The organism is Nocardioides sp., assembly GCF_047607365.1.
GTDB lineage: Bacteria > Actinomycetota > Actinomycetes > Propionibacteriales > Nocardioidaceae > Nocardioides.
This window is the reverse complement of the sequence record NZ_JASGDD010000248.1, coordinates 1-47,571: the sequence shown is the minus strand read 5'-3', so window position 1 is coordinate 47,571 and position 47,571 is coordinate 1. Positions and strand designations below refer to the sequence as shown.

The following is a 47,571-nucleotide window of genomic DNA, read 5'->3' as shown; positions in this document are numbered from 1 at the left end:
GTGGGCCGCCGACACCGCGGCCGCGCGGATCCACCGCACCCTCGGCACCGCGGCGCTGGTGGGGATCGGCGGCGACCTCGCCAGCGCCGGCCCGCTGTCCCGCGACTGGCGGATCGACGTCGCCGAGACCGAGGGCGGCTCCGCCGTCCGGGTGGGCCTCGGCACCGGCGGCCTGGCCACCTCCTCGACCGTCGCACGACGCTGGCACGGGCCCGACGCCCAGGAGCGGCACCACATCATCGACCCCCTGACCGGCCTCCCCACCGAGAGCGTGTGGCGCACGGCGACGGTCTGGGCGCCCACCGCCGTCGAGGCGAACACGATGAGCACCTGGCTCCTCGTCCGCCCCGAGACCGCCCAGCTGGACCTCCGCCGCCGGCACCTGGCCGCTCGCCTCGTGGCCCACGACGGCACGGTCTCGACGCTCGGCAACTGGCCCGGGGACCGGGCCGCCTGATGACCACCTGGTACCTCATCCGCGCCCTCGGGCTCGTCTCCCTCCTCGCCCTCACCGCCACCACCTGCCTCGGCGCGCTCGCGACCGTCGGCTCGCGCCGTCCGGACGCGGCCGAGGAGCGGCTGCTGCGCCAGCTCGTGCACCGGTCGGTCGCCGTCCTCGGGCTGGCGCTGCTGGCGCTGCACATCGCGCTGGCGGTGCTCGATGCCTACGTGTCGATCCCGGTCTGGGCGGTGGCGGTGCCGCTCGCCTCGGGCTACCGGCCCGTCGCGGTGGCGCTCGGCACGCTCGCGCTCTACGCCTTCGTCACGGCCGCCGTCTCGGGGTGGTCGCGCGGCCGGATGGCCGGCTCGCCCGGCGGCGCCCGCGCCTGGCGGGCGCTCCACCTGACGGCGTACGCGGGGTGGGGGCTGAGCATGGCGCACGGCATCTTCACCGGCACCGACACCGCGACCTGGTGGGCGATCGCGACGTACGCCGCCTGCGGGCTGCTCGTCACCGCCTCCGTCCTCGCCCGTCTGGGCGTACGCCGTCGGCGCCTCCTCGACCCGCGCGGCCACCTCGTCCTGAACCCGGGAGCCCTCCGATGACCCTCGACCGCGTCGTCGATCCGACTCGTGGTGATCAAGCTCGCGTCGATCGCACTCACGGCACCGCGACCCGCCTGCTCGCCGGCCTCCGCGAGGGCCGCCCTCTGACCTACCAGGAGCATCGCCTCCTCACCGGCGCGCTCCCGCTCCCGGACCTGGCCTGGCTGATCTCCGCGACCGAGGCGGTGAGCCTGCGCGGACGCGGCGGCGCCGCCTTCCCGGTCGCGGCGAAGCTCGCCGCGACGCCGCCCGGGCCGGCGACGGAGATCGTCGTCAACGGCAGCGAGTCCGAGCCGGCGAGCGCGAAGGACCGCACACTGATGTGGCACGCGCCCCATCAGGCGATCGACGGCGCGCTGGCCGTGGCGCACGCGCTGGGCACCCGGCAGATCACGATCGCCGTGCACGATCCCACCTCGGCGACCATCCTGAGGGCCGCGTGCGCCGAGCGCACCGACGCCCACGCCGTACGCGTCACCCGGATCGAGGGCCGCTTCGTCTCCGGCGAGGTGCGCGCGATGCTCAACGGGCTCGAGGGACGGGCGGCGGTGCCCGCCGGGCGCCGCGTCCTGCCCCACGTCGCGGGACTGTCGGGCCAGCCCACCTTCGCCTCCAACGTCGAGACCTTCGCCCAGATCGGCGCCCTGGTCCGCCTCGGCGTCGACGCGTACGCCGTCCCCGACTCCCCCGCGCACGTCCACGAGGCGGGGACCAGCCTGCTCACGCTCCTCGGCGACGTGCCCACGCCGGGCGTCGTCGAGGCCGCCCACGGCGTCCCGCTCGCGACGCTGACCGGCCCTCTCGACGGCCGCCCGGTGCTCGTCGGCGGCTACCACGGCTCGTGGACCACGGCCGACGACCTGACCCTCGACCGCGACGCGCTGCGTGCCCGCCGGAGCCCGCTGGGCGCCGGCGTCATCGCCGTCCTGCCGCCGGGCACCTGCTCCCTGGGCGAGGTCACCCGGGTCGCCACCTGGCTGGCGGACCAGTCCGCGCGCCAGTGCGGACCCTGCCTGTTCGGCCTGCACAGCGTCGCGGAGGATCTGGTCGGCATCCACGCCGGGTCGGGCCAGCGGCTGCACGGCCTGCGCAGCCGCCTCGGCCTGCTGCCCGGCCGCGGCGCCTGCAGCCACCCCGACGGCGCCTCCCGCTTCGTCGCGACGGCGCTGGACGCCTTCGCCGGCGAGGTCGACGCCCACGCGCGAGGCGGCGGCTGCGGGCGCCCCACGCTGGGCGTCCTCCCCCTGGATCCGCTCGACCTGACAGGAACCCCGGCATGAGCGACCAGCACCTCGCCATCGACTGGACCCGCTGCGACGGCCACGGCCTCTGCGCCCGGCTCGCGGCCGACCGGGTCGCCCTGGACCCCTGGGGCTTCCCCGTCCTCGACGCCCCCGTGGACGACGCCGACCTCCCCGCGGCCCGCCGCCTGGTCGCGGCGTGTCCCAACCTCGCCCTGCGGTTGGAGCGCCCGCCCGCCGGCAACCGCACCGCGTGAGGGCGCCCGGTCACCGTCCGATGACCTCACCCGACCGATGACGCCACGCCGTCCGACCACCCCGCGCGGAAACGCCTGTCGAATCGGCCGAGCCACGCCCGGACGGGAGAAGCGACTGTCCGACCTCCGCCCGATACGAGTGAGGCGGCCGCCGCCTACTCGACCGTGACCGACTTGGCGAGGTTGCGCGGCTGGTCCACGTCGTGACCCCGCGCGGTGGCCAGCTCGCAGGCGAAGAGCTGCAGCGGCACCACCGCCACGAGCGGCTGGAGCAGCACCGGGACCTTCGGCAGCGGCAGCAGCCAGTCGGCGTACGGCGCGACCCGCTCGTCGCCCTCCTCGGCCAGCACGATCGTGCGGGCGCCGCGGGCGCGGACCTCCTGGATCCCCGACAGCATCTTGTCGTGGAGCTGGTCGCGGCCCTGGGGCGGCACCACGCACAGCACCGGCGTGCCGTCGTCGATCAGCGCGATCGGGCCGTGCTTCAGCTCACCGGCGGCGAAGCCCTCGGCGTGCAGATAGGCCAGCTCCTTGAGCTTCAGCGCGCCCTCGAGCGCCACCGGATAGCCGGCGTGGCGACCGAGGAAGAGGAACGCGCCGGCGCCGACGTACTCGTGCGCGAGCGCGTAGACCTCCTCGGCGCGGTCGAGCACCCGCTCGATCGCGGCCGGCATCGCCTCGAGCTGCTGCACCACCTGGGTGATCTCGTCGCCGTAGCGGGTGCCCTTCACCTGTGCGAGGTAGAGCGCGAGGAGATAGCACGCGACCAGCTGGGTCACGTAGCCCTTCGTCGACGCGACGGCGATCTCGGGCCCCGCGTGGGTGTAGATCACCGCGTCGGACTCCCGCGGGATGGTCGAGCCGTTGGTGTTGCAGATCGCGAGGACCTTGGAGCGCTGGGTACGCGCGTGCCGGATGGCCTGGAGCGTGTCGGCGGTCTCGCCGGACTGGCTGATCGCGACGACGAGGGTGCCGTGGTCGACGATCGGGTCGCGGTAGCGGAACTCCGAGGAGAGCTCCACCTCGACCGGGATCCGGCACCAGTGCTCGATGGCGTACTTCGCCACCATGCCGGCGTAGAAGGAGGTTCCGGCGGCGATGATGATGATCTTGTCGATGTCGCGCAGCTCGTCGTCGGAGAGCCGCATCTCGTCGAGGACGAGGCGACCGTCGAGGCCGTGACGCCCCAGCAGCGCGTCGGCGACGGCGCGCGGCTGCTCGAAGATCTCCTTGCGCATGAACCAGTCGTAGCCGTCCTTCTGCGCCGCCGAGAGGTCCCAGTCGACGTGATAGCGCCGCCCCTCGGCAGCGGTCCCGTCGAAGTTCGACACCTCGACGCCGTCGGCCGAGATGGTGACGACCTTGTCCTGGTCGATCTCGAGCGCCTCGCGGGTGTGCTCGATGAAGGCCGCGACGTCGGAGCCGAGGAAGCTCTCGCCCTCGCCGAGACCGACGACGAGGGGCGAGTTGCGCCGCGCGCCCACGATCCGCGCCGGGTCCTCGGCGTCGACGGCCACGAAGGTGAACGCGCCGTCGAGGCGGGAGCAGACCCGCTGCATCGCGGTCGTCAGGTCCACCCCGCCGACGACCTCGGCCTCGAGCAGGTGGGCCGCGATCTCGGTGTCGGTCTCCGAGTGCAGGTGGTGCCCGGCCCGCTCGAGCTCGGCCCGGAGCTCCGCGAAGTTCTCGATGATCCCGTTGTGGACGACGGCGACCCGCCGCCTCTCCCCCAGGTGGGGGTGGGCGTTCCGGTCCGTCGGGCCTCCGTGGGTGGCCCACCGCGTGTGCCCGATGCCCGTCGTGGCCGGCGCCAGAGGCTCCTCGGCGAGGACCTTGTCGAGGTTGGCGAGCTTGCCCGCCCGCTTGCGGACGTCGAGCTCGTGGACGCCGTCGACGTCGGCGAGGACCGCGATGCCCGCCGAGTCGTAGCCGCGGTACTCCATCCGCCGGAGCCCCTCGATGATCACGCCCTCGGCCGACTGCCCTCCGACGTACCCGACGATCCCGCACATGCGGGCCATGTTAGTTGCCTAGAACTGGGGGCCACAGTCGCCGGCGAGGCGTGTCCAGCGGTACGCCGACACCCCATCATGCCGCGCCCTGATCGCTGACCGCCCGATAGATCGTCGCCCTCGACGTGTTGAGCACACGAGCAATGTCGGGGATCGCCTCCCCCGAGGCACGCATCCTCCGAGCCATCGCGACCTGATCGTCGGTGAGTGCTCGCGGGCGTCCAGTGTGACGCCCACGGACGCGAGCAGCCTCACGAGCCGCCGCGGCACGCTCGCGGATGAGGGAGAGTTCCATCTCCGCGAGGGCACTCATCACGGCCGCGACGACTTGGCCGACCGGCGTGGAGAAGTCGACGTTCTCTCTCATCGAGCGGACGCAGATGCCGCGCTGATGGAGGTCTCGAAGAGTCGTCAGGACCTGGACCGTCGAGCGGCCGAGCCGATCGAGCGCGACGACCGAGACTGTGTCGCCGTCGCGAGCCTGCTCCATCAGGGAGAGCAGACCCGGCCGATCTTCCTTGAGGCCGCTGAGCCGGTCGGAGAAGACCCTGTCGGCGCCGGCGAGCATCAGGGCGTCGACCTGCTGATCGAGGCTCTGGTTGACGGTACTCACGCGGGCGTACCCGAAGTGCCTGGTCGTCACCGTGCCGCCTCCTCGACCAGTTCGAGCAGGATCTCCGGCCGATCCTGAGTGATCTCGTAAAGGCCGGGATGCATCCGGTAGTTGTGCGGACTGCCGTCGAGATTGAGCCTCCGCTGGAAGGCCCACGGCGCGCCGAGTTCCCGAGCCACGTCGTTGATGTTGTCGATGAGTTCGTCCGCATCGACGGCACTACGTCCGCCGGCGAACAGCCGGGCCAATTGCTCCGGCTCGATCTTGTTGGGGTTGATGTTCATAACCAGTAGGAACACCCGGAGTGGACGGGTGTCAACCAGGGAGCGGAAGCCCCAGCGGGCGCATGGGGCGACAGATGGCTCCGCGCGCGGTCGGCAAAGACGCCGCGTCCGAATTGCGTACGAAGCTCTTGCCCGCACCAGGGCCAGGGTCCGTCAGCCCTCCTCGTCTTGCTGGTCAAGGCGAAGAAGCTTCCTCATCGGTTCGTTCCAATCCAAGTGAGCAACTTCAAACGTGAGGCCGTCTTCAAACACGTCGTGAACGTCGCCGGCTGTCAGCTTCCATCGTCCTGAGACCAGGTTTGACGCAGTTCCGTCGTCACTGACGATGACCAACACGACGTCATCATCGGCACTGGTGAATGCCTCCTCCGGCCGCAGCGTCTTCAGGAAGAGCGAGAGTCGAGCGGGCTGAGCGCCTTCGATCCGAAGAAGGCCATCGCGGTTCAGCGGAGCTGTGGGTGAAGCGACACCAAGCCTCGCAAGAGATGCCGAGAAGCTATCCGTGCCCCACCTCAACGGGACCTCTGCGGGGAGCCCGTTGAGGTTCTGTGCGTCATCGGGTTCTTCCCACCACAGCGCGGCTACATCGTCCCCAATCTCAATATCGACGCGGACATCCCGCAGGAAGGTCCGGGTCAAGTTGGTCACCCGAACTTGAATCCCCGTGAAAATCGCCGCTGCGAGATCATGCACCCCGCCGACGGGATTGGCTCGTGCCGCAGTTTCCCAGGCCGCCACCTCCGCTTCGAACTCCTTCTTCGACCTCCGTTCAAGAGAGGACCCTGCTAAGGACACATTGCTCAGGATGCGCGCGTACGACCCCTGCCCAGCGACAGGTTTGGGACGGGCAGACTCCCTGAGATCCTCGGCTTCTGCAGAGATACCCTCAAGGAGGAGTTCCCTCGATACCGAGATGGCATTGACCTCCCCGACCACCTCGACCTGGACTGCGACGTCGGCCGAGTTTCGAGACACGCGGGCAAACATGCCCTGCAGTTCGCTACCAGTCGCCTTCCGCGTCTCGCCGTCCGCTCGGAGGTAGACGTCGCCGTTCTTGAGCCCCTCGCCGTCAGCAAGGCAGGGATAGGGAACACCGGTTGGCGGATCGACGATGATCGCGATGACGTCACGGCCGTCGATGCCCGGGATCTGTTCGAAATCCCACCTCGGACCGTCGGGGCCGGTGAACTTTGCAACGTCTCGGGCAAGGTCCTTAGCCTCGAATCCCGGAATCCCATGAGCCACCCCGTTGCCCACGCCCAACAGCATCACAGCGCATCCATCGAACCGACGTGCCGCTTGTGCGGGGTCCCGGTTCGCCGCACCCAGAATGAACTTCGCAACCTTGTGCCGACCATGCGTGGTGTTTAGGTCCACGTCGGACTTCAACTCCAGGAAGTAGCGCTCCAAACGGTCGTCTGCCGAGGCGGCGTAGGCGACCAACGCGGCCCAGCTCATCTGTCCGGACGGTCGGCGCGTCAGGTCAGTCTCAGTCACGAGTCGATTTCACCACGTCCCGCCGACAACACCGCCAAGAACCAGCCCCGAGCGTCCACAAGCACTCGCTCGCAGATTCAAGGCTCTAGCGGCCCGTCCACTCAACTGCCAGCGGGCCCGTCGCGGCGCTCGATCTGCGCCAACTTCTCAGCCGGCAACTTGGCGAAGAGGCCGCCGATATTCTTAGGCCTTGAGACCACCTGCTCAACGATGACGTTGACGAGATTGAAGAGGGCAGGGAGCAGGTCGTCGTCTGCTTCGAGATCGATCCGGCCGGGATGGACGGACTCGTTCCCCACCACCCGCAGCACGTCCATCGCCTGCTGAACCTCTGGAGCGAGGCCTCTCGTTACGAGCGCCCCGATCTTGTCGTTGATGTTGCCGCCGCCAGGCTCAAGCACGTCCACAAGCATCTGCAAAGCGAGCCGCAACAGCCCAGCCGCGCTCTTACGCGAGATGGAAGCGACAGCGCGAGCCTCCTCATAGACGTCCCTCACGTCTGTCGGCATGTCTTCGTGCGGCTCCTCACCTTGACGCTGCAAGGGGAAGACCATCTGGTCGGCGTGCCAGAAGGAACTCTGCCCGCATGCGCGGCAGTTCGCCACAAAGAAGTTCTCCTGTTGGACCCGACTCGAACCACCATTAAAGGAGGTCTGCGTGGCCGTCACCGGGCGCCACTGTTGTGCGGAAAAGACTCCGCAGAATGGGCAGTGAAAAGCCGGGCGCTGAAGCGCTGGAACGTGGTCCGGGTCCATGCTTGACGATCATTCCAGACCAGAAGTCGGCATGATGACGTGTCACGGACAGACCCTTCTGGTCCAACTTCCGGACCGGCGTGTTGTGCGCTGAGGACGTCGGAAAAGTCTGGTTCAAAAGCCTGCTTCCGGATGGCCGGGATTTTCAGACGGGCCACGCGGATTCTTCCTCTCGCGGAGGAAGCACGATCTACCATCCTTGCGTGAGGCTGGTTGTGGTCGGCGGGGCAATGGCTGGCAAGAGCACCTTGGCGCTGGAACTAGCCGCCAAGGAGGGTTTGCCGGTGTATTGCACCGATCCCGCGCGACTCGCCCGCAAAGTCTTTCCAAGCGTCACGTACGCCCCCGACGGCGTCACGGACCTGAGCAACCCCCACGCGAGTTCCTGGGTGGTGGAGAACTGGCTGAGCAAGCCGGGGCCATGGATAGTCGAGGGGATCTTGACCGCCCGTGCGCTCCGAAAGTGGTACGCGTTGGATTGCCCGGGCACGCCCTGCGACGCAGTGATCGAGTTGACGAGCGTGCACGCCGAGGCAACCGCGACAGCGGGGCAGGTATCAACACACCTTGCTGTCGCAACCATCTTCAATCAAATACGCGGACGCCTGGAAGGTGACGGCGTGACCGTCTTGCCGACAGCCTCGCCGAAGTAATAGGTCTACCCAAGCTGCATGAGGCTGGGCACGGGCCGAAGGCGGCCGCAGCTACACGCCCGGAGCAGCAGCCAGAGCCGTCACCCAGCTCCCCCTGCCCTCACCGCCCGCAGCCCCTGGAGTGGCATGAGGTGAAGCCGGAACGACGAGGCGTAGCCGCGGTACCGGCGCTCCTCACCTGCGGTTGCGGTTCCGGAAGTTGTGCAAGCTGAGCCCGCCGAGAAGCACAGCGGGATCGATGCCGAGCGCCCAGGCGACTCGAACGATCCGGGTCACACCGGCGTCCCGAAGGCCGCGCTCCATCCGGGCGATCTGACTGACGCTGAGGCCTGAATCGTGGGCCAACTTCTCCTGCGTCCAGTCGCGGCGCGCACGCTCAGCCTTGATCGTGAGGCCGACATGGCGCAGCACGGCGGCCTCCTCGTCATTCATCAGGACAAGTCTTGTAAGCCGACTGGCCTATCTACAGAGCCATACCGCCATGCTAGATGTCGTATTGGCGTAGCGTCGTCATTCAGTTCTGTCGGAGGCGAGGGGCATGGTTCACACCATGAAGGACGAGAGAGCGTCGTACGAGACGACGGCTCGGCAGGTGGCCGAGCACATCATCGGGACCGAGGCAGTCCCCTTCGCGCCGCAGCGCATGAGCAAGTACGCCCACTGGTTCACCGACACCAAGGACTCCGCGCTGGTCGCCATCGTCACCCCAGGCGAGAAGGTCACCGCCGGAGACGAGGTGCTGGCCTATGGACTGGCGTGGCAGCAGAACCGGGACCTGTTCCTGGTGCTGCCGCAGGACATGGTGGGCGATGCCCAGACTCGGATCGGGTGGATCGACACCGAGGTCCGGATCTGGGAGCACGGCGAGGCAGGTCCCCGCCCAGTGCCGAAGAAGAGCCGCGCCCAACTCCTCGCACAGTTGCGCGACCTGCCCGAGCGCCGGTCGAAGGCCGTCGAGTTGAAGGCAGGCCACACCAACTGGATCGACGGGATCGACACCACCGATCTCAGCGCCCACGAGCGCAGTTACCTCTCCTGGCATCACGAGGGACTCCAGGTGTTGAAGGTCGCCGAGACGCGGGCCGGTCTCCGGATTCAGGCCGGTGTCCAGTACGGAACTCCGCCGCCCGGCCGCGAGCCGTTCGACAAGGTCTTCGCCGTTGCACCGACGCCGGGCGAGGTGGCCGTCATCAACGCCAAGATCCGCCTCGCGGTGGAGGATGGCGGAAGTCAGACCTCTCAGATGCGTGAGCACAAGATGCAGGCGACGCTGGTGGGCAAGCCGGAGACCTTGGGCCTGACGGATCTGTGGCGAGAGTTCCCGGCATGGCGGGGGCCGAACGGCCGACCCGGCTACATCGACTTCCTGGGCGTGGACGCCGAGGGCCGACTTCACGTCATCGAAACGAAAATCGGCCACGACCCGAAGGTCGTTCTCCAGGCCTTGGACTACGCCGTGTGGGTGAAGGCGAACGACGCCGCGATCCGTGAGCGACTGCACGCCGCAGGCCATGCCCTTCCGACGCCGGAGGACGTCGAGTCCCACAGCGTCGCGCCGATCCATCTCGTGCTCGGGTCGAGCGAGAAGGAGAAGGCGTTCAACGGCTACCTCGTGGGCCAGATCGAGGCTCTCGCGGGCGACGTCAGGGTGAAGGTCCACGTCACCGCCGACCCCACTGCCCAGCCGCTCTCGTTGACCGAGGTTCCGAAGCGCAAGCTGCGAACCTCCACCGACCTGATCGCAGAGCCGGTCGCCGGACCCCGCTGGGCGGAATCCATCACCGACGGACTGCTCAGGAGCAACCCGTGAGTCGCCGGGGCCTCTTCTACGTCGATGACGCCAGCGCGGCGTTGCCCGAAGCACTTCCGGCGCTCACCGAGGTCCGGGATCGGGGTCACGCTCACCGGTACGTCCGGCACGTCCGAAGTTCACAGGCCTTCGCACTCAACCTGTTTGCGCCCCTCGATGACGACGGCGTGCGCCGCGTCTTCGTCTACTTGGGCCACAAGGTCGAGAAGGTCGAGCCGCCGTTCTTCGAGTACGAGGACCAGCAGGACCGGTTGCAGGAGGCATCAGCCCGCAGCCCGCACCGGACACAGGTGGACGTCCTCCTTCGTGGCACCACGACCGAGGGCCGCCGGATCGCTGCCCTGATCGAGGTGAAGCTGAGCGAGTCGAACTTTGGCTCGTGCAGTGCGTTCGACAGCGCCGAGAACACGTCCCCGACGATCTGCGAGCAGCCGGGTCTCTTCGGCGGGGACGCCGAGCACTGCTTTCAGATCCAGAACCACGGCTATGGCCACCGTCGATACGCCGAGTTCTTGACCGATGTGAGGGTCACTCCCCCGGCTGCACGGTCCGACGGCGGAGGGTGCTACCTCCGAGACGGGCGCAGCCAGCCGATGCGGAACCTCGCCCTGGCACATCTGCTGGTGAAGGAGGGCGACTACGACGAGGTCGTCTTCGCCCTCACCGCACCGAGAAACTACGAGCGGATCTGGCGACGGTTCCGCGAGTTCACGTCACTCTTCGCGGACACCGAGAAGGTCACCATCCGCGAACTGCCCGCCGAGGTCGTGGCCCGCCGACAGCCCGACGGCGGAACCGCCTTCGCCACGAGGTACGGATCAGTGCTGAACGACCACGCTCTGCTTCACCTCGACACCGACGGATCGCTGCTTGGCGCATGGGTCCACCGAGACGGCCACGCCACCAGCCACTACCCGGACGACGAGGCCGAGACCAACGCGAACCGCAGCTACGCCGAGACCGTGATCGACGGCGAGGAGTGGGAAGCCCTGGTCGACCGGCTATCACGTACCTCACCGCACGTCGCCTGGTGGGAGGCCGTCGCCTGCACTCCCGATGAGTCCGCCGAAGCCGTGTTCCGCCGAGTCCGCACCCAAGGAGAGTGACATGGGCTATCGAACAGCGAAGATCGTCACCAAGGACGCCGGCAAGGCCAGCCTCGGTCTCTTCGAGATCTCCGTCTACGCCTTCTTGGCGCTGCTGGCGATCATCGTCGCCATCCCGATCATCGCCGGCCTGATCGTCTACGGGATCGTGAAGCTGATCCTCGCGATCCGCCGCGAGATGAAGGCGGCGAAGGCCAACGCTCCGACCGTAGTCGAGACCGAGACAGCCGAGACAGCCGAACCACCAGCCGCCTGATCGGCGACCGTGCGAGGTCTTCCGGGAGCCATTCACGGCGGCCCTCCTCACAGGTGGGCGAAGTCCCGCAGCCAGCGATCCAGCTCGTACTGACCCGCGATCTCATCAAACCGGTTTCGTGTCTCGATCTCGGGACCGGGCAGGTCGATGACGGGGCCGAGTCTGGTCCGGCCGTAGTCCTTGCGCGCCTTGAACCAGTCGAACGGCATGCCGTGCTCGGTGCCGAGGACGAGCCGGGAGGTCCGCCAATCGAGGGCCTCGATCGGGCACGTCACGGCGTCGTGGTTGCAGTCGATGCACCAGCAGCACGGAGCGAAGGAGTCGAGGTCCGCCCAACTGCGGCGGTTCTGGTTCTGCGTCTTCTTGTCCACGAACCGGAGGTTGCCCGGCTCGTAGTCGCCGTCGTTGTCCTTCCGGTCGAGCGAGTAGCCCTTCGGGATCGGACCGCGGGATTCCAGATAATGGAAGAACGCGATCGGATCGTAGATCCACGGCTCGTGGACCTTGATCCCACGCCCGCCGTAGTTCTCGTAGTCCGGGTGGTTCGGGTCCGTGCAGCGGGCCACCATCTTGCGCCAGCGGTTGTAGTGGGGGCTCTTCGAGTAGCCCTCACCGTGCCACCGAAGCTTCGTGTGTGTCGCGCGAGCGACGGCACCGACCGCCTCCTGCCATGTCCCGTGAGCCTCACGCCAAGCGTCGAGGTCGCCGGCCCGGTAGAGCCTCTGGTCCTTGCGCCGGGTCCCCGGCGGCTGGACGTACGGCAAGGCGGCCGAGTCGATCTTCCGCAGCACCCGCACTGCCCGACCGATCCAAGCAGCGGCGCGCTCCTCGCGCAGCCACCTCATCGTGTCGGTGTGGTGCTGGCCGCTCACCTGGTGCTCCCGAGCACCGGAGTCGACTGGGGAGACTCCTTCTCTCGTGGTGGTATCAACCCGGCCGAATGAACTGCGTAGCAATACGGCGAACTCCGATCCTTCGACAAGCACTCGCACGGATTTTCTCGGGCGCCCTGGCGACTGTCACGGCCTGCCAAGCAGAGCCCCCCACTCGCAAGCCCGCAGGCTCTGACATCGACCTGGATGACCTGTCGCACGGTGCTACGCCACCCGCCCCTCGTCCTCGTTCAGACTGGTGGCGATCCGATGCCGCAGAACGACACGACCCGTGCCGCGCCCCGGATAGACCGTGATGTCGAGATGCGCGCGGACGAGCGAACGTCGGTGTTGCAGGGGCATCGCGAGGAACCGCGTCTTGATCTGATCACGAGTGGCCGCAGCCCGGTCGAAGCTGACACGCTCGCCCTCGGACCTGAGACCGAGTGCATCGATCGGTCGAACGTCGGTGATGTCGAGCGTCAGACCAGCAAGCAACGCCGCCTGAGCGTCTGCCTTGGCCAGCGACTCGATCTGCTCGATCATTTCTCGCTCGGCCGTCTTCAACTCCAGGGACTTCGCCCGGACGTCGTCCACGGAGAAGTCAGCTTCCTCGACCAGACTGACCAGATTGGCCTGCGCCTTCCGATTCTCCGTCAGCCGGACGTGGAGCCGCTCCATGTCGCCAGCCGGGGACCCGGCCCTGGCCCCACGAGGGCCGAGCAGCAACGCGTCGATCACAGCCTCGATCGCCATCTCATCAAGGATCTTGCTCCGGATCGAGACGTGCCGCTGGCCCTCGACCCTCAGCAGAACGCCCTCGTGAACACAGCAGCGGTAGACGTCCTCCCCCGCCATCCTGCCCGCCGGCCGGAGCCAGGCACCGCAGTAGCAACGGCAGAGCGAGGACATCAGGAAGCGCGGCGTCCGTGTCCTCTTGGCCTTGCGAGTCGGATCGTTGAGACGTGCCATCACCGCCTCGTACGTCCCCACGTCGACCAGCGACTCCCAGTTGCCCTGGATCGGCTCGCCATCAGGACCGCGAACGATGTCGCCGAGAGACGGACGGGTCCCCGTCGCAGGATTGCGTCCTCGATAGGAGACGACGCCGATGTTCCGCGGCCGCCTCAACACCGTCTCGACGTTGGTCACGTTCCACGGCCGTCCGGTGACCGTCTGGATCCCGAAGTGGTTGAACACCGTCGCAATCGTGGAGAGGCCCGGCCCGTCCTGAGATTGGAGGACGTACTGATAGGCGGCACCGATCAACGGGGCCTCAACAGGGTGAAGGACGCTGATGTCCCAGTCCTCGACTTCCGTCATCACCATCCGGTCGGTCTCGGGGTCCTTACGAGGCACGACCTTGGTGCCACGGACCTGGCCGTAGCCGAACGGTCGCGTCGTGCCCTTGGGCATCTCGCCACGCTGTCGGCGAACGAAGTTGCGCTGGCTGATCCGCTCCGACTTTCGGCGACTTTCCATGCGAGCGAGGCCGCTTCGCAACACGGAGAAGAACTCACCATCAGCCGTACGAGGATCAACGGCCCCGTCGTTGACGGTCAGCCAGGTAACACCCGCCGCCGCGGACGCAAGCAGCAGATACTCCTTGTCCATGACCTGCCTAGCGAAGCGATCCTCGCTCTGCGCCAGGATCACGTCGAGGCGACCGGCGCGCACGTCCTCCAGCATCGTGTCCCAACCGGGACGGTCGTGACCGGTGAATGCGCTGATGCCGTTGTCCTCGTAGACAGCGACGACCTCGAAGCCTTGGGACGCCGCGAGAGCGCGGCACATGGTGACCTGGTCGACCAGTTTCATCTCATCGGGAGACGATCGAGAGAGTCGTGCGTAGATTCCTGCGCGCCGTGGCGCGGCCTTCTGGGGCGAGAAGCGATTGCTCATGCTTCTTATACAGACAACTCGAGGTTCCGCCCGCCCCACGAGCCGAAACCGGGGAAATGTCTAGACCTCTGGGCCACCAGCTCTTGTAGGCCACCGGCAGAGCCCGACCATGCGCCCAAGTCTACGATCCCTCCATGAGTTCAGCCGGGACCGCGCCAGGCCATGAGCACGGTGAGTCCTCCCCCTGGCTCGAGCTCAGCCGGAGGGCCTGGGCCGACCTCGCCCCGGAGACGCCGATCCCGCTCTCGGCCGCGGAGCTCGAGCGGCTGCGCGGCCTCGCGGACCACATCGACCTGAACGAGGTCGAGCAGGTCTACCTCCCGCTCTCGCGGCTGCTCTCGCTGCGCGTCTCCGCCGCCGGCGACCTCCACCGGGCCCAGGAGGAGTTCCTCCACCAGCGCACTCCCCCGCGCACGCCGTTCGTCATCGGGGTCGCGGGCTCGGTCGCGGTCGGCAAGTCGACGGTCTCACGCGTCCTGCAGCAGCTGCTCGCGCACTGGCCCGAGCACCCGCACGTGGCGCTGGTGACGACCGACGGCTTCCTCTACCCCAACGCCGAGCTCGAGCGCCGCGGCCTGATGCAGCGCAAGGGCTTCCCGGAGTCCTACGACCGCCGCGCGCTGCTCCGCTTCGTGGTCGACATCAAGTCCGGTCGCGACGAGGTCCTGGCGCCCACCTACTCCCACCTCGTGTACGACGTCGTGCCGGACGAGCCGGTCGTGGTGAAGCATCCCGACATCGTCATCATCGAGGGCCTCAACGTGCTCCAGCCAGCGCGCCCCCGCGACGACGGCCGGGCGGGGCTCGCGATCTCCGACTTCTTCGACTTCTCGATCTACGTCGACGCCGCCACCAAGGACATCCGGGAGTGGTATGCCACCCGCTTCCTGCGCCTGCGCGAGACCGCCTTCCGCGACCCCGGCTCCTACTTCCGCAAGTACGCCCTGCTCACCCACGAGGAGGCCGTCGCCGAGGCCGGGCGGATCTGGGACACCATCAACGGCCCCAACCTCGCCCACAACGTCGCGCCCACCCGCTCCCGCGCCAGCCTCGTCCTCCGCAAGGCCGCCGACCACTCCGTGGAGTACGTCCGCGTCCGCAAGCTCTGACTGCCCTCCGAGCGATGGCCCGACCTGACGAGGCGCAAGCCCTCGCGGAACCGGCCGAGAAGTGACCAAACGGATCGTTCCCGGCGCGGAACTGGCCCGTTTGGCCACTTCTCAGAGGGCGAGGCGCTCCTTGACGATGCCGGCGAGGCTGTCGGCGATCTCGCGGGCCTGGGTCTCGGTGGGGGCCTCGACCATGACGCGGACGAGCGGCTCGGTGCCGCTGGGCCGCAGAAGGACGCGGCCGTCGTCGCCGAGCAGCTCGACCGCATGGCGTACGGCGTCGAGGAGGCCGGGGTCGTCGCAGCGGGTGCGGTCGACGCCGGAGACGTTGACGAGCACCTGCGGGAAGCGGGTCACCGCCGCGGCGAGCGAGGCCAGCGGCCGGCCGGTCGAGGCCATCCGCAGCGCGAGGTGCAGCGCGGTCAGCGTGCCGTCGCCGGTCGTGGCGTGCTCGCTCATGATGACGTGGCCCGACTGCTCGCCGCCGAGGGAGTAGCCGCCGGCCTTCATGTCCTCGAGCACATAGCGGTCGCCGACAGCGGTGGTGCGCAGGACGATCCCCGCGGCCCGCATCGCCCGATGGAGCCCGAGGTTGCTCATCACGGTCGCCACGAGGGTGTCCGAGGCGAGCCGGCCGGCGTCGCGCAGCGCGACCGCCAGCAGCCCCATGATCTGGTCGCCGTCGACGAGCTCGCCGGTCGCGTCGACCGCGAGGCAGCGGTCGGCGTCGCCGTCGAAGGCGAAGCCCGCGTCGGCGCCGTGCTCGACCACGGCCTTGCGCAGCCCGTCGATGTGCGTCGACCCGACGCCGTCGTTGATGTTGAGGCCGTCGGGGTGGTGGTTGATCGGGACGACCGTCGCGCCGGCCCGCTCGAAGGCCAGCGGCGCGGACTCGTGGGCGGCCCCGTTCGCGCAGTCGAGCACGACGGCGAGCCCCTCGAGCGGGCGCGAGCCCGGGACGCCGAGCGTCCCGACGAGGTGGTCGACGTAGTCGTCGATGCCGCCGTGGTAGAAGCCGATCCGGCCGACCGCAGCGCCGACCGGGTGGGTCCAGGGCTGCCCGAGGCGGGCCTCGATGGCCTCCTCCAGCGCGTCGTCGAGCTTCACCCCGCCACGGGCGAGGAACTTGATGCCGTTGTCGGGCATCGGGTTGTGCGAGGCCGTGATGACGACGCCGAGATCGGCCCCGAGCGAGGCAGTGAGGTAGGCGATCCCGGGCGTCGGCACGACGCCGAGGTCGAGCACGTCCACGCCCGCGGAGGCGAGGCCGGCACAGACCGCAGCCTCGAGGAACTGACCCGAGACACGTGGGTCGCGACCGACCACGGCCTTCGGGCGGTGGCCCTCGAACTGCCCGGCGTCGGCGAGCACCTGGGCCGCTGAAACAGCGAGGTCCAGGGCCAGCGACGCGGTGAGAACCTCACCATTTGCCAGGCCCCGGACCCCGTCCGTGCCGAATAACCGACCCACTACGACCCTTTCGGGGCGTCGCGATCCGGGCGCCTGGCTGCGTTGCTCGGCGCTCGGCGACCGCTTCGCTTCAAGGTCGCCTTCGCGCCGGCGCCTTGCCAGGCATCCCGGCTTGCGACGCCGATTACCGCTTCGAGAACTGCGAGGCCTTGCGGGCCTTCTTCAGTCCGGCCTTCTTGCGCTCCACGACGCGAGCGTCGCGGGTCAGGAGACCGGCCTTCTTGAGCGTCGGGCGGTAGCCCTCGACGTCCACGCCGTTGAGCGAGCGGGCCACGCCGAGGCGCAGGGCGCCGGCCTGGCCGGCGATGCCGCCGCCGTGGATGCGGGCGATCACGTCGAAGCGACCCTCGAGGCCGAGCGCCGCGAAGGGCTCAGCGGCGACCTGGCGGTGCAGGGCGTTGGGGAAGTAGTCCTCGAACGTGCGGCCGTTGATCGTCCAGTTGCCGGAGCCGGGGACGATGCGGACGCGGGCGACGGCCTCCTTGCGGCGGCCGGTGGCCGCACCGGGCGCGATGGTGGCCGGGCGGGAGGGGGTGTCGACGGAGGCGGCGGACTCGCTGGTGTAGGCCAGGCCCTGCTCGTCGGTCTCGTAGGTGTCGTCGGCCAGGTCGGCGGACGCGTCGAAGTTCTCAGTCATGTCCTTGTTCTCCGTCACTGGGCGATCTGCGTGATCTCGAAGGGCTGGGCCTTCTGAGCGGCGTGGGGGTGCGTCGGGCCCGAGTAGACCTTCAGCTTCTTGATCATCTGGCGGCCGAGCTTGTTCTTCGGCAGCATGCCCCACACGGCCTTCTCGATCGCCTTGCGAGCGTCCTTGTCGAGGATCTCGCCGATCGGGGTCGCGGTCAGACCACCCGGGTAGCCCGAGTGACGGTAGGCCAGCTTGGTGGTGCGCTTGGTGCCGGACAGGGAGACCTTGTCGGCGTTGACGACGATGACGAAGTCACCGGTGTCGGCGTTGGGGGCGTAGATCGCCTTGTGCTTGCCGCGCAGCAGGTTCGCCACCTGCACGGACAGGCGGCCGAGCCGGATGTCGGTCGCGTCGATCACGTGCCAGGCGCGCTCGATGTCGCCGGGCTTCGGAGCATAGGTGCCCACGGGTGCCTCGCTTTGTTCGTTGGGATGAAGGGGTGGTGCTCACGTCGCACGCTGCTGACGAACACAGCCGGGTTGGCTACCGGTCTGCCCCCCGCCGACGAGCGGTGGGGAGCGGCAACAGGTGCGACTGACAGAGATTACGCGGGGTCGACTGACACGGTCAAAACCGCGAGGGCTACCGTGTGAGCCGTGACTGAATCTCTGACCGTCCGCGACAACCGCACGGGGACTGAGTACGAGGTCCCGATCGTCGACGGCACCATCCGCGCCGCCGACATCGGCAAGATCAAGGCCGGGGAGGACCAGCCCGGCCTCGCGGTCTACGACCCCGGCTTCGTCAACACCGCCTCCTGCCGCTCGTCCATCACCTACATCGATGGCGACAAGGGAATCCTCGAGTATCGCGGCTATCCGATCGAGCAGCTGGCGGCGAGCTCCAGCTTCCTGGAGGTCGCCTACCTCCTCATCCACGGCGAGCTGCCCACGAAGGAGCAGTACGACACGTGGGTGCACAACATCACGTACCACACGTTCGTCCACGAGAACGTCAAGGACTTCATGCAGGGCTTCCGCTACGACGCGCATCCGATGGGGATGCTGATGGCGTCGGTGGGGGCCCTGTCCACGTTCTACCCGGAGTCGCGCAACATCTCCGACGCCGACAACCGCGCCATCCAGATCATCCGCATGATCGCCAAGATGCCGACGCTGGGCGCCTGGTCCTTCCGGCACGCGCAGGGCAAGCCCTACGTCTACCCGGACAACGACCTCTCCTACACCGCCAACTTCCTCTCGATGCTCTTCAAGATGACCGAGGTGAAGTACCAGCCCGACGAGCGCCTGGTGAAGGCGCTCGACACGCTGCTCATCCTGCACGCCGACCACGAGCAGAACGCCTCGACCAACGCCGTGCGCTCCGTCGGCTCGACGCAGGTCGACCCCTACTCCGCGGTCAGCGCGGGGGTGGCGGCCCTCTTCGGCCCCCTCCACGGCGGCGCCAACGAGGCCGTCCTGCGGATGCTCAAGCGGATCGGCAACGCCTCGGAGATCCCCGCGTTCATCGAGGGCGTCAAGAACGGCAACGAGCGCCTCATGGGGTTCGGCCACCGCGTCTACAAGAGCTACGACCCCCGCGCCAAGCTGATCAAGAAGGCCGCCGAGGACGTCTTCGAGGTGACCGGCACCAGTCCGCTCCTGGACATCGCGCTCGAGCTGGAGAAGATCGCGCTCGAGGACGAGTACTTCGTCAAGCGCAAGCTCTACCCGAACGTCGACTTCTACTCCGGCCTGATCTACGAGGCGCTGGAGTTCCCGCCGGAGTTCTTCACCGTCCTCTTCGCCATCGGGCGTACGCCGGGCTGGCTGGCGCAGTGGCTGGAGCTGACCCAGGACAAGGATCAGAAGATCGCCCGCCCGAAGCAGATCTACACCGGCGAGCGCGGCCTCACCTTCACTCCCGCCTCGGAGCGCTGGGCCTGAGCCGGGTCCGGCCGTAGTCTGCCCGGCGTGAACTGGGACGAGCGCTACGCCGTCGGCGACACACCGTGGGACCTCGGCGGTGCCGTCCCCCTGCTGGTCGACGCGCTCGAGGGCGGCCTGCTCGGCACGCCGGGGCGGGCACTCGTCCCCGGCTGTGGCCGGGCGTACGACGCCGGGGCGCTCGCTCGGGCCGGCTGGTCGGTCACCGCTGTCGACGAGTCGCCGCTCGCCGTAGCCGACGCTCGCGCGCTCCAACCGATGGTGGACGTCGTGCTCGGCGACGCGCTCGATCCCACGCTCGCCCTGGCGCGCACGGGCGGCCCGGTCGATCTGCTGTGGGACCACACCTTCTTCTGCGCACTGGACCTCGACCTCCGACCGGCCGTCGGAGAGTTCGCTCGTGCGGTCGTGGCACCGGGCGGGCTGGTGGCCAGCGGCGTCTTCCCCATCGGTCGCCACGACGGCGCCGGCCCTCCGCACAGCTATGAGACCGACGACATGTCGGGCATCCTCGGCGAGGAGTTCGGGCTGATCCACCTCGGGCCCGAGCACGCCAGCTTCCAGGACCGCTTCCCGGACTTCCGCACCCGGCTCGCGATCTGGCGGCGCGGCCCGCGCTCCTAGGGCATGTCTCCTTACTCGGGCGAAGCGCATTCCGTGGTGTCCGCGCCCGGTCCGGCGAGGCGGAGGCGCGAGAGCGCAGCGTGCTGCGCCGAGCGCCTCCAACGAAGCCGGCCGGGATGCGGCGCCGCGGAGGCGCCGCCCGAGTAAAGAGCCATGCCCTAGCGCGACGAGGCGCGGACGGCGACGCTGCCCTGTGCGGCCACCGTCGTTCCGGCCCGCCTGCTCGACCGACCTCTACTGCTCAGTCGAGTGCAGGGAGCTTGGGGCGGACGAGCCAGGCCTCGAACAGGTCGGACACGTTCTCGCTCGAGAGCTCGATGGCCAGGGTGATGAAGTCGGCGGTCGTCACCGAGCCGCCGGCGTGCCGGCGTACCCACTCCTGGAGGAGCTCGAAGAACACGTCGTCGCCGATCTCGCCACGCAGGGCGTGGAGGAGCAGCGCGCCGCGCTTGTAGACCCGGTCGTCGAACATGTCCTCCGGACCGGGGTCGCCGAGCAGGAGGTCCTGCGGCTCGCCGGCGAGCCGGCGGTGGTAGTGCCGCGCCCAGTGATCGGCGGACTCGTGGCCCGACTCCTCGGACCACAGCCACTCGGCATAGCAGGCGAAGCCCTCGTGGAGCCAGATGTCGCGCATCGTGGCCGCGGTGACGGTGTTGCCGAACCACTGGTGGGCCAGCTCGTGCGCGACGAGCCGGTTGCGCTGCCAGGTGGGATCGAGGAAGTCGCGGCCGAAGGTCGACAGTGACTGCGACTCCAGCGGGATCTCGAGGTCGTCGCCGGTGATGACGACGGCGTACGCCGGGAAGGGGTAGGGACCGAAGAGCCGGACGAACGCGGCCATGATCGCGGGCTGGTCGCCGAACGCGGCCCTCCAGTCGGCGTCGGCGGGGGCGGCGACGGTGATCGGCACGCCTGCCTCCCCGGGGTCGAGGGGCGTCAGCTCGTAGCGGCCGATCTGCACGGTCGCGAGGTAGGGCGCCATCGGCTGCTCCTGCTCGTAGACCCAGGTCTCGCCGCTCCCCCGCCGCGTCCGCCGCACCAGCTCGCCGTTGGCGACGACGGTGTAGCCGGGCTGGGTCGTGACCTCGATGGCGTACGACGCCTTGTCGTCCATCCGGTCGTTGCAGGGGAACCACGTGGGAGCCCCGTGCGGCTGGCCGGCGACGATGACGCCGTCGCTCAGCTCCTCCCAGCCGGCGTCGCCGTGATGGGGCGCGATCGTGGGACGGGGGTGGCCGGCGTACTTCACGACGAGGGTGAACTCCTGGCCCTCGCGCAGCGGGGACCGGGGGGTGACCACGACCCGGTCGGCGCGGTGGGTCCACTTCGGCTGCTTGCCGTCGAGGGTGAGCTTCTGCACCGCGAGCCCGGCGAGGTCGGCGACGATCCGGGGGGTGTCCTCGAGGGCGACGCCGGTGATCCGGGCCTCGCCGCGCAGCCGGTTCTCCTCGACGGCGTACTCGAGGCTCAGGTCGTAGCGGAGCGCGTGCCACGACCGGTCGCCATGACCCGGCAGGTAGGGGTCGGCGGTCGGCAGCGGCATCAGCGGTGGCCCACGATCACTGGACCCAGGGCCCGATCGGGTTGCCGATCCAGGCGGTCTTGTCCGGCACCGACTCACCCCTCATCACCAGCGACACCGGCCCGACCGTCGCGTGCCGTCCCAGCGTGGCCGCCGGGAGGATCACACTATTCGGCCCCAGGGTGGCGCCGCGCTTCAGGGTCACGGTGTCCAGTGCGAGCAGCCGGTCGTGGAAGAGATGGGTCTGCACGACCGTGCCCGCATTGACGGTCGCGCCGTCCCCGAGATGCACGAGGTCGGTCTCGGGGAGCCAGTAGGAGTCGATCCACACGCCGGTGCCGACGTGGGCGCCCAGGGCGCGGAACCACGCCGAGATGAGCGGCGAGCCGGTGACGTGGTTGGCGAACCACGGCGCCGCGATCACCTCGACGAAGGTGTCGGCGAGCTCGTTGCGCCACACGAAGCTCGACCAGAGGGGGTGGCCGCCGGGCCGCAGCCGGCCGACGAGGAGCCACTTGGCCGCGACGGCGAGGGTCGCGCCGGCGAAGCCCGCGAGCCACAGCAGCGGCCCGGTCGCGACGAGCGCGACGACGACGTCGGTGCGCGACCACAGCTCCAGGAGCGTCAGGGCGACGACGCCATGGAGGACGATGCCGAGGCTGACCGGCACCAGCCGGCACAGCTCGATGAGGCCGCGGGCGACCCGGAGGCGGGCTGGTGGCTCGTAGGTGCGGTCGGTGTCCTGGGACTCGGCCGTACGCCGGAGCGGGGCCGGCGGCGAGCCGACGTAGCTCTCCCCCTTGGCGACCCGCTTGCGGTTCGGGGCGGCCGAGAGCACCGCGACCAGCGAGGCCTTCGGGACCTTGCGGCCGGGCGCGGCCATGCCGGAGTTGCCGACGAAGGCGCGCTTGCCGATCTTCACCCGCTCGATCCGAACCCAGCCGCCGCCGAGCTCGTAGCCGCCGATGAGCGTGTCGTCGGCCAGGAACGCGAGGTCGTTGACCTGGGTCAGGCTCGGGATCATGAGGACGGTGGACGCCTCGACGTCGCGCCCGATCCGTGCGCCGAGCAGCCGCAGCCACACCGGCGTCAGGCTGGACGCGTAGAGCGGGAAGAGCCAGGTGCGGGCCTCGTCCAGCACCCGCATCGTCGCCCACACGCCGACCCCGGCCGCGCTGCGGACCGGGTGCACGCCCGGCGCGAGGGCCAGGCTCGCGAGCCGTACGACGGCCAGGATCGTCGCCGCGAGCACGAGATAGCCGACGAGCACGCCGACCGGCGCCCACCACAGCAGCCGCCACGTGTCCGGGAGCGTCAGCGGGCGGCCCGCAAGGCCGATGACCGCCGCGGCTCCGGCGAGCACCGCCAGCGCGGGGAGGATCGCGATCCCGACGGCCGTGGCGGCGTAGACGCCGAGCCAGGCGGAGCTCCGGTGGACCCGGTCGCGCCAGGGGCCGCGGGCGTGGTCGGCGCCGCGCGTGGCCGGCGCACCGGACCAGAACTCGCCGGCGGGCACCTTCCCGAATACCGCCGAGCCGGCCTGGATCTCGGCGCCGTCGCCCACCCGCGCGCCCGGCGTGAGCATCGAGCGAGCGCCAACCCGCGCGCCGTCGCCGACCCTGATCCGCCCGATGTGGACGACGTTGCCGTCGATCCAGGTGCCCGACAGGTCGACCTCGGGCTCGATCGAGCAGCCCTTCCCCAGCGTCAGGAAGCCGGTGACCGGCGGCAGAGAGTGCAGGTCGACGTCGCGACCGACCGAGCAGCCCAGGAGCCGGGCGTACCACGTCATCAGCCAGGCGCCCGAGAGGCTGGTCGCGCCGAGCTCGTCGACCGCGTGCTGGGCGATCCACAGCCGCAGGTGGACCTTGCCGCCGCGCGGATAGTCGCCGGGGTCGACGCCGCGCAGGATCAGGCGGGCCGCTCCTGCCGCCAGCAGCATCCGGCCGGGCGGGGTGAGGAAGACGAGGATCGCCGCCACCAGCACCGGCCAGGGCAGCGTCGGCCACGGCGACAACACCCCCGGCAGGTAGTCCACGTAGCCGCGCGGCGCTGCGGTGGGCGAGTAGTCGTACTCGTCCACGTCCGTCCAGAGACGGTGCGCGACCGCGGAGGCCAGCGCCAGCCACGTGAGCCACCGCGGCGCGGCGAGACAGCGCAGCCCGATCGTCGCGGCGACCTGGGCGAGGCGGGTCTTGCGCGGCACGGCGGGCACCTCCCGGTCCAGCGCGGAGCCCTCGAGGCCGTCGAGCTGGTCGAGATACGCGGCCAGCGCGCCGATGGTCGGCTGCTCGTAGACGTCGCCGAGCGCCACCTCGGGGAACCGCTCCCGCAGCCGCCCCACCAGCTGGGCCGCCGCCAGCGAGCTGCCGCCGAGGTCGAAGAAGTCGTCGTCGGGCGAGGTCACCTCCGCCGCGAGGAGCTCCAGCCACAGCTCGGCCAGCCAGGCCTGTGTGCCCTCGAGGCCCGAGTCCCCGCCGGCCCGCGGGAGCGGCCACGGCAGCGCCTCCCGGTCGACCTTGCCGCTGGTGCGGGTCGGGATGTCGGCGACCACCGCGAGCCGCGGCACCAGCGCGGCGGGCAGCTCCTCGCGGAGCCGGGCGATCGCCGCCGACTGGTCGAAGGAGTCGTCGACGGCGACATAGCCGACGAGCAGCTGGTTCCCCGCCGCCGTACGCCGGACGGCGGCGGCCGCACCCAGCACACCGGGCAGGTGAAGGAGCGCGTTGTCGACCTCGCCCAGCTCGATCCGCCGGCCGCCGAGCTTCACCTGGTCGTCGGCCCGGCCGCCGAAGAGCAGCCCGGCCGGGTCGTTGACGACGAGGTCACCGGACCGATAGGCGCGGTCCCAGCCGAGCGCCGGCATCGGCGCGTACTTCTCCGCGTCCTTCTCCGGGTCGAGGTAGCGGGCCAGGCCGACGCCGCCGATGATCAGCTCGCCCTGCTCCCCCACCCCGACCGGCTCGCCGGTCGCGGGGTCGACGACGGCGAGATCCCAGCCGTCGAGCGGCAGCCCGATCCGCACCGGCAGACCCTGCTCGATCTCCTGGCGAGTGACGAGAGCGCCGCAGGCGACGACCGTGGCCTCGGTGGGGCCGTAGGTGTTCCAGACCTCGCGATCCGGTGCCTGGAGTCGCAGCGCCAGCTCGGGCGGCATCGCCTCGCCGCCGGTGATCAGCAGGCGCACGGCGTCGAGCGACGACGGCGGCCACAGCGCGGCCAGCGTGGGGACGGTCGAGACGATCGTGATCCGGTTGGCGACCAGCCAGGGGCCGACGTCGACGCCGCTCCGGACCAGCGCGCGCGGCGCCGGGACCAGGCAGGCGCCGTACCGCCACGCCAGCCAGATCTCCTCGCAGCTGGCGTCGAAGGCGACGCTGAGCCCCGCCATCACCCGGTCGCCGACGCCGATCGGCGCCTCCTGCAGGAACATCCGGGCCTCGGCGTCGACGAACGCGGCGGCGTTCCAGTGCGTGACCGCGACGCCCTTCGGCGTGCCCGTCGACCCGGAGGTGAAGATGACCCAGGCGTCGTCCTCCGGCGACGGCGCCCACTCCTCCACCGCGGCGTCGCCGGGCCGCGCCCCGGACCCACCCCCACGTACGTCGATGGCCAGCTCGTTGCCGATGACGGCCGCGACCCGCGCCTCCCCGAAGACCAGCCGCGCCCGCTCGTCCGGGTCGTCGGCGTCGACCGGGACGTAGGCGGCGCCGGCCACGAGCGTGCCGAGGATCGCGACGTAGAGGTCGAGGGTCCCCGAGTTGATCCGCACGCCCACCTTGTCGCCGGCGCCGATGCCCAGCGCGGCGAGCTCGGCCGCCAGCCCGTCGGCGGCCTCCTCGAGCTCGGCGTAGGTGAGCACGCCGGTGCCGGCGTCGAGCGCCGGCTCGTCGGGCGCCTGCGCGGCGGTCTCGCGGAAGATGTCGACCAGCGTCCGCGGTGGCGGGGCGAGGGCGGAGCGCAGCAGCGGATCGGTCGCGTCAGGCACCCGCCACAGCATGCCGAATCAAGGTAAACAGCAGGTGCCTTTCAGCATCCTCCCAGGATCGGGGGGCAAGGTGAGGGACGTGAGCGAGAACGACCCGACCGTCCCCCTGAGCTACCCGGGACCGTCCGGACCGCCGCCGGCCGGCCCGACTCGCAAGCCCCGCCGCAAGCGGCGCGTCGGCGTCGCCGCCGGCGTCACCGCAGCGGCCCTCGTCGTCGGAGGCGGAGCGGGGTACGGCGGCGCCGCGCTCTTCAACCGCACCCACGACGACGACGCCGGCGGTCTCTTCTCCGGCGCCACGACCTCCACGAAGGGCTCCACCACCGTCGCCCCCTCGGGCAGCGTCCAGGAGGTCGCCCAGAACGTGCTGCCGAGCGTGGTGAAGATCGAGGTCGCCGGGTCGAGCGAGTCCGGCTCGGGCTCGGGCATCATCCTCACCGCCGACGGCGAGATCCTCACCAACAACCACGTGGTCGAGGTCGCGGGCACCAGCGGCAAGATCCGCGTCGACTTCAACGACGGCAGCTCCGCCGACGCCACCATCGTCGGCACCGACTCGCTCACCGACATCGCGGTGGTCAAGGTGGACAAGACCGGCCTCAAGCCGGCCACGATCGGCTCCTCCAACGCCCTGGCCGTCGGTCAGTCCGTGGTCGCGATCGGGTCGCCCTTCGGCCTCGACTCCACGGTGACGTCCGGCATCGTCAGCGCGCTCAACCGGGCCGTCAACGTCGGCACCGACGAGTCCGGCAACGCCACCGTCTACCCCGCCATCCAGACCGACGCCGCCATCAACCCCGGCAACTCCGGCGGCGCCCTGGTCAACATGGACGGCCAGGTCGTCGGCATCAACGCCTCGATCCAGACCGCCTCGAGCAGCAGCTCGACCAGCGACGAGTCCGGCTCGATCGGCCTCGGCTTCGCCATCCCGATCGACGAGGTCAAGCCGATCATCGAGCAGATCGTCAAGGGCGAGACGCCGACCCACGCGCGCCTGGGCATCACCGTCTGCGACGTCAGCACGAGCGGCTGCACCTCCAGCAACAGCCAGGGGAACGGCGACCAGGACGGCAACGGCGGCAGTGGCGGCAACGGCGGCGGGTTCGACCCGTTCGGCCAGAACCAGTTCCCCGAGGGAGGCTCGGGCGGCTCCAGCGGCGACGGCTCCGGCGAGAGCGGCCAGGAGGTCTCCCCCTTCAGCAGCCCCGGCGCGCAGATCGGCGAGGTCTCCTCGGGCTCGGCCGCCGAGAAGGCCGGCCTGAAGAAGGACGACGTGATCACGAAGGTGGACGACACCCAGATCTTCGGCAGCGACTCCCTCGTCGCGACCGTCCGCGCCTACCGCCCCGGGGACAAGGTCACCCTCACCTACACCCGCGACGACAAGGAGGCGACGGTCACGCTGACCCTCGACTCCGACGCCAGCTCGACGAAGAGCTAGCCCCAGAGCCAACTGTCCCTCTCCTTGGTGAAAGAGGTGTGAGGCCCGGCAGCCCACCCATCCCGTGCATCGGGCTGCCGGGCCTCACTCATCGGCGGCGGAACATCACCTTTGTCGAGCGACTTCGTTGAGAATGCGTGTTGCGCGTTCTCGCCGCGGTCGCGGCCGTCCTCATCCTGACCACGACGACCGCCACGGCCGGAGAGACGCCCGCGCCGAACCCGTGGACCGGGCCCGACGGCACCTCCTCGATGCACGGTGACTCCGCCGCGTCCGACACCACGCCCTACGCCGGCCCCGGAGCGGACGCCCGAGCGGGCCGCGCGATCACCCTGCCCGCGGTCTGCCCCACGATCCTGGCCGGCGCCGACGGCCTGATCCAGGCACTGTGCACCGAGTACGCCGACCAGACCCCGAGCCTCTACCTGATCGACCCGGCGACGCTCCTCCCCGTCGCCCGCGAGCACCTCACGTCGGGCTCGCTGCTCGGCGGGGTCTACGCCTACGTCGACCACGAGGACCGTCTCGTCACCGCCGACGGCACCGGCGCGATCCTCTGGCTCGGCCACACCCGGGACGACCTCGGCACCTGGCGGATCGAGACCTCCCGCACCGTCCCCGTCGCGCTTCCCGACGGCGACGCCATCACCAGCGTCGCGCCCGGGTACGACGGCACCGTCTGGTTCGCCACCGGAGCCGGCCGGGCCGGGTTCGTCGCGCTCGACGACACGGTGCACTACGCCACGCTGGGCGCCGGCGACGAGACGGTCGCCAACTCGATCGCCACGTCCCCCACCGGCGTCGCGGTGACGACCGACCATGCGACGTATCTCCTCCGCCGCAGCGGCGACGCCGTGAGGATGGTCTGGCGGCAGGCCTACGACCGGGGCTCGGCGCGCAAGCCGGGCCAGCTGTCGTGGGGCAGCGGGTCGACGCCGACGTTCTTCGGCCCGCACACCGGCGGCGACTACGTCGTCATCACCGACAACGCCCGGCCGCAGGAGAACCTCCTCGTCTACCGCGCCGACACTGGCCGCCAGGTCTGCTCGCTGCCGGCCTTCGACGCCGACAACTCCGGCACCGAGAACTCCCCGCTCGCCTTCGGCTCCTCCATCTACCTCGCCAGCACCTACGGCTACCCCTACCCCTCGCAGGCGACGGCCGACGCCGGCACGGCCGATCCGGAGTCGGCGGACTTCGTCGGCGGGTTCCAGCGCTTCGACCTCCACGAGCGGACGACCACGAGGACGACGTACGTCAGGGAGACGAGGCTCAACCACCGCAAGCGGCTCCGCCTCCAGCGCGCCCTGGCGCACGCACGGCGCGTCCATGCGCCACGCCACCGCATCCGCGTGCTGAGGAAGCGGATCGCCCACCTGCGCTCCCTCTACGGCCCCCATACGACGTCCACGACCGAGACGACGTGCACCTCGGCGTGGAAGAACCGCATCTCCTCGGCGGCGGTGCCGCGGCTGTCGCGCGCCGAGGGGGTTATCTACACCGTGGAGCGGGGCACGAGCGGGCTGACCTGGAGCCTGGACCGGATCTCCCCGGCCACCGGCGAGGTGCTGTCGTCGACCTCGCTCGGGATCGGCCCGCAGTCCGACACCCTCCAGATGGTCGGCACCATCCTCCCGGACGGCACCCTCCTCCAGGGCACCATCACCGGCCTGGTGGCGGTGCGGCCGGCGAGCTGATCGCCCCGCCGTCGATCCCCGGTCCGGGCTCGGAACGTGGTGGGAACGCCCTGGCCGTCGCGCAGTAGGTCGGGGCCCTCCCACCACGTTCTCAGAGGGCGAGGACGAACTCGCGGCCGTTCGGGCGGAAGCCGAGCCGGCGGTAGTAGTCCACGCCACGCGGGGTCATCACGTGGTTGAAGCCGAGATCGCGGAGGAAGTCGCTGCGCTGCCAGAGGAACTCGCCGGGCGTCAGGTCGCGGTAGCGCGGCACGACGTAGTCGAGGACGACGCGCGCGATGTCGCCGTCGGCGCGGATGAGGACCACGCCGACGATCTCGGTGCCCTTGAGGATCACGAAGGCGTGGTCGGCCGAGCGTGCCGCAGCCGCGTCGACGCCCGGAGCGAACGACGCGATCTCGCGCGCCTGGACCGTCATGATCCGCTGCAGATAGGGGTCCTCGCCGTCGACCCGCAGCACCTCGAAGGCGTCCGTCCGGTGCCGGTCGCGGAGGAGCCGCGCCACGAACACGAGGTTGATGACGGCGAGCAGGCCGTTGAGCGCCACCATCGGCCAGATGTGGAGGGCCAGCTGATACCCGAACAGGACCAGCGTCCCGACCGTGTTCACCAGCCGGAACCGGAGGACCTGCGTCTGGAGCAACGAGAGCACCAGCACGCCGCTCCCGACCCAGCCGACGATCTCCAGCGCACCCACCGGACCATGGTGACACCCGGGCCGAGCACCGGCCGAATCCCGGCCGCAGGGTGGGCCCTGAGCGGGTTTCGGCGCCCGATCGGTCACACTAGGCTCATGCGTGTCGACTCTGGACTGCCGCTCGGCCTGACCGCGGCCGTACGCCGGCTCGCCCTCCGCTGGGCGATGCGGAAGTCCTCCACGGGCTTCCCCGACATCACCACGCTGCGGAAGGTGCCGGAGCACCTGACCTACCCGCTGCGGCGCGACGCGGTCGACCCGGTCCCCCAGCTCGCCGAGCAGCGGGCGATCGACCCGGTCCACCGCATCGGCGACATCCTCGGCATCAAGATCTGGCTCGTCTCCGGCCATGAGGAGTCCAAGGTCGTGCTGGCCGACAAGACGTCGTACTCCAACGACATCCGGCACCTCCTCGGCAACCGCAGGCACGACAGCGCCGAGGGCGTCGGCGGGCTGGGCTTCACCGACCCGCCGGACCACAGCCGGCTGCGCGGGGTGCTGACGCCGGAGTTCACGATGCGCCGGCTGCGCCGGCTCGAGGAGGGCATCGGGAGCATCGTCGAGTCCTCGCTCGACGACATGGAGGCCGTCGCGGCCGCGGGCGACGGCACCGTCGACCTGGTCGACCGCTTCGGCTTCCAGATCCCGTTCCGCGTCATCTGCGACCTGCTCGGCATGCCCGAGGAGGTCCGCGACGAGTTCCACGACCTCGGCATCGCGCGCTTCGACATCAGCGACGGCGGGCAGGGCGTCTTCGGCGCCGCGACCGAGACCCGCACCTTCCTCATCGACACCGTCCGCGCCCAGCGCGCGGAGCCCGGCGACGGGATGATCGGCGAGATCATCCGCACCCATGGCGACGAGTTCGACGACGTCGAGCTCGGCGGCCTCGCCGACGGCGTCTTCCTCGGCGGCTACGAGACGTCCGCGGCGATGCTGTCGATGGGCGCGTACGTGCTCATCCAGAACCCCGAGGCCTACCGGCTCCTGCGGGAGGGCACGCCCGCCGACGTCGACGCGATCGTGAGCGAGCTGCTGCGCTATCTCTGCCCCGTGCAGATCGCGTTCCCCCGCTTCGCCCGCGAGACCCACGAGCTCTTCGGCCACACCGTCAGCAAGGGCGACGTCGTCATCGTGTCGCTCGCCGGCGCCAACCGCGACCCGCGGGTGATGCCCCATCCCGAGCGGTTCGACCTGCGCAACGCCGAGACCATGCACTTCGCCTTCGGCCACGGCATGCACCGCTGCGTCGGCGCCGAGCTCGCCCGGATGGAGTTGCGCGCCGCCCTCACCGGCCTCGCCCGCCGCTTCCCGGACCTCGCGATGGCGACCGACGACCTCGACGAGCTCGGCTTCCGCAACCTCTCGATCGTCTACGGGCTCGACCGCCTCCCCGTCCGCCTCCACGCCGCCCCGGTCACCGTCTGAGCGCTCGGACCACGCCCCCGTGGGATCCGAACGGGGGTCCACAGCGGCGGCCCTGCACGGACACCACCCAGGTGGGGATCGGGCACGCCCACCGGCACATACGACAGCAAGAACACCACCTCGGTGGGGTTCTTGCTTGCCGCCGGCGCCGAGTGGCGAGCATGCTCTTCGCATGGCACTGGGCGGACCGACCTGCAGGCGGTGTCGTCGACGCAAGGCGACCCGCACGAACATCATGGGCGAGCCGGTGTGCTCCAGCTGTGCCACGGCGGTGACGGGCGCCGCGGCCGGCATGCTCTCCGGCGGCGGCTCCGTGACGTCGGCGGTGTCCGGCCGCGGCGCGCTGACCTGGATCCGCAGGGCCCTCAAGGTCGACCGCTCCGGCTGAGCTGCCAGCCCTTTCCGTCCGTCTCCGACCTACGCTCCAAGCTCGGCTGCCATACCGGTCAGCGTGAAGGCGAGCGGCAGGCAGCAGAGCACGGCGACCACACCGAGCACCAGCCGCCCACGCCGACCGACGACCCGCGTCAGGCTCACAGCGAGGAACGGGGCGAGAGGGATGACGACGAAGGCAGCACCCTGCATCGGCTCGACGTAGAGAGCCGGTGCCTCCACCGCCGAGACGATGCCCATCGCGACGAGGGGAGCCAGCGGGCCGAGACGACACGCGATGTGCGCGACGAATCCGACCGCGAACAGCACCGCGACGGCGACGACGACTCCGAGGAGGTCGTTCGCAAGCGTCGTATCGTCTCCCCCACTCGCCCGCTCCGACATGGCCGACCACGCCGTGATCGACCAGAGCGCGGCGGCGACGGCGCCAAGCCACGCGACGTACGAGCGACCGACGAGAGCCCCCAGGGTCTGCCCGACCTCCATGACCGGATGCTATGCCTGCTGTCCCGGTGGACTCCACCGTCGCCGGATCGGTGTCCGAGACGGTCGATCAGGCTCGGTCCGGTTGTTCCGGCCGGCGAGCCATCTGCGGCGCGGTCCGACCATCGGCGTCCTGGACGCCCTCCGGCGGGGCGGCGTCGTGGTCACGGGGACCACGCGGCCGCCACCCTCATATGGGTCGGCATCATCGCGACGTCAGCGGTCTCTCAACCCTGCGCGCGCCGGACCTCGAGCACCCGGAAGCCTTTCGCGGAGCCGATCCGGGTCGTCGGGAGGCCCTGCTCCCCGAGCCAGCGCTGGAGGGAGTCGGCGCCGAGGTTCTTCCCCACGACCATGACGGCGCGCCCCTCCGGAGTCAGGCGCGGGAGCCACCGGAGCAGCAGCTCGTGCAGCGCCGGCTTGCCGATCCGGATCGGCGGGTTGGACCAGATCTCGTCCCACTCCCCCGCCGCCGCGGCCGCGTCCGGGAGCACGGCTCGATAGTTCGCGAGCCCGAGAGCGTGGGCGTTCTCAGTGGCCAGCAGCAGCGCCCGCTCGTTGACGTCCACCCCGACCACCTCGACGTCGGGCAGCAGGCGCGCGATGGCCAGCCCGATCGCGCCGTAGCCGCAGCCCACGTCGAGCACCCTCGCGCCGGCGGCGAGCGACGGCGGCTCGGCCTCCTTGAAGAGCACCGACGTCCCGATGTCGAGCCGTCCCTTGGCGAAGACGCCCGAGCCGCTGACGAGCGACAGCGACTCACCCCACACCTCGGCGAGCACCGGGATCCGCTCGAACGGAACGGACGGGTCGGCGGTGAAGTAGTGCTCCTCCGCCGCCGTGTCCTCGGGCCGCTCAGTCGAGCTCATCGGCCTGCCTCCGGTTCCTCGTCACCAGCAGCCGCGCCTCGAGCTCGGCGTCGGGCGGGTAGCCGACCTCCTCGAGCGTCAGACCTCGCGGCGACGCGAGATGGATCGCGCTCGACCGCGCCTGCGCGGCGAGCTGCTCCTTGGCCCAGCTCAGGGACCGCCTGCCCTCGCCGATCGCGATCAGGCATCCGACCAGACTGCGGACCATGGAGTGGCAGAAGGCATCGGCGACCACGGTCGCCGTCGCCGTGCCGTCCGGCTCGCGCTCCCACCGCAGCTCGCGCAGGTCGCGGATCGCGGTCGAGCCCTCGCGCGCCTTGCAGAACGTGGTGAAGTCACGCAGCCCGGTCAGGTCGGCCGCGGCCGCGTTCATCACGTCGAGGTCGAGCGGGCGCTGCCAGTGCAGCACCTCGTGGCGCCGCAGCGGGTCGTAGCACGCCGTCGCGTCGGCGACGCGGTACTGGTAGCGCCGCCAGATCGCCGAGAACCTCGCGTCGAAGTACGCCGGCGCCTCGCTGCTCCGGCGCACCCGGACGTCCGCGGGCAGGATTCCGTTGAGCCGCCGGGTGAGCGCGTCGACCGGCGACTCCGGCGAGCGCCCGGCGGACGCCACCAGGACCTCGGGGTCGACGTCGAGGTGGCAGACCTGGCCGCGCGCGTGGACACCGGTGTCGGTGCGCCCGGCGACGGTGACCCAGGCCTCCTCGACCCGGAGCGCCCGGGCGAGCGCCGCCTGAAGCTCCCCCTGCACGGTACGCAGCCCCGGCTGGAGAGCCCACCCGTGGAAGTCGGTGCCGTCGTAGGCGAAGTCGATCCGGATCCGCACCGGCCCAGTTTCCCAGATCGACAGGGACGTTTCGGCCACGGCACCGCTCGACGAGGGCCGGACCGTCCCGGGCGGGCCGGAGACGCGAACGGCGCCCGTCACCGATCGGTGACGGGCGCCTGACGCGGGGTGCGCGGAGGCTCAGGCCTCCTTGTCGCCCTCGGCGTCCTCGGACTCCTCGGCGATCACGACGGCCTCGTCGGCGAGCGCCGCAGCCTCGGCGCCGTCGACGGCCTCGAGCTCAGCGGCGTCGTCGGCGGCCTCGGCCGCCTCCTCGACGGACTCGGCCGGAGTCTCCTCGGCCACCGGAGCGGCAGGCGTCTCGGCCTTCTTCTCCGTGCTGGCCTTGGTGGCGGCGGGCTTCGGGGCGTAGGCCTCGGTCACCAGCTCGATGACCGCCATGGGGGCGTTGTCGCCCTTGCGCGGACCGATCTTGGTGATCCGGGTGTAGCCGCCGGGACGCTCGGCGAACGTCGGCGCGATCTCGGTGAAGAGGACGTGCACGACGGACTTGTCGCGGATGGTCTTGAGGACCTCGCGGCGGTTGTGGATGTCGCCCTTCTTCGCCTTGGTGATCAGCTTCTCGGCGAGCGGGCGCAGGGTGCGGGCCTTGGCCTCGGTCGTCGTGATGCGACCGTGCTCGAACAGCGCCGTGGCGAGGTTCGAGAGGATCAGCTTCTGGTGCGCGGGCGAGCCGCCGAGGCGGGCGCCCTTCTTGGGAGTAGGCATTGCTCTCTCAATTCTCCCCGGCCGTGTCAGGTACCGGAGTAGATGGTGTCAGTCTTCTGTGCTGCGACACCGACGTGGCGCCGGTGCGTGCATCGCAAGGCGGAGGCCCGAAGGCGGCCGTCGAGCGAAGCGGGCCGTCGAGGGCCGACAACGCAGCGAGGTGCGTGCCGGCGCCGCGTCGGTCAGTACTGCTCGTCCTCGACGAAGGCGTCATCGTCATCGTCGCCGTAGGCGGCGAGGGCGGCGGTCGGGTCGAAGCCGGGAGCGCTGTCCTTGAGCGACAGGCCCATCTCGTGCAGCTTCAGCTTGACCTCGTCGATCGACTTGGCGCCGAAGTTGCGGATGTCGAGGAGGTCCTGCTCCGAGCGGCCGATGAGCTCACCCACGGTGTGGATGCCCTCGCGCTTGAGGCAGTTGTAGGACCGGACGGTGAGGTTGAGGTCCTCGACCGGCAGGGCCAGGTCGGCGGCGAGCTGCTCGTCGACCGGGCTCGGCCCGATGTCGATGCCCTCGGCCTCGACGTTGAGCTCGCGGGCGAGGCCGAAGAGCTCGACGAGCGTCTTGCCGGCGGAGGCGAGCGCGTCACGCGGCGCGATCGACTGCTTGGTCTCGACGTCGATGACGAGCTTGTCGAAGTCGGTGCGCTGCTCGACACGGGTCGCCTCGACCTTGTAGCTGACCTTGAGCACGGGGCTGTAGATCGAGTCGACCGGGATCCGGCCGATCTCGTTGTCGGCGCCCTTGTTCTGGACGGCGGAGACGTAGCCACGGCCACGCTCGACGACCAGCTCCAGCTCGATCTTGCCCTTGTCCGACAGGGTCGCGATCTTGAGGTCGGGGTTGTGCACCTCGACACCGGCCGGCGGCGCGATGTCGGCGGCGGTGACGTCGCCGGCGCCCGACTTGCGGAGGTACATGGTGACCGGCTCGTCGTGCTCGGAGGAGACGACGAGGCCCTTGAGGTTGAGGATGATCTCGGTGACATCCTCCTTGACGCCCTCGATGGTCGAGAACTCGTGGAGGACGCTGTCGATCTTGATGCTCGTGACCGAGGCACCGGGGATCGAGGAGAGGAGCGTACGACGGAGGCTGTTGCCCAGGGTGTAGCCGAAGCCCGGCTCGAGGGGCTCGATGACGAACCGCGAGCGGAACTCGTCGACGGTCTCTTCCGACAGGGTGGGACGCTGTGCGATAAGCACTTCTGGATTCCTTCCCGGACCTACCCGCTATTTGACAGGCCCGAACTAACTAACGTGGCGACGACGTACCGACTCTTCCGCGCTCCGCGCGGAAGTGGGTCCGTCGGCGCCCCACCTGAGCGGGGCGCCGACGGGATGCTGCGTGGATCAGAGCTTCGAGTAGTACTCGACGATGAGCTGCTCCTGGACCGGGATGTCGATCTGGGCCCGGGTCGGGAGCTGGTGCACGAGGACGCGCATGCGGTTCGGGAAGGCCTCGAGCCACGCCGGCACGACGCGCTCGCCGTGGGTCTCGCGAGCCACGATGAACGGGGTCATGCCCCAGCTCTTCTCGCGGACGTCGATGACGTCGTGCGCGGAGACCTGGTAGGACGGGATGTTGACCTTCTTGCCGTTCACCAGGAAGTGGCCGTGGTTGACCAGCTGGCGGGCGTGACGGCGGGTCCGGGCGAAGCCGGCGCGGTAGACGACGTTGTCCAGGCGGCCCTCGAGCAGCTGGAGCAGGTTGTCACCGGTCTTGCCGGCACGGCGGTGCGCCTCGGCGTAGTAGTTGGCGAACTGCTTCTCCAGAACGCCGTAGGTGAAGCGGGCCTTCTGCTTCTCCTGGAGCTGCGAGCGGTACTCGCTCTCCTTGATGCGGGCACGGCCGTGCTGGCCGGGAGGGTAGGGACGCTTCTCGAACGCAGCGTCGCCACCGACGAGGTCCACGCCGAGACGGCGGGACTTGCGGGTCATGGGGCCGGTGTAACGGGCCATCTCTTCAGTCTCTCTTTCGTCTCAGTGGGATCAAACGCGGCGGCGCTTGGGCGGGCGGCAGCCGTTGTGCGGCGTGGGCGTGACGTCCTGGATGGTGCCGACCTCGAGGCCGATCGCACCCAGGGAGCGGATCGCCGTCTCGCGGCCCGAGCCCGGGCCCTTCACGAAGACGTCGATCTTCTTCATGCCGTGCTCCATCGCACGACGACCAGCGGCCTCGGCGGCCATCTGAGCGGCGAAGGGGGTGGACTTGCGCGAGCCCTTGAAGCCGACGGTGCCGGCGCTGGCCCACGAGATCACGGCACCGGTGGGGTCCGTGATCGTGACGATGGTGTTGTTGAACGTGCTCTTGATGTGGGCCTCGCCCTGGGCGACGTTCTTCTTCTCCTTGCGGCGGATCTTGGTCTTCGCCGCAGCCTGACGACTCTTGGGGGGCATTACTTGGCCTTCTTCTTTCCGGCAACGGTGCGCTTCGGGCCCTTGCGGGTGCGAGCGTTGGTCTTGGTGCGCTGACCGCGGACCGGGAGGCCCATGCGGTGGCGGCGGCCCTGGTAGGAGCCGATCTCGATCTTGCGGCGGATGTCGCCCTGGACCTCGCGACGGAGGTCACCCTCGATCGTCAGGTTGCGGGACTCGATCTCCTTCGCCAGCGCGACGAGCTCGTCCTCCGACAGGGCGTGGACGCGGGTGTCGGGGTTGACGCCCGTCGCGGCCAAGAGCTGCTGGGAGGTGGTACGGCCGATGCCGTAGATGTAGGTGAGAGCGATCTCCACGCGCTTCTCGCGCGGGAGATCCACACCAACGAGGCGTGCCATGTGGATTCCTTAGTGCTACGTCAGAGGTGTCGTTCGAGCTGCGTCTCGGGTGGCGCCCGGGCTCCGGCCTCTGAACCGGAGGTGCTTCGCCGTCGTCGTGATGAGCGGACGGCTAGCAGCTCGATGCTGGGTATTCAGTTGTGCTGCGGGCTCAGCCCTGGCGCTGCTTGTGGCGCGGGTTCTCGCAGATCACCATGACGCGGCCGTGGCGACGGATCACCTTGCACTTGTCACAGATCGGCTTGACGCTCGGGTTGACCTTCATATCGGCCTACCTTCTTTCTCTCGCGGCTCTGTACTGATGAGCGAGATCGCAAGCGATCTCACTTGTACCGGTAGACGATGCGACCGCGGGTCAGGTCGTAGGGAGACAGCTCCACCACCACGCGGTCCTCGGGGAGGATCCGGATGTAGTGCTGGCGCATCTTGCCGCTGATATGGGCGAGAACCTTGTGCCCGTTGCTCAGCTCCACTCGGAACATCGCGTTGGGAAGGGCCTCCACGACGGTGCCCTCGATCTCGATCACGCCTTCTTTCTTCGGCATGTCCTCACTAACTGCTCGGTTGCTGATCTACCGTTTCCTGCATCGGCCCGGGAACCTCCCCGCCCGAAGGGCGAGGTGGACCTCGTGAAGCCCGGCCACCACACCGGATCCCCACGCACCGACGAGCGGAGCGCGGCTAGCCGCAAGGCATGGCAGCACAGACCCACGTTGGGCCGACACGCCAGTCTAGGACCGGCCTGGGACGATCCCCTAATCCACGCGGTGGTGCGCCAGGAGGCTCAGCGCGAGCTCGCGACCGGGTGCGGTGCGGGCGTCGGAGCCGGCGTACGCGCCGCCGACGGGGTTGATCATGACCTCGTCCACGCCGAACTCCGCGGCCAGTGCCTCCACCCTCTTCGCGGCGCCGGAGGCGTCGTCGATGATCCAGCTCCGGCGCATCGCGTCGAGCAGCCCCGCCTGGCCCTCGGCGATCGGCGTCGCGAGCGCGTCGTCGACGAGCTGCTGCGCCGTGAGGGGCGCCCCGGTCCGCAGCCGGAGCATCGTCAGGAGCTGCGGCAGGGCGAGCCGCTCGGCCTCGTCGGCCGTCTCCGCGACGGCCGCGTTGACGGTGAGGAAGGTCCGCGGCTCCGGGTGGTCGGGGCTCGGCACGTAGGTGCGGCGGTAGAGGTCGAGCGCCTCGGCCGTGCCCTGCCCCGCGAAGTGGTGGGCGAAGACGTACGGCAGGCCCTTCTGGGCGGCCAGCGCGGCGGCGTACTGGCTGGAGCCGAGGAGCCACAGCTCGGGAGCCGAGCCGGCGGCGGGGGTCGCACGCAGCTCGTGGCGACGGCCGGCGACCGCGACCGAGGCGCCCTCCGGCGCCATCATCGCCTCGAGGTCGTCGAGGATCTCCGGGAAGCGGTTGACCGTGTCGTCGGCGTCGGCGGGGCCGCCGTGGCGCAGGGCCCACGCCGTGACGGGGTCGGTCCCGGGGGCGCGCCCGACGCCGAGGTCGATCCGGCCCGGGAAGGCCGCCTCGAGCAGCGCGAACTGCTCGGCGACGACGAGCGGGGCGTGGTTGGGCAGCATCATCCCGCCGGAGCCGACCCGGATCCGCTCCGTGGCGCCGGCGACGAGGCCGATCAGGACCGGCGGGTTGGTCGCCGCGACGGCGGGCATGTTGTGGTGCTCGGCCAGCCAGTAGCGGTGGTAGCCCAGCTCGTCGGCCAGCCTCGCCAGCCGGATCGACGCCGCGACCGCGTCGGCAGAGGTCTGGTCGGAGCGCACCGGGACGAGATCAAGGACGGACAGCCGCACCTAGGGCGAACGCCGTCCCGTCGCCCGATGTTCCCGCCCACTCCTCGAGCCCGCGGGTGTCGAGCCCGTCGGCCTCGACGACGGAGGTCGCCTGCCCGGCCTTGAACCGCGCCTCCTTCCTCGCCCACACGCGTACGCCGGCGGCGACCCGATCCGGCTGGGCGGCGAGCCATGCCTGCTCGGCGTCGGAGAGGAAGCGCCGGAGCACGGAGTCGCCGAGCGGCCTGACCTCCTCGACGTCGATCCCGCAGCGCCCGCCCGCCGCCATCGCCGCGATCCAGCCGCGGGTGTGGCTGAGGCTGACGTGGACCTCGAGCCGGCCGGCGACGAGCGGCACGCCGTGCTCGTCGGAGTCGCAGTCGGGACAACGGTGGGTCAGCGCCAGATCGCGCGCCGCGACGCCCAGCCACTCGGCCGCCGCCTCGAGCACGAGCGCGTGGGCAGCGGCGCGGGCGTCGGCATCGGTCACGGCGAACCGGACGACCGGCGCGCGCATGGTCAGTCCTCGCCGCCGTACGAGACGGCGAGGCGGGAGCGGCCGCCGTCGAGGGCGGTCAGCACCCAGACGCCGTCCTCGGTCAGGGCGAAAGTGTGCTCGAAGTGCGCGGCCCAGGAGCCGTCGTCGGTCTTGACCGTCCAGTCGTCGTCGAGCTCGTGGGTCTGCTTGGTGCCGAGCGTGACCATCGGCTCGCAGCAGAGCGCGATCCCGCGCTGGAGCCGCGGGCCGCGGCCGGGACGTCCGTAGTTGGGCACGTCGGGGTCCATGTGCATCTCGGTGCCGATCCCGTGGCCGAAGTAGTCCTCGAGGATGCCGTAGCGCGCGCCACCCGGCTGAGCGCGGACGAAGGACTCGACCGCGTGGCCGATGTCCGAGACCCGGCCGCCGATCCGGGCGGCGGCGATCCCGGCCCACATCGACTCCTCGGTCACCCGCATCAGCTCGGTGACCTCCTCGGCGACCGCGCCGACGGGCAGGCTGATCGCGGCGTCGCCGTGCCAGCCGCGGCCCGCGTCGTCCGGCACGATGGCGCCGCAGTCGAGGGAGATGACGTCGCCCTCGACGAGCGGGGTGTCGTCGGGGATGCCGTGGACCACGGCGTCGTTGACCGACGCGCAGATGCTCGCCGGGAAGCCGTGGTAGCCGAGGAAGGACGGCGTGGCGCCCTGCGCCCGGATCGTCGACTCCGCGAGCGCGTCGAGCTCCCGCGGCGTCACACCCGGCCGGACGGCGGCGCGCAGCACCTCCAGCGTCTCGCCGACGACCAGGCCGGCACGCCGCATCGCGCGGAGCTGCTCCGGCGTCTTGACCTGCAGCCGCCCGAACACGAGGAGGTCCTAGCTCTCGTCGAGGGGCCCGAGTGCGTCGAGGATCCGCTGCGTCACCTCGGTGACCTCACCGAGGCCGTCGACCTCGACGAGGATGCCGCGGCCCTTGTAGACCTCGAGGAGCGGCTCGGTCTGCTCGAGGTAGACCTCCTGCCGGCGACGGATGACGTCCTCGGTGTCGTCCGCGCGGCCCTCGATCTGGGCCCGCTGGAGGAGTCGCGCGACGACCTCGTCCTTGTCGACCACGAGGCTGAGCACGGCGTCGAGCTGGTGACCGGTGAACTTGATCATCCCGTCGAGCTCCTCGACCTGCGCCAGCGTGCGCGGGTAGCCGTCGAGGAGGAAGCCGCCGACGGCGTCGGGCTCGTCGATCCGGTTGCGCACCATGCGGTTGGTGACGTCGTCCGGGACGTACTCCCCCGCGTCCATGTAGCGCTTCGCCTCGACCCCGAGCGGGGTGCCGGCGGAGACGTTGGCGCGGAAGATGTCGCCGGTCGAGATCGCCGGGATCCCGAAGTGCTCGGCGATGAACCTCGCCTGGGTGCCCTTGCCCGCTCCGGGGGGGCCCATGATGATCAGCCTCAACGCAGGAATCCTTCGTAGTTGCGCTGCTGCAGCTGGCTCTCGATCTGCTTCACCGTGTCCAGCGCGACGCCCACCATGATGAGGATCGAGGTGCCGCCGAACGGGAAGTTGCTGTTGGCGTTGATCAGCGCGAGCGCGATCAGCGGGATCAGCGCGATGAGACCGAGGTAGAGCGAGCCCGGCAGCGTGATGCGGGACAGGACATAGGACAGGTAGTCCTCGGTCGGCTTGCCCGCGCGGATACCGGGAATGAAGCCGCCGTACTTCTTCATGTTGTCCGCCACTTCCTTCGGGTTGAAGGTGATGGAGACGTAGAAGTAGGTGAAGAAGACGATGAGCAGGAAGAACGCCGCCATGTAGAGGGGGTGATCGCCCTTGACGAAGTAGGTGTTGATCCAGTCGACCCACTTGGCGTCGCTGTTCTGGTTGAACTGCGCCGCCATGGCGGGGAGGTAGAGCAGGGAGGAGGCGAAGATGACGGGGATGACGCCCGCCTGGTTGACCTTGAGCGGGATGTAGGTCGAGGAGCCGCCGAACATCTTGCTGCCGACCATGCGGCGCGCGTACTGCACCGGGATCCGGCGCTGGGCCTGCTCGATGAAGATGACGGCGGCGACGAGCGCGAGCCCGATGGCGAGTACGCCGGCGAACGTGTACCAGCCGTGCTCCTGCTTCACCGCCCACATCGTCGACGGGAAGGTCGCGATGACCTGGGTGAAGATGAGGATCGACATGCCGTTGCCGACGCCGCGCTCGGTGATGAGCTCTCCGAGCCACATGATGACGGCCGTGCCGGCGGTCATGGTGACGACCATGACGAGGAAGGTGCTCGTGCTGTTGCTGTAGAGCAGGTCCTTGTCGCAGGTGAGCAGGTTGCCCGAGCGGGCGAGGGCGACGATGCCGGTCGCCTGGAGCAGCGCGAGGCCGAGCGTGAGGTAGCGGGTGTACTGCGTGATCTTGGTCTGGCCCGACTGGCCCTCGTTCTTGAGGCGCTCGAGCCGCGGGATCACGACGACGAGCAGCTGCAGGATGATGCTCGCGGTGATGTAGGGCATGATCCCGAGCGCGAAGACCGTCAGCTGGAGCAGCGCGCCACCGGAGAAGAGGTTGACCAGGTTGTAGAGGCCGGCGCCCGACCCCTCCTTGGTGAGGTTGATGCAGTCCTCGACGTTGCCCACGTTGACACCGGGGGCAGGGAGCTGGGAGCCCGCCCGGAAGATCACGATGATCACCAGGACGAACAGCAACTTGCGACGCAGATCCGGAGTCCGGAAGGCGTTCGCGAACGCGCCAAGCACGTGAGGGTCCTCTTCTCGACAATCGGCAAAGCAGGGCCCCGCCACGCGCGGCAGTCGTGGGCCCGGGGCAGCCTAACAGGGGTGGGAACAGTCAAACGCGGTCAGGGTGTCCCGTGCGGCGACCGGCGACTGCCGGTCGCCGAACGGGCCCTGACCGCGTCTGACGATGAGGCTATTTCCCTCAGGCGATGGTGACCGTGCCGCCGGCGGCCTCGATCTTCTCCTTGGCGGAGGACGAGGCGGCGTCGACGGTCAGGGCGACCTTGACCGAGATCTCGCCGCTGCCGAGCACCTTGACGGGCTCGTTCTTGCGGACCAGGCCCTTGGCCACGAGATCGGCCACGGTGACGTCGCCGCCCTCGGGGAAGGCCTCGTTGATCTTGTCGAGGTTGACGACCTGGAAGGTCACCTTGAAGGGGTTCTTGAAGCCCTTGAGCTTGGGCAGACGCATGTGGATCGGCATCTGGCCACCCTCGAAGGCGACGGGAACCTGGTAGCGGGCCTTGGTGCCCTTGGTGCCACGGCCCGCGGTCTTGCCCTTGGAGCCCTCACCACGACCCACGCGGGTCTTGGCGGTCTTGGCTCCGGGCGCGGGACGCAGGTGGTGCAGCTTGAGCGGTGCAGTCATGTCAGTCGACCTCCTCGACCGTCACGAGGTGACGGACGGTGTTGACCATGCCACGGATCTCCGGGCGGTCCTCCTTGACGACCACGTCGCCGATGCGCTTCAGACCCAGGCTGCGAAGCGTGTCGCGCTGGTTCTGCTTGAGGCCGACGAGGCCCTTGTTCTGGCGAACCTTGAGCTGAGCCATCAGGCGGAGACCTCCTCGGCGGCCGGGGCGGCGGCGGCCTCAGCGGCAGCCTCCTCCTTGGCCTTGAGGAGCGCGGCCGGGACGACCTGCTCGACGGGCAGGCCGCGGCGCGAGGCGACCGCCTCCGGCTGCTCGAGCAGCTTGAGCGCCTCGACCGTCGCGTGGACGATGTTGATCTGGTTGGACGAGCCGAGCGACTTGCTCAGCACGTCGTGGATGCCGGCGCACTCGAGCACGGCGCGCACCGGGCCACCGGCGATGACACCGGTACCGGGAGCGGCCGGGCGGAGCAGGACGACGCCGGCGGCCTTCTCACCCTGGACCGGGTGAGGGATGGTGCCGCCGATGCGCGGGACGCGGAAGAAGTGCTTCTTCGCCTCCTCGACGCCCTTGGCGATCGCCGCGGGCACCTCCTTGGCCTTGCCGTAGCCCACGCCGACCAGACCCTCGCCGTCGCCGACGATCACGAGGGCGGTGAAGCTGAAGCGACGACCACCCTTCACGACCTTGGCGACACGGTTGATCGCGACGACGCGCTCGATGTACTGGCTCTTCTCGGCCTGGCCGCCGCGACGATCGTCGCGACCACGGCCGCGACCGTCGCGCTGGCCACGCTGGCCGTCGCGCTGGGGAGCGGTTGCGCTCATCAGATAATCCTCTGTCTCTCGTCGCTCGTCAGAACTGCAGGCCGCCCTCGCGGGCGCCATCAGCCAGGGCCGCAACGCGACCGGTGTACTTGTTGCCCGCGCGGTCGAAGACAACGCCGTCGATGCCGGCAGCCTTCGCCCGCTCGGCGACGAGCTGACCGACGACCTTGGCCTTCGCGGTCTTGTCGCCCTCGTTCGCGCGCAGGTCGGCCTCGAGGGTCGACGCGGACGCCAGGGTCTTGCCGACGAGATCGTCGACGACCTGGGCCGTGATGTGCTTGGCCGATCGGGTGACGACCAGGCGCGGACGCTCGGCGGTGCCGTTGATCCTCTTGCGGCCACGGACCTGGCGCTTGAGGCGCGACTTGACCCGACCGGCGGTGTGCTTGTTGTTGGACAGCGAGATGGCCATCGTCACTTACCAGCCTTTCCGACCTTGCGGCGGACGTTCTCGCCGGCGTAGCGAACACCCTTGCCCTTGTAGGGCTCGGGCTTGCGCAGCTTGCGGATGTTGGCCGCGACCTCGCCCACCTGCTGCTTGTCGATGCCGACGACGCCGAGCTTGGTCGGGCCGTCGGTGGTGAAGGTGATGCCCTCGGGGGCGTCGAAGATGATCGGGTGGCTGTAGCCGAGCTGGAACTCGAGCTGCGTCGGGCCCTTGGGCAGGACGCGGTAGCCGACGCCGACGATCTCGAGCTTCTTCTCGTAGCCCTCGGTCACGCCGATCACCATGTTGTTGATCAGGGTGCGCGAGAGACCGTGAAGGGCCTTCGAGAGGCGCTCGTCGTCGGGACGCTTGACGTCGAGAACGGCGCTGCCGCCCTCGTCGTTGCGCTCGACCGTGATGGGCTCGGCCACGACGTGGGTCAGGGTGCCCTTGGGGCCCTTGACGGTCACGGTCTGGCCGTCGATCTGCACGTCCACGCCGCCCGGGACCGGAACGGGGAGCTTGCCAATACGCGACATGTTCTCTTCTCCTAACCCGTTACCAGACGTAGGCGAGGACTTCGCCGCCCACGCCCTTCTGGTTGGCCTGGCGGTCGGTGAGCAGACCCTGGCTGGTCGAGATGATCGCGACGCCGAGACCGCCGAGCACCTTGGGGAGGCCGGTGTGCTTGGCGTAGACGCGCAGGCCGGGCTTGCTGATGCGGCGTACGCCGGCGAGCGAGCGCTCCCGGTTGCGGCCGTACTTGAGCGTGAGCGTGAGGGTCTTGCCGACCTCACCCTCGGAGGGGTCCTTCACCTCGAACGAGGCGATGTAGCCCTCCTGCTTGAGGATCTCGGCGACGCCCTGCTTGATCTTGCTGTGCGGCATCGACACCGAGTCGTGGTACGCCTGGTTGGCGTTGCGCAGACGCGTGAGCATGTCTGCGATCGGGTCAGTCATCGTCATGTTTGTGTGTACTTTCTCGAAGTGGTTTCGCACGCCTCGCTGGACGGGCGACCTGCTTTGACTAGTTGGTGGTGCGGGTCACCAGCTGGACTTGGTCACGCCGGGGAGCTCGCCACGGTGGGCCATCTCACGCAGGCAGATACGGCACAGGCCGAACTTCCGGAAGACGGCCTTCGGGCGGCCACACCGCTGGCAGCGGGTGTAGGCGCGGACGGCGTACTTCGGCTTGCGCGCGGCCTTGACCTTGAGCGCGGTCTTCGCCATGTCAGTTCTCCTTGAAGGGGAAGCCGAGCGCCTTGAGGAGCGCACGACCCTGCTCGTCGTTGGTGGCCGTGGTCACCAGCGTGATGTCCATACCGCGCGGGCGGTCGATCTTGTCCTGGTCGATCTCGTGGAACATGACCTGCTCGGTGAGACCGAAGGTGTAGTTGCCGTTGCCGTCGAACTGCTTGCCGTTGAGACCGCGGAAGTCCCTGATCCGGGGCAGCGCGAGCGACAGCAGGCGGTCGAGGAACTCCCACATGCGGTCACCGCGGAGGGTGACGTGGGCGCCGATCGGCATGCCCTCGCGGAGCTTGAACTGCGCGATGGACTTGCGGGCCTTATTGACGAGCGGCTTCTGGCCGGTGATCGCGGTGAGGTCCTTGATGGCGCCCTCGATCAGCTTGGAGTCGCGAGCGGCCTCGCCGACGCCCATGTTGACCACGATCTTGGTGAGACCGGGGATCTGCATGACGTTCGCGATGCCGAACTGCTCCTGCAGGGCCGGCGCGATCTCGCTGCGGTAGCGCGCCTTGAGGCGCGGCTGGGTGGCGACGCTTTCAGTGGATGCGGTGGTCATGATCAGATCTCCTTGCCGCTCGCGCGCGAGATGCGGACACTGCGCTCGGCGGAGTAGGTCGAGCCGTCGGGGCGGCGCTTGGTGACGGCGTCGCGGCGGAAGCCGATGCGGACCGGCTTGCCGTCCTCGAGGAGCTGCACGTTCGAGACGTGGATCGGCGCCTCGGCGGCGACGATGCCACCGGGGGTCTGCTGACCCGCGGCGTTCTGGCCGGCCTTGAGGTGGCGCTTGATGATGTTGACGCCCTCGACGACCAGGCGGTCCTCGTCGCGCAGGACGCGGATGACCTTGCCGGTCGCACCCTTGTCCTTGCCCGCGATGACCTTGACCTCGTCACCGGTCTTGATGTTGAAGGACTTGCTCATCACAGCACCTCCGGGGCGAGCGAGATGATCTTCATGAACTTCTTCTCGCGCAGCTCGCGACCCACCGGGCCGAAGATGCGGGTGCCGCGGGGCTCGCCGTCGTTCTTGAGGATGACGGCGGCGTTCTCGTCGAACCGGATGTAGGAGCCGTCGGGACGACGACGCTCCTTGACGGTGCGCACGACGACGGCCTTGACGACGTCACCCTTCTTGACGTTGCCGCCCGGGATCGCGTCCTTGACAGTGGCGACGATGACGTCGCCGATGCCGGCGTAGCGACGACCAGAGCCACCGAGAACGCGGATGCAGAGGATCTCCTTGGCACCCGTGTTGTCGGCGACCTTGAGTCGCGACTCCTGCTGAATCATTGAATCTCCTTGTCGAGCCGGTTCTCACGCGCATCCAGGGCGCGGGAGCCTTGCCGAACTCAGTGGTTTTTGTGTCTCACGAACGAGTGCCGGGAACGATCAAGTGTCCCCGGCGCTCGCATGTTTCGCCAAAACGGCGGTGCTTACTTCGCCTTCTCGAGGATCTCGACGAGGCGCCAGCGCTTGGTGGCCGACAGCGGGCGGGTCTCCATGACCAGCACGCGGTCGCCGATCCCGGCGGTGTTCTCCTCGTCGTGAGCCTTGAGCTTGCTCGTGCGGCGCAGGACCTTGCCGTAGAGCGCGTGCTTCACGCGGTCCTCGACCTCGACCACGATGGTCTTCTGCATCTTGTCGCTGACGACGAGGCCCTCGCGCACCTTGCGGCTGTTGCGCTCCTCGGCGGTGTTCTCAGTCTGCTCGCTCATCGCGGTCAGGCCTCCTTGCTCTCGGCGCCCGGCGCCGTACGGATCCCGAGCTCACGCTCGCGGACGACCGTGTAGATGCGGGCGATGTCCTTCTTGACCGTGCGGAGACGACCGTGACTCTCCAGCTGGCCGGTGGCCGCCTGGAAGCGGAGGTTGAACAGCTCCTCCTTGGACTCACGGAGCTTGGTCTCCAGGTCGACGTCGTTGAGCTCGTCGAGCTCGATCGCGGTGATCTGGTCTGCCATCAGAACTCACCACCCTCTCGCGTGATGAAGCGGGCCTTCAGGGGGAGCTTGTGGATCGCGCGGCGCATCGCCTCGCGGGCCACGTCCTCCGGCACGCCGGAGAGCTCGAACAGGACACGGCCGGGCTTGACGTTGGCGACCCACCACTCGGGGGAGCCCTTGCCGGAGCCCATGCGGGTCTCGGCCGGCTTCTTGGTGAGCGGGCGGTCCGGGAAGATGTTGATCCAGACCTTGCCGCCACGCTTGATGTGACGCGTCATGGCGATACGAGCGGACTCGATCTGACGGTTGGTGACGTAGGCGGGCTCGAGGGCCTGGATGCCGTAGTCACCGAACGCGAGCGAGGTGCCGCCCTTGGCCGCGCCACTGCGGTCGGGGTGGTGCTGCTTGCGGTGCTTGAGCCGACGGGGCATCAGCATGGTGTCAGCCCTCCTGGGTCTCGACGACGGTGGCCTCGGCGGCGACCGGGGCCTCCAGCGGAGCCTCGGCGGCCGGGGCCTCGGTGCGGGCGCCGCGCGAGCCGCGGCTCGGACGCTCGCCAC

General features: G+C 69.7%; 57 protein-coding genes. 15 read left to right on the top strand and 42 right to left on the bottom strand.

What is annotated here, in order from left to right:
* The 4 genes from QM572_RS19595 to QM572_RS19580 all read left to right on the top strand — a co-directional run.
* Positions 1 to 457, top strand: a 457-nt coding sequence (locus tag QM572_RS19595) for an FAD:protein FMN transferase (protein ID WP_415095654.1), incomplete at its 5' end; no start/stop codon positions are given.
* Positions 457 to 1,047, top strand: a complete 591-nt coding sequence (locus QM572_RS19590) for a ferric reductase (RefSeq protein WP_415095653.1) — start codon at positions 457 to 459, stop codon at positions 1,045 to 1,047. The genes QM572_RS19595 and QM572_RS19590, both read left to right, overlap by 1 nt.
* Complete coding sequence (locus QM572_RS19585; RefSeq protein WP_415095652.1) at positions 1,044 to 2,327, top strand: NADH-ubiquinone oxidoreductase-F iron-sulfur binding region domain-containing protein; 1,284 nt, start codon at positions 1,044 to 1,046, stop codon at positions 2,325 to 2,327. The genes QM572_RS19590 and QM572_RS19585 overlap by 4 nt, the downstream gene beginning before the upstream one ends.
* The gene (locus QM572_RS19580; RefSeq protein WP_415095651.1) at positions 2,324 to 2,545 is read left to right on the top strand and encodes a ferredoxin; all 222 of its coding nucleotides are present in this window, start codon (positions 2,324 to 2,326) and stop codon (positions 2,543 to 2,545) included. The genes QM572_RS19585 and QM572_RS19580 overlap by 4 nt, the downstream gene beginning before the upstream one ends.
* A gap of 155 nt (positions 2,546 to 2,700) precedes the next feature.
* Here QM572_RS19580 and glmS read toward each other — a convergent pair whose 3' ends face one another.
* The 5 genes from glmS to QM572_RS19555 form a co-directional block, all read right to left on the bottom strand.
* Entirely contained in the window at positions 2,701 to 4,557 is a 1,857-nt protein-coding gene (gene glmS / locus QM572_RS19575; protein WP_415095650.1) for a glutamine--fructose-6-phosphate transaminase (isomerizing), read from the bottom strand.
* 76 nt (positions 4,558 to 4,633) lie between these two features.
* Positions 4,634 to 5,200: a recombinase family protein gene (locus tag QM572_RS19570; RefSeq protein WP_415095649.1), complete on the bottom strand. Its 567-nt coding sequence runs from the start codon at positions 5,198 to 5,200 to the stop codon at positions 4,634 to 4,636.
* Positions 5,197 to 5,454: a hypothetical protein gene (locus QM572_RS19565; protein WP_415095648.1), complete on the bottom strand. Its 258-nt coding sequence runs from the start codon at positions 5,452 to 5,454 to the stop codon at positions 5,197 to 5,199. The genes QM572_RS19570 and QM572_RS19565 overlap by 4 nt, the downstream gene beginning before the upstream one ends.
* Before the next feature lie 153 nt (positions 5,455 to 5,607).
* Complete coding sequence (locus tag QM572_RS19560; protein ID WP_415095647.1) at positions 5,608 to 6,951, bottom strand: hypothetical protein; 1,344 nt, start codon at positions 6,949 to 6,951, stop codon at positions 5,608 to 5,610.
* A gap of 101 nt (positions 6,952 to 7,052) precedes the next feature.
* Complete coding sequence (locus QM572_RS19555; protein ID WP_415095646.1) at positions 7,053 to 7,706, bottom strand: DUF4145 domain-containing protein; 654 nt, start codon at positions 7,704 to 7,706, stop codon at positions 7,053 to 7,055.
* Between the two features lie 203 nt (positions 7,707 to 7,909).
* Between QM572_RS19555 and QM572_RS19550 the strand changes: the two genes are divergently transcribed.
* Positions 7,910 to 8,359, top strand: coding sequence for a hypothetical protein (locus QM572_RS19550; RefSeq protein WP_415095645.1), 450 nt, complete (start codon positions 7,910 to 7,912; stop codon positions 8,357 to 8,359).
* A 174-nt stretch (positions 8,360 to 8,533) separates the two neighbouring features.
* Here QM572_RS19550 and QM572_RS19545 read toward each other — a convergent pair whose 3' ends face one another.
* On the bottom strand, positions 8,534 to 8,791 hold the full coding sequence (locus QM572_RS19545; RefSeq protein WP_415095644.1) for a helix-turn-helix domain-containing protein: 258 nt from the start codon (positions 8,789 to 8,791) through the stop codon (positions 8,534 to 8,536).
* Between the two features lie 118 nt (positions 8,792 to 8,909).
* On the opposite strand from QM572_RS19545, the gene QM572_RS19540 reads away from it, so the two are divergent.
* The 3 genes from QM572_RS19540 to QM572_RS19530 are packed head-to-tail and all read left to right on the top strand — an operon-like array spanning position 8,910 to position 11,531.
* Complete coding sequence (locus QM572_RS19540; protein WP_415095643.1) at positions 8,910 to 10,169, top strand: hypothetical protein; 1,260 nt, start codon at positions 8,910 to 8,912, stop codon at positions 10,167 to 10,169.
* Positions 10,166 to 11,275 carry a PGN_0703 family putative restriction endonuclease gene (locus QM572_RS19535; protein WP_415095642.1) on the top strand — a complete coding sequence of 370 codons (1,110 nt, stop codon included), beginning with the start codon at positions 10,166 to 10,168 and terminating at the stop codon, positions 11,273 to 11,275. Before QM572_RS19540 ends, QM572_RS19535 begins: the two co-directional genes overlap by 4 nt.
* Position 11,276: 1 nt before the next feature.
* Positions 11,277 to 11,531, top strand: coding sequence for a hypothetical protein (locus tag QM572_RS19530; protein ID WP_415095641.1), 255 nt, complete (start codon positions 11,277 to 11,279; stop codon positions 11,529 to 11,531).
* A gap of 47 nt (positions 11,532 to 11,578) precedes the next feature.
* On the opposite strand, the gene QM572_RS19525 is transcribed toward QM572_RS19530, so the two are convergent.
* Both QM572_RS19525 and QM572_RS19520 read right to left on the bottom strand, forming a co-directional pair.
* Positions 11,579 to 12,403: a hypothetical protein gene (locus QM572_RS19525; RefSeq protein ID WP_415095640.1), complete on the bottom strand. Its 825-nt coding sequence runs from the start codon at positions 12,401 to 12,403 to the stop codon at positions 11,579 to 11,581.
* 225 nt (positions 12,404 to 12,628) lie between these two features.
* Complete coding sequence (locus QM572_RS19520) at positions 12,629 to 14,305, bottom strand: recombinase family protein (protein ID WP_415095639.1); 1,677 nt, start codon at positions 14,303 to 14,305, stop codon at positions 12,629 to 12,631.
* Between the two features lie 134 nt (positions 14,306 to 14,439).
* On the opposite strand from QM572_RS19520, the gene coaA reads away from it, so the two are divergent.
* Positions 14,440 to 15,414 carry a type I pantothenate kinase gene (gene coaA / locus QM572_RS19515; protein WP_415095638.1) on the top strand — a complete coding sequence of 325 codons (975 nt, stop codon included), beginning with the start codon at positions 14,440 to 14,442 and terminating at the stop codon, positions 15,412 to 15,414.
* A gap of 111 nt (positions 15,415 to 15,525) precedes the next feature.
* Here coaA and glmM read toward each other — a convergent pair whose 3' ends face one another.
* The 3 genes from glmM to rplM all read right to left on the bottom strand — a co-directional run bounded on the left by glmM (position 15,526) and on the right by rplM (position 17,979).
* Entirely contained in the window at positions 15,526 to 16,884 is a 1,359-nt protein-coding gene (glmM, locus tag QM572_RS19510) for a phosphoglucosamine mutase (RefSeq protein WP_415095637.1), read from the bottom strand.
* A 124-nt stretch (positions 16,885 to 17,008) separates the two neighbouring features.
* Entirely contained in the window at positions 17,009 to 17,521 is a 513-nt protein-coding gene (gene rpsI / locus QM572_RS19505) for a 30S ribosomal protein S9 (RefSeq protein ID WP_415095636.1), read from the bottom strand.
* Between the two features lie 14 nt (positions 17,522 to 17,535).
* Positions 17,536 to 17,979 (bottom strand): 50S ribosomal protein L13, encoded by a 444-nt coding sequence (gene rplM / locus QM572_RS19500; RefSeq protein ID WP_415095635.1) that lies wholly within the window; start codon positions 17,977 to 17,979, stop codon positions 17,536 to 17,538.
* A gap of 189 nt (positions 17,980 to 18,168) precedes the next feature.
* On the opposite strand from rplM, the gene QM572_RS19495 reads away from it, so the two are divergent.
* Both QM572_RS19495 and QM572_RS19490 read left to right on the top strand, forming a co-directional pair.
* Entirely contained in the window at positions 18,169 to 19,458 is a 1,290-nt protein-coding gene (locus QM572_RS19495) for a citrate synthase (protein WP_415095634.1), read from the top strand.
* Between the two features lie 27 nt (positions 19,459 to 19,485).
* Positions 19,486 to 20,082 carry a methyltransferase domain-containing protein gene (locus QM572_RS19490; RefSeq protein ID WP_415095633.1) on the top strand — a complete coding sequence of 199 codons (597 nt, stop codon included), beginning with the start codon at positions 19,486 to 19,488 and terminating at the stop codon, positions 20,080 to 20,082.
* A 241-nt stretch (positions 20,083 to 20,323) separates the two neighbouring features.
* On the opposite strand, the gene QM572_RS19485 is transcribed toward QM572_RS19490, so the two are convergent.
* Both QM572_RS19485 and QM572_RS19480 read right to left on the bottom strand, forming a co-directional pair.
* On the bottom strand, positions 20,324 to 21,625 hold the full coding sequence (locus QM572_RS19485; RefSeq protein ID WP_415095632.1) for a M1 family metallopeptidase: 1,302 nt from the start codon (positions 21,623 to 21,625) through the stop codon (positions 20,324 to 20,326).
* 16 nt (positions 21,626 to 21,641) lie between these two features.
* The gene (locus QM572_RS19480; protein ID WP_415095631.1) at positions 21,642 to 25,592 is read right to left on the bottom strand and encodes a Pls/PosA family non-ribosomal peptide synthetase; all 3,951 of its coding nucleotides are present in this window, start codon (positions 25,590 to 25,592) and stop codon (positions 21,642 to 21,644) included.
* A 79-nt stretch (positions 25,593 to 25,671) separates the two neighbouring features.
* On the opposite strand from QM572_RS19480, the gene QM572_RS19475 reads away from it, so the two are divergent.
* Positions 25,672 to 27,033: a S1C family serine protease gene (locus tag QM572_RS19475; protein ID WP_415095630.1), complete on the top strand. Its 1,362-nt coding sequence runs from the start codon at positions 25,672 to 25,674 to the stop codon at positions 27,031 to 27,033.
* 137 nt (positions 27,034 to 27,170) lie between these two features.
* Positions 27,171 to 28,730: a hypothetical protein gene (locus tag QM572_RS19470; RefSeq protein WP_415095629.1), complete on the top strand. Its 1,560-nt coding sequence runs from the start codon at positions 27,171 to 27,173 to the stop codon at positions 28,728 to 28,730.
* Between the two features lie 91 nt (positions 28,731 to 28,821).
* On the opposite strand, the gene QM572_RS19465 is transcribed toward QM572_RS19470, so the two are convergent.
* Positions 28,822 to 29,427 (bottom strand): hypothetical protein, encoded by a 606-nt coding sequence (locus QM572_RS19465; protein WP_415095628.1) that lies wholly within the window; start codon positions 29,425 to 29,427, stop codon positions 28,822 to 28,824.
* Between the two features lie 96 nt (positions 29,428 to 29,523).
* Here QM572_RS19465 and QM572_RS19460 point away from each other — a divergent pair, with 96 nt between their 5' ends.
* Together QM572_RS19460 and QM572_RS19455 are read left to right on the top strand one after the other, a co-directional pair.
* Positions 29,524 to 30,855, top strand: coding sequence for a cytochrome P450 (locus QM572_RS19460; protein ID WP_415095627.1), 1,332 nt, complete (start codon positions 29,524 to 29,526; stop codon positions 30,853 to 30,855).
* A 172-nt stretch (positions 30,856 to 31,027) separates the two neighbouring features.
* Positions 31,028 to 31,243: a hypothetical protein gene (locus QM572_RS19455; RefSeq protein WP_415095626.1), complete on the top strand. Its 216-nt coding sequence runs from the start codon at positions 31,028 to 31,030 to the stop codon at positions 31,241 to 31,243.
* A gap of 29 nt (positions 31,244 to 31,272) precedes the next feature.
* Here the strand turns inward: QM572_RS19455 and QM572_RS19450 are convergent, their stop codons facing one another.
* From QM572_RS19450 to rplP, 28 genes are all read right to left on the bottom strand, one after another.
* Positions 31,273 to 31,734: a hypothetical protein gene (locus QM572_RS19450; RefSeq protein WP_415095625.1), complete on the bottom strand. Its 462-nt coding sequence runs from the start codon at positions 31,732 to 31,734 to the stop codon at positions 31,273 to 31,275.
* Between the two features lie 224 nt (positions 31,735 to 31,958).
* Positions 31,959 to 32,600 carry a class I SAM-dependent methyltransferase gene (locus QM572_RS19445; RefSeq protein ID WP_415095624.1) on the bottom strand — a complete coding sequence of 214 codons (642 nt, stop codon included), beginning with the start codon at positions 32,598 to 32,600 and terminating at the stop codon, positions 31,959 to 31,961.
* Positions 32,587 to 33,426 (bottom strand): tRNA pseudouridine(38-40) synthase TruA, encoded by an 840-nt coding sequence (gene truA / locus QM572_RS19440; protein WP_415095623.1) that lies wholly within the window; start codon positions 33,424 to 33,426, stop codon positions 32,587 to 32,589. The genes QM572_RS19445 and truA overlap by 14 nt, the downstream gene beginning before the upstream one ends.
* A 141-nt stretch (positions 33,427 to 33,567) precedes the next feature.
* Complete coding sequence (gene rplQ, locus QM572_RS19435) at positions 33,568 to 34,155, bottom strand: 50S ribosomal protein L17 (RefSeq protein ID WP_415095622.1); 588 nt, start codon at positions 34,153 to 34,155, stop codon at positions 33,568 to 33,570.
* Positions 34,156 to 34,337: 182 nt separating this feature from the next.
* Complete coding sequence (locus QM572_RS19430; protein WP_415095621.1) at positions 34,338 to 35,354, bottom strand: DNA-directed RNA polymerase subunit alpha; 1,017 nt, start codon at positions 35,352 to 35,354, stop codon at positions 34,338 to 34,340.
* A 147-nt stretch (positions 35,355 to 35,501) separates the two neighbouring features.
* Positions 35,502 to 36,110, bottom strand: a complete 609-nt coding sequence (rpsD, locus tag QM572_RS19425; protein ID WP_415095620.1) for a 30S ribosomal protein S4 — start codon at positions 36,108 to 36,110, stop codon at positions 35,502 to 35,504.
* A gap of 30 nt (positions 36,111 to 36,140) precedes the next feature.
* Positions 36,141 to 36,548, bottom strand: coding sequence for a 30S ribosomal protein S11 (gene rpsK, locus QM572_RS19420; RefSeq protein ID WP_250051661.1), 408 nt, complete (start codon positions 36,546 to 36,548; stop codon positions 36,141 to 36,143).
* The gene (gene rpsM / locus QM572_RS19415; RefSeq protein ID WP_415095619.1) at positions 36,548 to 36,925 is read right to left on the bottom strand and encodes a 30S ribosomal protein S13; all 378 of its coding nucleotides are present in this window, start codon (positions 36,923 to 36,925) and stop codon (positions 36,548 to 36,550) included. Before rpsM ends, rpsK begins: the two co-directional genes overlap by 1 nt.
* A 151-nt stretch (positions 36,926 to 37,076) precedes the next feature.
* Entirely contained in the window at positions 37,077 to 37,190 is a 114-nt protein-coding gene (gene rpmJ / locus QM572_RS19410; RefSeq protein ID WP_004008316.1) for a 50S ribosomal protein L36, read from the bottom strand.
* A gap of 58 nt (positions 37,191 to 37,248) precedes the next feature.
* Complete coding sequence (gene infA, locus QM572_RS19405; protein WP_011757309.1) at positions 37,249 to 37,470, bottom strand: translation initiation factor IF-1; 222 nt, start codon at positions 37,468 to 37,470, stop codon at positions 37,249 to 37,251.
* 210 nt (positions 37,471 to 37,680) lie between these two features.
* The gene (locus tag QM572_RS19400; RefSeq protein WP_415095618.1) at positions 37,681 to 38,694 is read right to left on the bottom strand and encodes an LLM class flavin-dependent oxidoreductase; all 1,014 of its coding nucleotides are present in this window, start codon (positions 38,692 to 38,694) and stop codon (positions 37,681 to 37,683) included.
* 10 nt (positions 38,695 to 38,704) lie between these two features.
* Positions 38,705 to 39,220, bottom strand: a complete 516-nt coding sequence (locus QM572_RS19395; protein WP_415095617.1) for a 4'-phosphopantetheinyl transferase family protein — start codon at positions 39,218 to 39,220, stop codon at positions 38,705 to 38,707.
* A gap of 2 nt (positions 39,221 to 39,222) precedes the next feature.
* Positions 39,223 to 40,050, bottom strand: a complete 828-nt coding sequence (gene map / locus QM572_RS19390) for a type I methionyl aminopeptidase (protein WP_415095616.1) — start codon at positions 40,048 to 40,050, stop codon at positions 39,223 to 39,225.
* Positions 40,051 to 40,059: 9 nt separating this feature from the next.
* Positions 40,060 to 40,635, bottom strand: a complete 576-nt coding sequence (locus QM572_RS19385) for an adenylate kinase (protein WP_415095615.1) — start codon at positions 40,633 to 40,635, stop codon at positions 40,060 to 40,062.
* Positions 40,632 to 41,933, bottom strand: a complete 1,302-nt coding sequence (gene secY / locus QM572_RS19380) for a preprotein translocase subunit SecY (protein ID WP_415095614.1) — start codon at positions 41,931 to 41,933, stop codon at positions 40,632 to 40,634. Before secY ends, QM572_RS19385 begins: the two co-directional genes overlap by 4 nt.
* Positions 41,934 to 42,114: 181 nt before the next feature.
* On the bottom strand, positions 42,115 to 42,561 hold the full coding sequence (rplO, locus tag QM572_RS19375) for a 50S ribosomal protein L15 (RefSeq protein WP_415095613.1): 447 nt from the start codon (positions 42,559 to 42,561) through the stop codon (positions 42,115 to 42,117).
* 1 nt (position 42,562) lies between these two features.
* On the bottom strand, positions 42,563 to 42,745 hold the full coding sequence (gene rpmD, locus QM572_RS19370; protein ID WP_415095612.1) for a 50S ribosomal protein L30: 183 nt from the start codon (positions 42,743 to 42,745) through the stop codon (positions 42,563 to 42,565).
* Complete coding sequence (gene rpsE / locus QM572_RS19365; protein WP_415095611.1) at positions 42,745 to 43,392, bottom strand: 30S ribosomal protein S5; 648 nt, start codon at positions 43,390 to 43,392, stop codon at positions 42,745 to 42,747. The genes rpmD and rpsE overlap by 1 nt, the downstream gene beginning before the upstream one ends.
* Before the next feature lie 28 nt (positions 43,393 to 43,420).
* Positions 43,421 to 43,804, bottom strand: coding sequence for a 50S ribosomal protein L18 (rplR, locus tag QM572_RS19360; RefSeq protein WP_415095655.1), 384 nt, complete (start codon positions 43,802 to 43,804; stop codon positions 43,421 to 43,423).
* A 2-nt stretch (positions 43,805 to 43,806) separates the two neighbouring features.
* On the bottom strand, positions 43,807 to 44,358 hold the full coding sequence (gene rplF / locus QM572_RS19355; protein ID WP_415095610.1) for a 50S ribosomal protein L6: 552 nt from the start codon (positions 44,356 to 44,358) through the stop codon (positions 43,807 to 43,809).
* A 19-nt stretch (positions 44,359 to 44,377) separates the two neighbouring features.
* Entirely contained in the window at positions 44,378 to 44,785 is a 408-nt protein-coding gene (rpsH, locus tag QM572_RS19350) for a 30S ribosomal protein S8 (RefSeq protein ID WP_415095609.1), read from the bottom strand.
* A 78-nt stretch (positions 44,786 to 44,863) separates the two neighbouring features.
* Positions 44,864 to 45,049, bottom strand: coding sequence for a type Z 30S ribosomal protein S14 (locus QM572_RS19345; protein WP_008361020.1), 186 nt, complete (start codon positions 45,047 to 45,049; stop codon positions 44,864 to 44,866).
* Position 45,050: 1 nt separating this feature from the next.
* Positions 45,051 to 45,626 (bottom strand): 50S ribosomal protein L5, encoded by a 576-nt coding sequence (rplE, locus tag QM572_RS19340; RefSeq protein WP_415095608.1) that lies wholly within the window; start codon positions 45,624 to 45,626, stop codon positions 45,051 to 45,053.
* A 2-nt stretch (positions 45,627 to 45,628) separates the two neighbouring features.
* Entirely contained in the window at positions 45,629 to 45,991 is a 363-nt protein-coding gene (rplX, locus tag QM572_RS19335; protein ID WP_415095607.1) for a 50S ribosomal protein L24, read from the bottom strand.
* Positions 45,991 to 46,359 (bottom strand): 50S ribosomal protein L14, encoded by a 369-nt coding sequence (rplN, locus tag QM572_RS19330; protein ID WP_011757324.1) that lies wholly within the window; start codon positions 46,357 to 46,359, stop codon positions 45,991 to 45,993. The genes rplX and rplN overlap by 1 nt, the downstream gene beginning before the upstream one ends.
* A 143-nt stretch (positions 46,360 to 46,502) precedes the next feature.
* Entirely contained in the window at positions 46,503 to 46,784 is a 282-nt protein-coding gene (gene rpsQ / locus QM572_RS19325; protein ID WP_415095606.1) for a 30S ribosomal protein S17, read from the bottom strand.
* Positions 46,785 to 46,789: 5 nt separating this feature from the next.
* Entirely contained in the window at positions 46,790 to 47,029 is a 240-nt protein-coding gene (gene rpmC, locus QM572_RS19320; RefSeq protein WP_415095605.1) for a 50S ribosomal protein L29, read from the bottom strand.
* Entirely contained in the window at positions 47,029 to 47,448 is a 420-nt protein-coding gene (gene rplP, locus QM572_RS19315; protein WP_415095604.1) for a 50S ribosomal protein L16, read from the bottom strand. The genes rpmC and rplP overlap by 1 nt, the downstream gene beginning before the upstream one ends.
* Positions 47,449 to 47,571 lie beyond the last annotated feature (123 nt).

Coding starts and splice junctions, on each gene's coding strand:
- QM572_RS19590 (WP_415095653.1), top strand. CDS start 457: ATGACCACCTGGTACCTCATCCGCGCCCTCGGGCTCGTCTCCCTCCTC.
- QM572_RS19585 (WP_415095652.1), top strand. CDS start 1,044: ATGACCCTCGACCGCGTCGTCGATCCGACTCGTGGTGATCAAGCTCGC.
- QM572_RS19580 (WP_415095651.1), top strand. CDS start 2,324: ATGAGCGACCAGCACCTCGCCATCGACTGGACCCGCTGCGACGGCCAC.
- glmS (WP_415095650.1), bottom strand. CDS start 4,557: ATGTGCGGGATCGTCGGGTACGTCGGAGGGCAGTCGGCCGAGGGCGTG.
- QM572_RS19565 (WP_415095648.1), bottom strand. CDS start 5,454: ATGAACATCAACCCCAACAAGATCGAGCCGGAGCAATTGGCCCGGCTG.
- QM572_RS19555 (WP_415095646.1), bottom strand. CDS start 7,706: ATGGACCCGGACCACGTTCCAGCGCTTCAGCGCCCGGCTTTTCACTGC.
- QM572_RS19545 (WP_415095644.1), bottom strand. CDS start 8,791: ATGAATGACGAGGAGGCCGCCGTGCTGCGCCATGTCGGCCTCACGATC.
- QM572_RS19540 (WP_415095643.1), top strand. CDS start 8,910: ATGAAGGACGAGAGAGCGTCGTACGAGACGACGGCTCGGCAGGTGGCC.
- QM572_RS19530 (WP_415095641.1), top strand. CDS start 11,277: ATGGGCTATCGAACAGCGAAGATCGTCACCAAGGACGCCGGCAAGGCC.
- QM572_RS19520 (WP_415095639.1), bottom strand. CDS start 14,305: ATGAGCAATCGCTTCTCGCCCCAGAAGGCCGCGCCACGGCGCGCAGGA.
- coaA (WP_415095638.1), top strand. CDS start 14,440: ATGAGTTCAGCCGGGACCGCGCCAGGCCATGAGCACGGTGAGTCCTCC.
- rpsI (WP_415095636.1), bottom strand. CDS start 17,521: ATGACTGAGAACTTCGACGCGTCCGCCGACCTGGCCGACGACACCTAC.
- QM572_RS19485 (WP_415095632.1), bottom strand. CDS start 21,625: ATGCCGCTGCCGACCGCCGACCCCTACCTGCCGGGTCATGGCGACCGG.
- QM572_RS19460 (WP_415095627.1), top strand. CDS start 29,524: ATGCGTGTCGACTCTGGACTGCCGCTCGGCCTGACCGCGGCCGTACGC.
- QM572_RS19455 (WP_415095626.1), top strand. CDS start 31,028: ATGGCACTGGGCGGACCGACCTGCAGGCGGTGTCGTCGACGCAAGGCG.
- QM572_RS19450 (WP_415095625.1), bottom strand. CDS start 31,734: ATGGAGGTCGGGCAGACCCTGGGGGCTCTCGTCGGTCGCTCGTACGTC.
- QM572_RS19445 (WP_415095624.1), bottom strand. CDS start 32,600: ATGAGCTCGACTGAGCGGCCCGAGGACACGGCGGCGGAGGAGCACTAC.
- rplQ (WP_415095622.1), bottom strand. CDS start 34,155: ATGCCTACTCCCAAGAAGGGCGCCCGCCTCGGCGGCTCGCCCGCGCAC.
- rpsD (WP_415095620.1), bottom strand. CDS start 36,110: ATGGCCCGTTACACCGGCCCCATGACCCGCAAGTCCCGCCGTCTCGGC.
- rpsK (WP_250051661.1), bottom strand. CDS start 36,548: ATGCCCCCCAAGAGTCGTCAGGCTGCGGCGAAGACCAAGATCCGCCGC.
- rpsM (WP_415095619.1), bottom strand. CDS start 36,925: ATGGCACGCCTCGTTGGTGTGGATCTCCCGCGCGAGAAGCGCGTGGAG.
- rpmJ (WP_004008316.1), bottom strand. CDS start 37,190: ATGAAGGTCAACCCGAGCGTCAAGCCGATCTGTGACAAGTGCAAGGTG.
- infA (WP_011757309.1), bottom strand. CDS start 37,470: ATGCCGAAGAAAGAAGGCGTGATCGAGATCGAGGGCACCGTCGTGGAG.
- QM572_RS19395 (WP_415095617.1), bottom strand. CDS start 39,220: ATGCGCGCGCCGGTCGTCCGGTTCGCCGTGACCGATGCCGACGCCCGC.
- rplO (WP_415095613.1), bottom strand. CDS start 42,561: ATGACTGCACCGCTCAAGCTGCACCACCTGCGTCCCGCGCCCGGAGCC.
- rpmD (WP_415095612.1), bottom strand. CDS start 42,745: ATGGCTCAGCTCAAGGTTCGCCAGAACAAGGGCCTCGTCGGCCTCAAG.
- rpsE (WP_415095611.1), bottom strand. CDS start 43,392: ATGAGCGCAACCGCTCCCCAGCGCGACGGCCAGCGTGGCCAGCGCGAC.
- rplR (WP_415095655.1), bottom strand. CDS start 43,804: ATGGCCATCTCGCTGTCCAACAACAAGCACACCGCCGGTCGGGTCAAG.
- rplF (WP_415095610.1), bottom strand. CDS start 44,358: ATGTCGCGTATTGGCAAGCTCCCCGTTCCGGTCCCGGGCGGCGTGGAC.
- rpsH (WP_415095609.1), bottom strand. CDS start 44,785: ATGACGATGACTGACCCGATCGCAGACATGCTCACGCGTCTGCGCAAC.
- QM572_RS19345 (WP_008361020.1), bottom strand. CDS start 45,049: ATGGCGAAGACCGCGCTCAAGGTCAAGGCCGCGCGCAAGCCGAAGTAC.
- rplE (WP_415095608.1), bottom strand. CDS start 45,626: ATGACCACCGCATCCACTGAAAGCGTCGCCACCCAGCCGCGCCTCAAG.
- rplX (WP_415095607.1), bottom strand. CDS start 45,991: ATGAGCAAGTCCTTCAACATCAAGACCGGTGACGAGGTCAAGGTCATC.
- rplN (WP_011757324.1), bottom strand. CDS start 46,359: ATGATTCAGCAGGAGTCGCGACTCAAGGTCGCCGACAACACGGGTGCC.
- rpsQ (WP_415095606.1), bottom strand. CDS start 46,784: ATGAGCGAGCAGACTGAGAACACCGCCGAGGAGCGCAACAGCCGCAAG.
- rpmC (WP_415095605.1), bottom strand. CDS start 47,029: ATGGCAGACCAGATCACCGCGATCGAGCTCGACGAGCTCAACGACGTC.
- rplP (WP_415095604.1), bottom strand. CDS start 47,448: ATGCTGATGCCCCGTCGGCTCAAGCACCGCAAGCAGCACCACCCCGAC.